The 57,671-nt window shown below is 71.7% G+C and carries 46 protein-coding genes and 1 riboswitch (2 of these 47 cut by a window edge); of the genes, 15 read left to right on the top strand and 31 right to left on the bottom strand.

The window, feature by feature from the left end; translation table 11 throughout:
- The 3 genes from OG746_RS09135 to OG746_RS09125 form a co-directional block, all read right to left on the bottom strand.
- On the bottom strand, positions 1-819 hold the 5' portion of the coding sequence (locus tag OG746_RS09135) for a helix-turn-helix domain-containing protein (protein ID WP_266713266.1). The gene continues 201 nt to the left of window position 1, outside the view; 819 of the gene's 1,020 nt are visible here — the first part of the coding sequence; its start codon is at positions 817-819; its stop codon lies off the left edge, out of view.
- A 287-nt stretch (positions 820-1,106) separates the two neighbouring features.
- The gene (locus OG746_RS09130) at positions 1,107-1,547 is read right to left on the bottom strand and encodes a DUF3017 domain-containing protein (protein ID WP_266718799.1); all 441 of its coding nucleotides are present in this window, start codon (positions 1,545-1,547) and stop codon (positions 1,107-1,109) included.
- Between the two features lie 19 nt (positions 1,548-1,566).
- Positions 1,567-2,430, bottom strand: a complete 864-nt coding sequence (locus OG746_RS09125; protein ID WP_266713264.1) for a bifunctional methylenetetrahydrofolate dehydrogenase/methenyltetrahydrofolate cyclohydrolase — start codon at positions 2,428-2,430, stop codon at positions 1,567-1,569.
- A 231-nt stretch (positions 2,431-2,661) separates the two neighbouring features.
- Between OG746_RS09125 and OG746_RS09120 the strand changes: the two genes are divergently transcribed.
- Entirely contained in the window at positions 2,662-3,369 is a 708-nt protein-coding gene (locus OG746_RS09120) for an RDD family protein (RefSeq protein WP_266713262.1), read from the top strand.
- A gap of 80 nt (positions 3,370-3,449) precedes the next feature.
- Here OG746_RS09120 and purH read toward each other — a convergent pair whose 3' ends face one another.
- Both purH and purN read right to left on the bottom strand, forming a co-directional pair.
- The gene (gene purH, locus OG746_RS09115; RefSeq protein WP_266713260.1) at positions 3,450-5,033 is read right to left on the bottom strand and encodes a bifunctional phosphoribosylaminoimidazolecarboxamide formyltransferase/IMP cyclohydrolase; all 1,584 of its coding nucleotides are present in this window, start codon (positions 5,031-5,033) and stop codon (positions 3,450-3,452) included.
- Positions 5,030-5,650, bottom strand: a complete 621-nt coding sequence (gene purN, locus OG746_RS09110) for a phosphoribosylglycinamide formyltransferase (RefSeq protein WP_266713258.1) — start codon at positions 5,648-5,650, stop codon at positions 5,030-5,032. The genes purH and purN overlap by 4 nt, the downstream gene beginning before the upstream one ends.
- 360 nt (positions 5,651-6,010) lie before the next feature.
- Between purN and OG746_RS09105 the strand changes: the two genes are divergently transcribed.
- Positions 6,011-6,811, top strand: a complete 801-nt coding sequence (locus OG746_RS09105) for a hypothetical protein (protein ID WP_266713256.1) — start codon at positions 6,011-6,013, stop codon at positions 6,809-6,811.
- Between the two features lie 122 nt (positions 6,812-6,933).
- Here OG746_RS09105 and OG746_RS09100 read toward each other — a convergent pair whose 3' ends face one another.
- Positions 6,934-8,328: a cell division protein PerM gene (locus OG746_RS09100; RefSeq protein ID WP_266713254.1), complete on the bottom strand. Its 1,395-nt coding sequence runs from the start codon at positions 8,326-8,328 to the stop codon at positions 6,934-6,936.
- Positions 8,329-8,450: 122 nt separating this feature from the next.
- Between OG746_RS09100 and OG746_RS09095 the strand changes: the two genes are divergently transcribed.
- On the top strand, positions 8,451-9,629 hold the full coding sequence (locus OG746_RS09095) for a helix-turn-helix domain-containing protein (protein WP_266713252.1): 1,179 nt from the start codon (positions 8,451-8,453) through the stop codon (positions 9,627-9,629).
- Positions 9,630-9,716: 87 nt separating this feature from the next.
- Here the strand turns inward: OG746_RS09095 and sucD are convergent, their stop codons facing one another.
- From sucD to OG746_RS09060, 7 genes are all read right to left on the bottom strand, one after another.
- Positions 9,717-10,598 (bottom strand): succinate--CoA ligase subunit alpha, encoded by an 882-nt coding sequence (gene sucD / locus OG746_RS09090; RefSeq protein WP_266713250.1) that lies wholly within the window; start codon positions 10,596-10,598, stop codon positions 9,717-9,719.
- 20 nt (positions 10,599-10,618) lie between these two features.
- Entirely contained in the window at positions 10,619-11,797 is a 1,179-nt protein-coding gene (gene sucC, locus OG746_RS09085) for an ADP-forming succinate--CoA ligase subunit beta (RefSeq protein WP_266713248.1), read from the bottom strand.
- A 420-nt stretch (positions 11,798-12,217) separates the two neighbouring features.
- Entirely contained in the window at positions 12,218-13,432 is a 1,215-nt protein-coding gene (locus tag OG746_RS09080; RefSeq protein ID WP_266713246.1) for a hypothetical protein, read from the bottom strand.
- Positions 13,433-13,520: 88 nt separating this feature from the next.
- Positions 13,521-14,780, bottom strand: a complete 1,260-nt coding sequence (locus tag OG746_RS09075; protein WP_266713244.1) for a hypothetical protein — start codon at positions 14,778-14,780, stop codon at positions 13,521-13,523.
- A 74-nt stretch (positions 14,781-14,854) separates the two neighbouring features.
- A complete protein-coding gene (locus OG746_RS09070; protein ID WP_266713242.1) occupies positions 14,855-16,063 on the bottom strand; it encodes a VWA domain-containing protein in 1,209 nt (402 codons plus the stop codon).
- Positions 16,060-18,378, bottom strand: coding sequence for a DUF5682 family protein (locus tag OG746_RS09065; protein WP_266713240.1), 2,319 nt, complete (start codon positions 18,376-18,378; stop codon positions 16,060-16,062). The genes OG746_RS09070 and OG746_RS09065 overlap by 4 nt, the downstream gene beginning before the upstream one ends.
- Positions 18,375-19,556 carry an ATP-binding protein gene (locus OG746_RS09060; RefSeq protein WP_266713238.1) on the bottom strand — a complete coding sequence of 394 codons (1,182 nt, stop codon included), beginning with the start codon at positions 19,554-19,556 and terminating at the stop codon, positions 18,375-18,377. The genes OG746_RS09065 and OG746_RS09060 overlap by 4 nt, the downstream gene beginning before the upstream one ends.
- A 178-nt stretch (positions 19,557-19,734) precedes the next feature.
- Here OG746_RS09060 and OG746_RS09055 point away from each other — a divergent pair, with 178 nt between their 5' ends.
- Complete coding sequence (locus OG746_RS09055; RefSeq protein WP_266713236.1) at positions 19,735-21,129, top strand: SWIM zinc finger family protein; 1,395 nt, start codon at positions 19,735-19,737, stop codon at positions 21,127-21,129.
- Between the two features lie 73 nt (positions 21,130-21,202).
- Complete coding sequence (locus OG746_RS09050) at positions 21,203-22,768, top strand: DUF5691 domain-containing protein (protein ID WP_266713234.1); 1,566 nt, start codon at positions 21,203-21,205, stop codon at positions 22,766-22,768.
- A gap of 107 nt (positions 22,769-22,875) precedes the next feature.
- On the opposite strand, the gene icmB is transcribed toward OG746_RS09050, so the two are convergent.
- Positions 22,876-23,298: a coenzyme B12-dependent isobutyryl CoA mutase small subunit gene (gene icmB / locus OG746_RS09045; protein ID WP_266713232.1), complete on the bottom strand. Its 423-nt coding sequence runs from the start codon at positions 23,296-23,298 to the stop codon at positions 22,876-22,878.
- 401 nt (positions 23,299-23,699) lie between these two features.
- On the opposite strand from icmB, the gene OG746_RS09040 reads away from it, so the two are divergent.
- Positions 23,700-24,656 carry a lipase family alpha/beta hydrolase gene (locus tag OG746_RS09040; RefSeq protein ID WP_266713230.1) on the top strand — a complete coding sequence of 319 codons (957 nt, stop codon included), beginning with the start codon at positions 23,700-23,702 and terminating at the stop codon, positions 24,654-24,656.
- Between the two features lie 275 nt (positions 24,657-24,931).
- Positions 24,932-26,587: a M23 family metallopeptidase gene (locus tag OG746_RS09035; protein ID WP_266713228.1), complete on the top strand. Its 1,656-nt coding sequence runs from the start codon at positions 24,932-24,934 to the stop codon at positions 26,585-26,587.
- A 32-nt stretch (positions 26,588-26,619) separates the two neighbouring features.
- Here OG746_RS09035 and pcrA read toward each other — a convergent pair whose 3' ends face one another.
- Positions 26,620-29,115 (bottom strand): DNA helicase PcrA, encoded by a 2,496-nt coding sequence (gene pcrA / locus OG746_RS09030; protein ID WP_266713226.1) that lies wholly within the window; start codon positions 29,113-29,115, stop codon positions 26,620-26,622.
- 250 nt (positions 29,116-29,365) lie between these two features.
- A riboswitch (cyclic di-AMP (ydaO/yuaA leader) is annotated at positions 29,366-29,517 on the top strand.
- An 8-nt stretch (positions 29,518-29,525) separates the two neighbouring features.
- Here pcrA and OG746_RS09025 point away from each other — a divergent pair.
- Positions 29,526-30,725 carry a C40 family peptidase gene (locus OG746_RS09025; protein ID WP_266713224.1) on the top strand — a complete coding sequence of 400 codons (1,200 nt, stop codon included), beginning with the start codon at positions 29,526-29,528 and terminating at the stop codon, positions 30,723-30,725.
- A gap of 87 nt (positions 30,726-30,812) precedes the next feature.
- Here OG746_RS09025 and OG746_RS09020 read toward each other — a convergent pair whose 3' ends face one another.
- Positions 30,813-31,166, bottom strand: a complete 354-nt coding sequence (locus OG746_RS09020) for a hypothetical protein (RefSeq protein ID WP_266713222.1) — start codon at positions 31,164-31,166, stop codon at positions 30,813-30,815.
- A gap of 300 nt (positions 31,167-31,466) precedes the next feature.
- On the opposite strand from OG746_RS09020, the gene OG746_RS09015 reads away from it, so the two are divergent.
- Positions 31,467-32,510, top strand: a complete 1,044-nt coding sequence (locus tag OG746_RS09015) for a C40 family peptidase (protein ID WP_266713220.1) — start codon at positions 31,467-31,469, stop codon at positions 32,508-32,510.
- Positions 32,511-32,521: 11 nt separating this feature from the next.
- On the opposite strand, the gene OG746_RS09010 is transcribed toward OG746_RS09015, so the two are convergent.
- Genes OG746_RS09010 through OG746_RS08995 form a run of 4 tightly spaced genes read right to left on the bottom strand, consistent with a single transcriptional unit; the run spans position 32,522 to position 35,961 of the window.
- Positions 32,522-33,271, bottom strand: a complete 750-nt coding sequence (locus OG746_RS09010; protein ID WP_266713218.1) for a class I SAM-dependent DNA methyltransferase — start codon at positions 33,269-33,271, stop codon at positions 32,522-32,524.
- Positions 33,271-33,918, bottom strand: coding sequence for a LysE family translocator (locus OG746_RS09005; protein ID WP_266718797.1), 648 nt, complete (start codon positions 33,916-33,918; stop codon positions 33,271-33,273). Before OG746_RS09005 ends, OG746_RS09010 begins: the two co-directional genes overlap by 1 nt.
- A 58-nt stretch (positions 33,919-33,976) precedes the next feature.
- Positions 33,977-34,660, bottom strand: coding sequence for a LuxR C-terminal-related transcriptional regulator (locus OG746_RS09000; protein WP_266713216.1), 684 nt, complete (start codon positions 34,658-34,660; stop codon positions 33,977-33,979).
- On the bottom strand, positions 34,657-35,961 hold the full coding sequence (locus OG746_RS08995) for an ATP-binding protein (protein WP_266713214.1): 1,305 nt from the start codon (positions 35,959-35,961) through the stop codon (positions 34,657-34,659). The genes OG746_RS09000 and OG746_RS08995 overlap by 4 nt, the downstream gene beginning before the upstream one ends.
- A gap of 179 nt (positions 35,962-36,140) precedes the next feature.
- Here OG746_RS08995 and OG746_RS08990 point away from each other — a divergent pair, with 179 nt between their 5' ends.
- Together OG746_RS08990 and OG746_RS08985 are read left to right on the top strand one after the other, a co-directional pair.
- Positions 36,141-37,445 carry a PspC domain-containing protein gene (locus OG746_RS08990; RefSeq protein WP_266713212.1) on the top strand — a complete coding sequence of 435 codons (1,305 nt, stop codon included), beginning with the start codon at positions 36,141-36,143 and terminating at the stop codon, positions 37,443-37,445.
- A complete protein-coding gene (locus OG746_RS08985) occupies positions 37,435-37,680 on the top strand; it encodes a hypothetical protein (protein ID WP_371591001.1) in 246 nt (81 codons plus the stop codon). Before OG746_RS08990 ends, OG746_RS08985 begins: the two co-directional genes overlap by 11 nt.
- A 27-nt stretch (positions 37,681-37,707) precedes the next feature.
- Here the strand turns inward: OG746_RS08985 and OG746_RS08980 are convergent, their stop codons facing one another.
- Both OG746_RS08980 and OG746_RS08975 read right to left on the bottom strand, forming a co-directional pair.
- A complete protein-coding gene (locus OG746_RS08980) occupies positions 37,708-38,232 on the bottom strand; it encodes a DoxX family protein (protein WP_266713210.1) in 525 nt (174 codons plus the stop codon).
- Between the two features lie 91 nt (positions 38,233-38,323).
- Positions 38,324-39,595, bottom strand: a complete 1,272-nt coding sequence (locus OG746_RS08975; RefSeq protein ID WP_266713208.1) for a hypothetical protein — start codon at positions 39,593-39,595, stop codon at positions 38,324-38,326.
- 148 nt (positions 39,596-39,743) lie between these two features.
- Here OG746_RS08975 and OG746_RS08970 point away from each other — a divergent pair, with 148 nt between their 5' ends.
- Entirely contained in the window at positions 39,744-40,604 is an 861-nt protein-coding gene (locus OG746_RS08970) for a DUF4429 domain-containing protein (protein WP_266713206.1), read from the top strand.
- Between the two features lie 47 nt (positions 40,605-40,651).
- Here the strand turns inward: OG746_RS08970 and OG746_RS08965 are convergent, their stop codons facing one another.
- Positions 40,652-41,443, bottom strand: coding sequence for a class II aldolase/adducin family protein (locus OG746_RS08965; RefSeq protein WP_266713204.1), 792 nt, complete (start codon positions 41,441-41,443; stop codon positions 40,652-40,654).
- 118 nt (positions 41,444-41,561) lie between these two features.
- Between OG746_RS08965 and OG746_RS08960 the strand changes: the two genes are divergently transcribed.
- Positions 41,562-42,050, top strand: coding sequence for a pyridoxamine 5'-phosphate oxidase family protein (locus OG746_RS08960; protein ID WP_266713202.1), 489 nt, complete (start codon positions 41,562-41,564; stop codon positions 42,048-42,050).
- Between the two features lie 63 nt (positions 42,051-42,113).
- Here the strand turns inward: OG746_RS08960 and guaA are convergent, their stop codons facing one another.
- A complete protein-coding gene (guaA, locus tag OG746_RS08955) occupies positions 42,114-43,694 on the bottom strand; it encodes a glutamine-hydrolyzing GMP synthase (protein WP_266713200.1) in 1,581 nt (526 codons plus the stop codon).
- A 310-nt stretch (positions 43,695-44,004) separates the two neighbouring features.
- Here guaA and OG746_RS08950 point away from each other — a divergent pair, with 310 nt between their 5' ends.
- Both OG746_RS08950 and OG746_RS08945 read left to right on the top strand, forming a co-directional pair.
- On the top strand, positions 44,005-44,271 hold the full coding sequence (locus tag OG746_RS08950) for a chorismate mutase (protein WP_266713198.1): 267 nt from the start codon (positions 44,005-44,007) through the stop codon (positions 44,269-44,271).
- A 328-nt stretch (positions 44,272-44,599) separates the two neighbouring features.
- A complete protein-coding gene (locus tag OG746_RS08945) occupies positions 44,600-45,604 on the top strand; it encodes a hypothetical protein (protein ID WP_266713195.1) in 1,005 nt (334 codons plus the stop codon).
- A gap of 70 nt (positions 45,605-45,674) precedes the next feature.
- Here the strand turns inward: OG746_RS08945 and OG746_RS08940 are convergent, their stop codons facing one another.
- From OG746_RS08940 to OG746_RS08910, 7 genes are all read right to left on the bottom strand, one after another.
- Positions 45,675-47,468, bottom strand: a complete 1,794-nt coding sequence (locus tag OG746_RS08940) for a GMC oxidoreductase (protein WP_266713193.1) — start codon at positions 47,466-47,468, stop codon at positions 45,675-45,677.
- A 44-nt stretch (positions 47,469-47,512) separates the two neighbouring features.
- Entirely contained in the window at positions 47,513-49,141 is a 1,629-nt protein-coding gene (locus tag OG746_RS08935) for a succinic semialdehyde dehydrogenase (RefSeq protein WP_266713191.1), read from the bottom strand.
- Positions 49,142-49,272: 131 nt separating this feature from the next.
- On the bottom strand, positions 49,273-50,976 hold the full coding sequence (locus OG746_RS08930; protein ID WP_266713189.1) for a serine/threonine-protein kinase: 1,704 nt from the start codon (positions 50,974-50,976) through the stop codon (positions 49,273-49,275).
- Positions 50,977-51,080: 104 nt separating this feature from the next.
- Positions 51,081-52,679, bottom strand: coding sequence for a serine/threonine-protein kinase (locus OG746_RS08925; protein ID WP_266713187.1), 1,599 nt, complete (start codon positions 52,677-52,679; stop codon positions 51,081-51,083).
- Positions 52,680-52,763: 84 nt separating this feature from the next.
- Complete coding sequence (locus OG746_RS08920; RefSeq protein WP_266718793.1) at positions 52,764-54,419, bottom strand: serine/threonine-protein kinase; 1,656 nt, start codon at positions 54,417-54,419, stop codon at positions 52,764-52,766.
- Positions 54,420-54,532: 113 nt separating this feature from the next.
- A complete protein-coding gene (locus tag OG746_RS08915) occupies positions 54,533-56,689 on the bottom strand; it encodes a serine/threonine kinase C-terminal domain-containing protein (RefSeq protein WP_266713185.1) in 2,157 nt (718 codons plus the stop codon).
- An 86-nt stretch (positions 56,690-56,775) separates the two neighbouring features.
- Positions 56,776-57,671, bottom strand: partial view of a serine/threonine-protein kinase gene (locus tag OG746_RS08910; protein ID WP_266713183.1) — the 3' portion only. It continues 1,102 nt past the right edge of the window; only the last 896 of its 1,998 coding nucleotides appear in the window; its start codon lies beyond the right edge, outside the window; the stop codon is at positions 56,776-56,778.

The following is a 57,671-nucleotide window of genomic DNA, read 5'->3' as shown; positions in this document are numbered from 1 at the left end:
GGTCTTGCTGTAGCGGACCTGGACGGTGACGGTGCCGATCACGGCCTCGGTGGAGTTCAGCGCGAGGTCGCCGCCGCAGTTCATGGCCTCCGGGTCCTTGCCGCCGCAGCCCGCGCCCACGCACTTGACGCCCTCGGGCAGCTGGGTCGCGCTCGCGCTCGGCGAGGGCGACTTCGTGGCCTCGGCGTCGCCCCCGCTCCCGTTGAGCACGAAGAAGCCGATGGCGATGATCAGGGCGGCGCCCAGGGCCCCGGCCCCGAACATCAGCAGCCGGCGCCGGCCGCCCCCACCGCCGCCGCCCTGCACCGCACCCCGCGGCGGTTCCTGCGGCGGCAGCACGGGAGCGGGACCGAACTGGTCCACGCTCGGCGCCGTCGCCTGCGGCGGCACGGTCGGGCGCTGCGCCCCGGCCGGCTTGGCCGGTTTCGTCTGCTTGGCGGGCTTGGCCGGTTTGGTCTGCGTGGCCTGCCCGGGCCCCCCGAACTCGCCCAGCGCGGCCCGCGCCTGGGATATCCGGATGGCCTCCATGGTCATGTCGTGGCGCATCTCGGAGCGGCTCCACGCGCGCTCCGCGAGCTCCCACATCGTCGTCAGATGAACGGGATTGGTGCCGGTCACCTCGGCGAGCGCGACGATGGCGCCCTTGGGCGCGAGCAGCCGCCCGTTCAGGTACCGCTCCCACGAGGTCTTGCTGTACCCGGTCCGGTCCGCGAGCGCGGCGATCCCCAGGCCGCTGCGGTCCACAAGTCGGCGCAGCTGTCCGGCGAACTCCCTGACCTGTGGGTCGAGTTCATCCGGAAGCGCCTTCCAACGAGGCATATCGCCCTTCCCCCTATTCCCCCCGCGAGCCCTGATCCCCCGCGCCGCGCGTCGCGCTTCGGCCCCCACTGGCTACCCATTGGGATGCGGGAAACCAGGATGTCAGTTCCCGGTCCGGGGGCGTATGGGGTCATTCGACAGCGTGCACCGCCCCTTGCGTGCGGAAATCCCAAAGAACGTGCCGGAGATCACCACAAAAGGAGGCGGGGCCTCCACGATGGAGGCCCCGCCTGTCACTTGGGGTCGTCAGTGGCTCACCGACGGCTCATGGACGGCTCGCCGACGGCTCATCGCACCGTGAAATGCAGGGTGTCCTGAAGAAACGGAATCGTCAGCCAGGGCTCGGGCTGAGCCATCATCGCCAGCAGCACGATGACGATGCCGAGGCCCGCACACGTGATCATGTCGGTGAAGCGCGAGCGCACGGCCAGCATCCCGACGTCCGGCAGCAGCCAGCGCAGCACGGCCCCGCCGATCAGCGCGACACCCACCAGGATCGTGCCGACACGGAACAGACCGAAGGCGGTCAGCAGCAGCCCGATCGCGGTCACCGAGAGAACGGCGATCAGCGGCCACTGGCGGGCGGGCGCGGGCGCGTCCCCGCCCGCGGCCCGGCCGCCGCCCTCCGGGCGCGCGGTGTCGCGCGTGAAGAGCGGGAAGCGCCGGCTGCCGGTCTTCTTCGAGTCCTGGGAGGCGCCTTCGGACGAGGCACCCTCGACGGCGCCCATCGCCGCGCTCCCGGCCGCCTCAGCCGACACCGTTCGCGTCCCGTTCGGCGGCCTCGACCACGTTCACGAGGAGCTGGGCACGGGTCATCGGGCCGACACCACCCGGGTTCGGCGAGATCCAGCCGGCGACCTCGGTGACGCCGGGGTGCACATCGCCGACGATCTTGCCGTTCTCGTCGCGCGAGACGCCGACGTCCAGCACGGCCGCGCCCGGCTTGATGTCCTCGGGCTTGATCAGGTGCGGCACGCCCGCGGCGGCCACGACGATGTCGGCCCGCTTGAGGTGCGCGGACAGGTCACGGGTGCCGGTGTGGCACTGCGTCACCGTGGCGTTCTCGGACTTGCGGGTGAGCAGCAGGGGCATCGGCCGGCCGATGGTGACACCACGGCCGACGACGACGACCTCGGCGCCCTTGATCTCCACGCCGTGCTTCCGGAGCAGCGTGATGATGCCGTACGGGGTGCAGGGCAGCGGCGCCGGCTCGTTGAGGACGAGGCGGCCGAGGTTCATGGGGTGCAGGCCGTCGGCGTCCTTGTCCGGGTCCATCAGCTCGAGGACGCGGTTCTCGTCGATGCCCTTGGGCAGCGGCAGCTGGACGATGTAGCCGGTGCAGGCCGGGTCCTCGTTGAGCTCGCGGACGACGGCCTCGATCTCCTCCTGCGTGGCCGTCGCGGGCAGCTCGCGCTGGATCGACGCGATGCCGACCTGCGCGCAGTCACGGTGCTTTCCTGCCACGTACTTCTGACTTCCGGGGTCCTCCCCTACGAGGATCGTGCCGAGTCCCGGCATGACCCCCTTCTCCTTCAGCGCCGCCACGCGGGCGGTCAGATCGGACTTGATCGCGGCTGCGGTGGCCTTGCCATCGAGAATCTGGGCGGTCATGCCGCCATTCTTTCAGGGCGGCGGTGATTCACCCAAGTTGCACTTGGACAACAGCCTGTGGGGCCCACTGGACAGGAGGGTGTCCGGTTTACGAGCATGATCCCCGCAGTGTGCCGCGGGCAGCGGCAGGGGGAAGAGATCCGCTCAGGCGGCCGCGTCACCGTGCAGCACAGTTCCATTCCTCCGCAGGTCCGCGTCGTCCCCAATTGCCATCACCGGAGGAAGCCCGCCATGAGTTACGGCGACTCGAACAACCCCTACGGACAGCAGCAGCCGCAGCAGAACAATCCGTACGGCCAGCAGGCCCCGCAGAACGTCCCGTCGCAGAATTACGGCTATCCGCAGCAGCAGCAGCCGCCCGGCCAGCCCTACGGCGGTTACCCGCAGCAGCCCGGCCAGCAGCCCGGTCAGCCCTACGGCGGCTACCCGCAGCAGCCCGGGGGCCCGGCCGGCGTGCCGCCGCTCGCGTCGATGGGCCGCCGCTTCGGCGCGCGCCTGATCGACGGCCTCATCTTCATGGTGATCTACTCGATCGTCCTCGGGTCGAAGATCGGCGACCTGATGGACTCCGTCAAGGCCTGCTCCTCGACGGACAGCACCTGTGTGAACGACGCGATCACGGACTGGTACTCCGAGATCCTGCCGATCGTGGCCGTGTTCATGGTGCTCGTCATGCTCTACGAGGCCCTGATGATCGGCCTCGTCGGCGGCACGCTGGGCAAGCTGGCGGTCGGCATCCGCGTCCTGAAGCTGGAGACCGGCGCGAAGCCGGGCGTCGGCGCGGGCTTCCTGCGCTGGGTGATCCCGATGGTCGGCGGGCTGTTCTGCGGCATCGGCGCGCTGCTCGTCTACCTGTCCCCGTTCTGGGACGGCAACAAGCGCAACCAGGGCTGGCACGACAAGGTCGCGGGCGTCGTCGTCGTGTACGTGAAGGGCTGACGCGGCACCGAGCACACGGCCAATGAGGCGGGGCCCCGTACGCATGTCGTACGGGGCCCCGCCTCAGCTGCAACCGGTGCTCAGTGGAAGAAGTGGCGCGTGCCGGTGAAGTACATCGTCACGCCCGCCTTCTTCGCGGCCTCGACGACCAGCTCGTCGCGGACCGAACCGCCGGGCTGGACCACGGCCTTGACGCCCGCGGCCGTCAGGATCTCCAGGCCGTCCGGGAACGGGAAGAACGCGTCGGAGGCGGCGTACGCGCCGCGCGCCCGCTCCTCGCCGGCCCGCTCCACGGCGAGCTTCGCGGAGTCCACGCGGTTGACCTGGCCCATGCCGACGCCGACGGAGGCGCCGTCCTTGGCGAGCAGGATCGCGTTGGACTTCACCGCGCGGCAGGCCTTCCAGGCGAACGCCAGCTCGTCCAACTCGCCCTGGGACAGGGCGTCGCCGGTCGCGAGCGTCCAGGTCGCCGGGTTGTCGCCGTCGGCCTGGAGGCGGTCCGTCACCTGGAGGAGCGCGCCGCCGTCGATCTGCTTCGTCTCGACCTTCGCGGACGGGCCGTTCGGGGCGCGCAGCACGCGGATGTTCTTCTTCTTGGTGAGGGCTTCGAGGGCGCCGTCCTCGTAGTCGGGCGCGACGATGACCTCGGTGAAGATGTCGGCGACCTGCTCGGCCATCTCCTTGGTGACCGGGCGGTTGACCGCGATCACACCACCGTAGGCCGAGACCGGGTCACAGGCGTGGGCCTTGCGGTGCGCCGTGGCGACGTCCGAGGAGACCGCGATACCGCACGGGTTCGCGTGCTTGATGATCGCGACGCAGGGGTCCTCGTGGTCGTACGCGGCACGGCGCGCGGCGTCCGTGTCCGTGAAGTTGTTGTACGACATCTCCTTGCCGTGCAGCTGCTCGGCCTCCGCCAGACCGCGCGTGCCGTCGACGTAGAGGGCCGCGCCCTGGTGCGGGTTCTCGCCGTAGCGCAGGACGTTCTTGCGCTCGTACGTCGCACCGATGAAGTCCGGGAAGCCGGAGTCGTCGGCGGCCGCGTAGTCGTCCGCGAACCAGCTCGCGACAGCCACGTCGTACGACGCCGTGTGCTGGAACGCCTCGGCGGCGAGGCGCTTACGGGTGGCGAGGTCGAAGCCGCCGTCCTTGACGGCCGCGAGGACACCCGCGTACCGCTCGGGGCTCGTGACGATCGCGACCGACGGGTGGTTCTTGGCGGCGGCGCGGACCATCGAGGGGCCGCCGATGTCGATCTGCTCGACGCACTCGTCGGGGGTCGCGCCGGAGGCGACGGTCTCCCGGAACGGGTACAGGTTCACGATCACCAGGTCGAAGGGCTTCACGCCGAGGTCGGCGAGCTGCTTCTGGTGGTCCTCCAGGCGCAGGTCGGCCAGGATGCCGGCGTGCACCTTCGGGTGCAGGGTCTTCACGCGGCCGTCGAGACACTCGGGGAACCCGGTGAGCTCCTCGACCTTGGTGACCGGCACCCCGGCGCCGGCGATCTTCCCAGCGGTGGAGCCGGTGGAGACCAGCTCGACACCCGCCTCGTGGAGCCCGCGCGCGAGCTCTTCCAGACCGGTCTTGTCATAGACGCTGACGAGCGCCCGGCGGATGGGTCGCTTGTTGCTTCCGGCGGTTCCGGCGCTGTTTTCCGCGGTCACGGGGTGACTACCTTTCGTCCCTCAATGCTGAAGCCGTTACGGGCGAGCCGCCCCACGACATCGACGAGCAGCGTGCGCTCGACTTCCTTGATGCGCTCGTGCAGAGCGCTTTCGTCGTCCTCGTTCCGGATCTCGACCACGCCCTGGGCGATGATCGGGCCGGTGTCGACGCCGTCGTCGACGAAGTGGACGGTGCATCCGGTGACCTTGGCGCCGTACGCGAGCGCGTCCCGCACACCGTGCGCACCGGGAAAACTGGGCAGCAGGGCCGGGTGCGTGTTCACGAACCGCCCGCCGAAGTGGGCCAGGAACTCCTTGCCCACGATCTTCATGAACCCCGCGGAGACCACCAGGTCCGGCTCGTACGCGGCGGTGGCCTCGGCCAGCGCGCGGTCCCACTCCTCGCGGGTGGCGTGGTCCTTCACGCGGCACACGAACGTGGGCAGGCCCGCGCGCTCGGCGCGCTCCAGGCCCGCGATGCCCTCACGGTCGGCGCCGACGGCCACGATCTCGGCGCCGTACGCATCGGTCCCCTGCGCCGCGATCGCGTCGAGGAGTGCCTGCAGATTCGTTCCTGATCCGGAGACCAGCACGACGAGGCGCTTGGCCTTGGCCACGACGGGGCCCTTTCTAGGGGAGCTACGTTGCGCGGTCGGCTCGTGCTTGTGCTCGTGCTCGTGCGACCGCGTCTTTGTGCGTTCGCATGAACGCTTCGCCTTCCCCGATCGGGGAACCCTACGAAGCGGCCGACCGGCAGCAACGATACCGGCACGGCCGACGGCCCCCACGGGACGGGGGATCAGGAGGTGCGTTGCGCAGCAACTCTTTGGAAGGGTGGCGGTGGGAGACGGGCGGGCCTACAGGTAGCGTCGGCGGAACGGAACGCTGAGCGGCCATCGGACGTTGACGTGAAGAACGCCACGCCAAGCCGCTCCAGCGGCCCCGTGACCGACGACCTAGGGGAAGACGCACATCTGATGCCGGACCGAAGCCTTCGCCTCACGCTGCCCAACGGCGCCGTCCTGCCGCGCGAAGGCCGACCCACGCCGCCGTCGCCGCCCAAGGAGTCGTCCAAGGAGTCGGACGACACCCGGGACAGCAATCCGTTCGCGCCGCCGGCCGATGACGCGCCCGACCGGCCGTGGCAGCCGCGCCACCCGGAGGGCTCGGACTCCGACTCGGGATCCGGTTCCGGTTCCGGACAGGACGGGGGGAACGCGCCCTGGGGCGGCCAGTGGAGCGACCGTCAGCCGGGCCGCGCCCAGGGCGGCCGCTTCGGCGACCGTCCGGGCAACGGCGGGAACGGTGGGCCCGAGGGGCAGAACGGCGGGCAGGGCCCCGGCCCCGGCGGCATGCGCTGGGACCCGACGGACCCGGTCCAGCGCCGCGCGCGCTACGCGCTACTCTCCGGCATGTGGGGCTTCTTCTTCGCCCTGTTCAGCTGGCCGTACGTGGCCCTGCTGCTCGGCGTGCTCGCCCTGTACTGGGGCGTCAGCGCGCTGCGCATGAAGTCGCCCCGCCCTGCGGATCCGGACACCCCGGTCGCCGCGACGCCCCGCCCCGCGGGCTCCGAGACCACGCGTCCGCAGACGACGGCGGCGATCAGCGGCCTGGTCACGGGGGCGCTCGCGCTCGCGATGGTGGCGTCGTTGTTCACGGCGAAGATGGTCTACAGCGACTACTACGAGTGCCGTACGGATGCGTTGACCAACGCGGCGAAGAAGTCCTGCGAGGACCTTCTGCCGAAGGAACTGCGGCCGTTGCTCGGCGAGCGCTGAGCCGGGGTTGCGGTCTCGGGGCTCCGCCCCGGACCCCGCGCCTCAAACGCCGGCGGGGCTGGACATGGGCACCGCTGCCCCGGGACCCCGCGGGCTCTCGTTCGAAAAGCGGGCTTGAAGAGTCAGTCGCCGGAGGGGCTTGAGGGGCGCGGGTCCTCGTCGAAGAAGTCGTAGAGGGCGAAGGAGTCGTCCTTCGCCCGCTCCGTCTCCGACTCCGGCACCGTCACCTTCTCCGGCGCCTGCGCCTGCGACACCTGCGGCGACTGCTCCGGCTCGGCGTCGGCCTCGGGGACCCGGTTCCCCCGCTCCCGCCACCACCACACCGCCGACCCCACCGGCACACCCACCGCGCACACCCACCCCGCGGCCACCGCCCCGGTCACCCACCCCACCGGTCCGAACTCCGCGAGTGCCGACCGGCCGAGGGTCCCACCGGCGGCCCCCGCCAAGCACCCCATCGCCACCCCGCACAGCGCCCCGGCCACGGCCACGCCGCCCGCGGTCCGCCGCCACGTCCACCCCGCTCCCGCCGCCACGACGAACCCCGCCACGACCACTCCCGCCACCACGGGCACCGCCCCCACGGCCCACGTGAGCGGCGACCCGTCCCCGGCCTTCGGCACCGCCACGAGCAGCGGGAACGCGGGCAGCATCGCGGCCCCGGAACTCCCCAGCGGCCCCACGGTGTGCCCGACCCCGAGGACGACCCCGGGACCGAGCGCGTACGCCGCCCCCCAGATCGCGGCGTTCGGCACGAGCCCCGCACAGAGCAGCAGCACCGCGAGCCGCCCCGACCAGGCCCCCGTGAGCTGCAGGAACGACTCCCGCACCGCTTCCCCGTGCCACACGAGCATCCCGGCCACCAGCAGCGCCCCGCCCGCGACCAGCGCGAGCACCCCGGCCAGCGCCGCCCGCACGGCGACCGGCACCACCTCCCGTACGAACCCCTCCGGGAGCAGCCCCGCCAGCGGTCCCGGCAGCGGGCCGTACGGCCGCCCGTGCGCCGTCCACACCCCGAATCCCGACGCGGCCACCGCGAGCACGACCAGATGCGCCACGCAGCTCACCCACGAGGGGCGCAGCTCACCGCCCGCGCAGTAGTAGGTCGCCGCGGCCGCCACCGACAGATAGCCGATCGCCACACCGGCCCAGACGCCCACCACGGACTCGGACTCCTCCGCCGCGTCCCGTGCCGCCCGGTGCAGCAGCCACGCCGGCACCGCGAGCAGCAGCAGTGGGCTGACTCCCAGCGGGGCGGGCACCCCGGAGAGGGTGTCCGTTCTGATCACTTCGGCGCCGTGCGCGAGGAGCCACAGGGCGGCGGCGGTGTGCAGCGCGCCGCTGGGCCCGCTGTCGGGGAACGGCGAGCTGATCCACAGCACCATCACGAGCACGGCGCACGACCCGAGCCCGAGCCCCGCGGCGAGGGCCCCGCGCAGCGCACCCCCGACGGGGCCCGGGGCCCGTTCCCGCAGCCGGGTCAGGAGCAGGGGCAACGACAGTCCAAGGCCGGTCATTTGGGTCACAGGACCATGCTCCCAACGACACGCCTTTACCTCGCGCAACAGGCGAAGCCCGGATGTGTCGCACAAGATACGTTTATGTTCTTTTTCGCACGAAAGGGTGTGTGGAGTTCACGATGACGCAGGGCGCTGCCACCCCACTGCCGCCGCCCAAGGAGCGCCGTTTGCTCCGCGAGGCCGGCTCGCTGTCCCGGGACCAGGTCGCCGAGCGGGTCGGCGTGACGCGCGAAACCGTCCGTCGCTGGGAAGCCGGCCGCACCACTCCAAAGGGTCAGAAGCGGGAGGCGTACGCACGCCTCCTGGCGGAGCTGACCCCCGCGGAGGAGCCGTCCCCGACGACAGCGGCACCGACGGCTGCGGCACCGACGACAGCGAGGCCGGGCTCGAAGGCCGCCGCGATACAAGAACAAGAACCCGCGCCGCCGACGGCCGGAACCACCGCCACGGCCGTGGCGGAGCACGAGCCCGCGCCGGAGCCCGTCGCGGCGGCATCCCGCGCGCGTACCGCCGCCGAGGCCTTCGACGCGCTCTACACGCACGCCGCACCGTTCCTCGTCCGGCAGACCTATCTGCTCACCGGCCGCAGGATCCTCGCCCGCGAGGCCGTCGAGCGCGCCTTCCAGCAGGCCTGGCAGAACTGGCCCGAGGTGGCGGTCGACCCGGACCCGGCGGGCTGGGTGCGCGCGGCGGCGTACGAGTACGCGATGTCGCCGTGGCACGGCCTGCGCCCCGGCAAGCGCCAGCCGGAGGCGCCGCCCGCCACCCCCGAGGACCGCGAGCTGCTCGGCGCGCTCCTCGACCTGCCGCCCGTCTACCGGCGCACACTGCTGCTGTACGACGGGGTGGGCCTGGATCTGCCGGAGACCGCGGCGGAGACGGAGGCCAGCACGCCGGCCGCCGCGAACCGCATCCTGCACGCCCGTGAGGCGGTCGCCCAGCGGCTGCCCGACCTCGCGGTCCCCGAGCAGCTGCACCTGCGGCTCTCGGAGCTGGCGGGCTCGGAGAAGCTGGACGCGCCCGTGTCCACGGTGGTGCGCAGCGGCGGCGAGCGGCGCACCCGGCTCCTGACGCGGGCGGCCGTCGCGTTCACGGTCTTCATCATCGGCGCGACGGCGCTGACCGTGCGGATGGCGCCCACGCACTACGAGCCGGTACCGGCGCCGGGCTCGCCGATCGCCGGCGTACCGCCGCTGACCGGTCCCGAACCGCTGACGCAGGCGGACCTGGAGCTGCGCAAGGAGCTGCGGGAGAAGCTGGGCGGAGGGCCCGAGCGGCTCGAGCCGAGCACCGAATAGCGCGCACGGCGCAACGCCAGTGGGCCCGCACCGTCACCGGTGCGGGCCCACTGAGCTGCGTAGGAGAAGCTCCTGGCAGAGAACCTCTTAGCTGAGGATCTCGCGCGCCAGCTTCGCCGTCTCGGTCGGCGTCTTGCCGACCTTGACGCCGGCGGCCTCGAGGGCCTCCTTCTTCGCCTGCGCGGTGCCGGAGGAGCCGGAGACGATGGCGCCGGCGTGGCCCATGGTCTTGCCCTCGGGCGCCGTGAAGCCCGCGACGTAGCCGACGACCGGCTTCGTCACGTTGGCCTTGATGTAGTCGGCCGCGCGCTCCTCGGCGTCGCCGCCGATCTCACCGATCATGACGATCAGGTCGGTCTCGGGGTCGGCCTCGAACGCGGCGAGCGCGTCGATGTGCGTCGTGCCGATGACCGGGTCGCCACCGATGCCGACGGCGGACGAGAAGCCGATGTCACGGAGCTCGTACATCATCTGGTACGTCAGCGTGCCGGACTTCGAGACCAGGCCGATGCGGCCCGGCTTCGTGATGTCGCCCGGGATGATGCCGGCGTTCGACTGGCCCGGCGTGATGAGGCCGGGGCAGTTCGGGCCGATGATGCGGGTCTTGTCGCCCTTCGACTTCGCGTACGCGTAGAACGCGGCGGAGTCGTGGACGGCGATGCCCTCGGTGATGACCACGGCGAGCGGGATCTCGGCGTCGATCGCCTCGACCACGGCGGCCTTGGAGAAGGCCGGCGGGACGAAGAGCACGGACACGTTGGCGCCCGTCTTCTCGATCGCCTCGGCGACGGAGCCGAAGACCGGGATGTCATTGCCGTCGATGTCGACGGACGTGCCCGCCTTGCGCGGGTTGACGCCACCGACGATGTTCGTGCCGTCGGCCAGCATGAGCTTGGTGTGCTTCATGCCCGTGGCACCGGTCATGCCCTGGACGATGACCTTGCTGTCCTTGTTGAGGAAGATAGCCATGGCTGTTTAGTCCCTCGTCCTTACTTCGCGGCCGCGAGCTCGGCGGCCTTGTCGGCCGCGCCGTCCATGGTGTCCACGCGCTGCACCAGCGGGTGGTTGGCGTCGGAGAGGATCTTGCGACCCAGCTCGGCGTTGTTGCCGTCGAGGCGGACGACGAGGGGCTTCTCGACCTTCTCGCCCTTCTCCTCGAGGAGCGCGAGCGCCTGGACGATGCCGTTGGCGACCTCGTCGCAGGCGGTGATGCCGCCGAAGACGTTGACGAAGACCGACTTGACGTCGGAGTCGCCGAGGATGATCTCCAGGCCGTTCGCCATCACCTGGGCGGAGGCGCCGCCACCGATGTCGAGGAAGTTGGCCGGCTTCACGCCGCCGTGGTTCTCACCGGCGTACGCGACGACGTCCAGCGTCGACATGACCAGACCGGCACCGTTACCGATGATGCCGACCTCGCCGTCAAGCTTGACGTAGTTGAGGTCCTTCTCCTTGGCAGCGGCCTCGAGCGGGTCGGCCGCGTCCTTGTCCTGAAGGGCCTCGTGGTCGGGGTGCCGGAAGCCGGCGTTCTCGTCCAGGGACACCTTGCCGTCGAGGGCGATGACCTTGCCGGAGGCGACCTTCGCGAGCGGGTTGACCTCGACGAGGAGCGCGTCCTCGTCGATGAAGGTCTTCCACAGCGTCTGGAGGATCTCGGCGACCTGGTCGGCGACCTCGGCCGGGAACTTGGCGTCCGTGACGATCTTGCGGGCGACCTCGGGGGTCACACCCTCATTGGCGTCGATCGGCGTCTTGGCGACGGCCTCCGGGCGGTTGGCCGCCACCTCCTCGATCTCCATGCCGCCCTCGACGGAGGCGATGGAGAGGAAGGTGCGGTTGGTGCGGTCCAGGAGGAAGGAGACGTAGTACTCCTCCACGATCTCCGGAGCCGTCTCGGCCATCATCACCTTGTGGACCGTGTGGCCCTTGATGTCCATGCCGAGGATGTTGGTCGCGTGCTGCACGGCCTCGTCGGGGGTGGCAGCCAGCTTCACGCCGCCGGCCTTGCCGCGGCCGCCGACCTTCACCTGCGCCTTGACGACGGACTTGCCGCCAAGACGCTCGGTCGCCTCGCGGGCCGCCTCAGGCGTGTCGATGACTTCACCGGCCAGCACCGGTACACCGTGCTTGGCGAAGAGGTCCCTCGCCTGGTACTCGAACAGGTCCACGCGCGTCCGTCCCTATCAGTGATCTCGCGGTTCGTTATCTGCGTGGGCGTGCCGCGAGGGGCAACGTGACTCCGCTGTCACACGTGACGAGTGCTGTCGCTGCTGTCACTAGGGAGGCGTACACGGTGACCGAGTACGCGGCATGTCCGTCTCGCAGGTTATCGCCGCTCAGGGACGGCTTCTAAATCGCAGATCACACCTGAGCGGTGATACCCATCACAGAGCGCCCCTTTTGTGGTGCTATCTACGCTGCTGCCGAGGGGCCCGGGGAATGAAAGCGGCCTCACCGAGCGGGGGTGCGCTCGGTGAGGCCGCAGGTCAGCGGGTGGTCACGTCCCCACGCGGACCACCCGCCGTCATGCCCGGAAAGCGACCCGGTCCGGCCGATGGATTTCGGCCGACCGGGCACCGTCGCGTCGGTCAGACGCCGGGCAGGTAGCTGGGCGCGACGGAACCGGTGACGCCCTGCACGCCGCTGACGGCGTTGCCCGCGAGCGGCTGGGCGTCGGCGGTGACGGTGCCGGTCAGGTCCTGCGCGAACGGGGCGACCTCGTGGGTCACGCCACCGGCCAGCGGGGCGACGTTGTCGCCGACCACGGTCTGGACGAACGGGGCCACGTTGTCGCCCACCAGGCCCTGCGCGAGCGGCGTGACATCGCCGGTGACGCCCTGCGCCAGGCCGTGCGCGCTGGTGCCGACGCCGCCGACGACCGGCTGCACGTGGTCGACGACCGTCTGCACGAGCGGCTGCACGGAGTCCACGACGCCGCCCGCGAACGGAGTGACGTCGTTGCCGACGACGCTCTGCGCGAAGGGCGCCACGTTGTCGCCGGCCACACCCTGCGCCAGCGGCTGGACCTGGCCGGTGACACCGGTCGCGAAGGGCGCGACGTTGTCGCCGACGACGGTCTGCGCGAACGGCGTCACGTCGCCGACCGCGCCGCCCGCCAGGGTGGTCACGTCGCCGAGGGCCTGGCCGACGACCGGCAGCACGCCGTGCACGGCGGTGGCGGCGACCGGCGGAAGCACGGCGTCGGCGGTCTCGCCGACGGCCGGGCCGGTGTTCGTGCGGACGTTCTGGGCGGTGCCCTGGACGGTGCTCCGGGCGTTGTCCTGGACGTAGGCGGGGGCCTGGGACGCCGCCTGCGTCAGCTCCTGCTGGAGCTGCGGGGCGAAGGCGTCGAGCGGGCCGAACAGGTAGTCGACACCCTCCTGGGCGTCGGCCACGTGCTTCTGGGTGTCGGCGACGTGGCCCTGGGCGGCGGTGACGTGACCGGCGACCTTGTCCTTGACGCCGGCGACGTCGGTGGTGGGGGCCTTGACCTGCGGGGCCTGGACCTGGTGGGCCTGGACCTGGGACTTCGCCTGCTGGGCCGTCGACTGGACCTGGGCCTTGGCGTGCTGGGTGGCGGTCTTGGCCTTGTTGGTCGCCTGGGTGTGGTCGACCGTGTCGGCGACCTTGTCCGTCACCTGCGACGTCGTGTTCTGCACGTCGGAGACGGTGTCGCCGGCGACGTCCGGCACGGACAGCGAGTGCGCGGGCAGCTCGTCGGCGCTGGCGACGGCGGAGCCGAGGGCCCAGGCGCCGGAGACGCCGGCGGCTATCACGATGGAGCGGCGGATGTTCTTGTTCATGGGTACGTCAGTTCCTTCGAATTCACTACACGACTGGGCAGACCTGTTCCGCCCCCGCGCGGCAGGTCACGGGCGGGGAGGGACTGCCCTAGCCGGGGAATTCGGGAATGTCGCGCAGCCGGTCGACCACCGGCGCGGTGCCCGCGGACGCCGTGGCGCCGGACGCGAGCAGAACGGGCGCACGGCCGCCGAACGTCGCCGCGTGCAGATCACCGTGGCGCGTCGAACCACCGTCGCCCGCGCTCGCGCCGGCCGACGGCGCACCGTCGGGACGCTGCGGCACGACGGGCGCCGCGGGACGCGCCGCGGCCTGCGTGCCCGCATCCGCCTTCTGTACGTCGCCGAACTGCGCGACGTCGGGCGCCTGCGGGCCGCTCACCGCTGCGTGGGACCGGCTCTCGGCCGTGGCGGGCCGGTCGCCGTGCACCGCCGGGGCGTCCGACTGCTGCGGCGCGGTCGCGACGGGCGGCGCGGGCCGGGCGTCTGCGGGATCCACGATGCGGATGATCCCGCCGAGCCGGCCGTGCGTCAGCTGCTCCGGCACCGCGCCGACGAGCTCCGCGACGGCGCGCGTCGCCAGCTCCTCGACGGGCCCCGTCACCTGGCGCACGGTGGCACCGACCGGCGCCGTCAGATACCGCAGCGCGTCGACGGCCGAACGCAGCCGCGCCCGGTCACCCCCGAGCGCCTCGATGTGCTGACGCAGCGGCTCGGTGAGGTACGCCTGCACGGGTGCGGTGGGGGTTCGGGTGAGGGTGCGAGTGGGTGTGGTGGTGCGGGTGGCGGGGTCGCCGGGAGCGGCGGGCTTGTCGTGCAGCGGGCGGGCCAGGCGCTTTACGTCTGACACGTGCTGCACGCCGGACGCGTGCTTGGCGCCGGGTGCCTCGACGTTGGGTGCGTCGGTGCCGGGTGCGTGCTGCGCGTCGACCGGGTTCGGGGTCGACTCGGCGGGCCGAACCGGCGCGGGTGCAGGTGCAGGTGCGGGGTCGGTAGCGGGCGCCGCCTCCCGACCCTGCGTGGGCGCGGTCGGCTTGGCGTGCGTGGACGCCCCGGTGTCCTTGGCGGACTCGGTGGCCTTGGCGGACTCGGCGACCTTGGATGCCTCGGAGGGAGCCGGGGCCTCGCGGGAACCCGCGTCGCGCAACTTCCCCACGGAATCGGCGACATGCTCCCGCACCGCCACGTGACCCGAACCGAGCGAACCGGCGTCGGACACCCCGTCCGCCTGCGCCCGGCCACCGCACACGATCCCGAGGGCGAACAACCCACCGAACAGCAGCGCCAGTTGCAGCGCACGCCGTCCTGCCGTCGCACGCACCAGGCGAGCGACGGGGGCGGGAAGTGCCATAGGGGAAGTCACGGTGGCCGAATCCTCGCACGGGGCGAGGGATGCGGCGCAAGCCCCCTGTTACCGATGGGTACTCATATCCGGTTCGCGGCGGGTGCACCCTTTTCCGATGCCGCGTCCGGTATCGGCAAGGGCCGCTTCTCGATGGCCGCTGCCATGACGTCGGGGAACAGGTCCGGGGTGCAGGCGAAGGCCGGCGCGCCCAATCCCGCGAGCGCCGCCGCGTGTTCCCGGTCGTAGGCGGGCGCACCCTCGTCGGAGAGCGCGAGCAGCGTCACGAACTGCACGCCGGACGCCTTCATCGCGGCGACCCGCTTCAACATCTCGTTGCGGATGCCTCCTTCGTAGAGGTCGGAGATGAGGACGACGACGGTCTCGGCGGGGCGGGTGATCTGCGACTGGCAGTACGCGAGCGCCCGGTTGATGTCCGTGCCGCCGCCGAGCTGGGTGCCGAACAGGACGTCGACCGGGTCGTCGAGCTGGTCCGTCAGGTCCACGACGGCCGTGTCGAAGACGACGAGCCGGGTCGTTATCGAGCGCATGGAGGCGAGCACCGCCCCGAAGACCGAGGCGTAGACGACGGATGCCGCCATCGAGCCCGACTGGTCGATGCAGAGGACGACCTCCTTCTTCACGGACTGCGCCGCACGCCCGTACCCGATCAGCCGCTCGGGCACGATCGTGCGGTACTCGGGCAGGTAGTGCTTGAGGTTGGCCGCGATCGTGCGGTTCCAGTCGATGTCGTGGTGGCGCGGCCGCTGGACGCGGGCGCTGCGGTCGAGGGCGCCGGTGAGGGTGGCGCGGGTGCGCGTCGCGAGCTTCTTCTCGAGGTCCTCGACGACCTTGCGCACGACGGCGCGGGCCGTCTCCTTCGTCGTCTCCGGCATCGCCTTGTTCAGCGAGAGCAGCGTGCCGACGAGATGCACGTCCGCGTCGACGGCCTCCAGCATCTCCGGTTCGAGCAGCATCGTGGACAGGCCGAGCCGGTCGATGGCGTCCCGCTGCATGACCTGGACGACGGAGGACGGGAAGTAGGTCCGGATGTCGCCGAGCCAGCGGGCCACGGCAGGAGCGGACGCCCCGAGCCCCGCGCTCCGGCTGCCCCCGCCCTGTTGCTTGCCGCCGCCCGAGCCGTACAGAGCGGCGAGGGCGCCGTCCATCGCGGCGTCCTGCCCCTCGAGCCCGCAACCTGTGCCGTCCGCGTCCGCCCCGCCGAGCACGAGGCGCCACCGGCGCAAGCGCTCGTCCGTGTTGGTGTTGGTGTTGGTCTCAGTGCCGGTCATGCCACCGCCCCCTCAGGGCCGTTGTCGCCCTCGTCGTTTCCGCCACTGCCGCCATCACCGGTACCCGCACCCGCACCGAGCAGGAGGCGCAGCACCGGCAGCACCGCGTCCGCCCGCTCCGTGTCCAGGTCCTCTCCGAAGCCGCGCGGTCCACCGGTGACCGGGGACTGCCCGCCCTCGGAGGGCCCGCGCCGGACCAGCTCGCCCAAGGTCCGCCGCACACCCGGCTCGTACGCCGAGAACGTGCGGCGCAGCAACGGCAGTACGTCGGTGAACGCGTCGTCCGACACCCGCGTCAACCACGCGTCGACCAGGGCCAGGAGCCGCTCGTCGTGCACCAGGAGCAGCCCGCCGCCCGAACCGCCGCCGACGAAGCCCTCGATCCACGCCGCCGCGTCGGCCGGCGCGGTGCCGGGCGAGAGAGCGAGGCTCATCAGCCGGGCCGCGTCCTCCTCGTCGAGCACGCCCTCGTCGAGCAGAACCCGCGCGCACCGCCCCCGGATCACCCCGGCCACGCCGTCCCGCTCCGCGAGCACGCGCAGCACGGTCCGCCAGCGCTCGCGCACGCCGCTGTCCTCCAGGAGCGCGACGGCCGAGTGCACCGCGTCGACATGACCGCGCATCTCCTCGGCCGCCTCCGTGTCGAGCCCCGCGCACGCCGGGGGCAGGCCGACGAAGACCCGCTCGGCGAGGCCCGCCGCCACGTCGGCGAGGGCTTCGGTGTCGGTGCCGCGCACGTCGCCGTAGCGCAGGGCGCGGACCAGGGCGGGCAGGGCGCCGGCGAGGTGACCGACGTCCGTGTCGAGGGCGGCGCGGTCGGCGAGGATCCGCATCACCGTCGGCAGCGCGTCCGCGAGCCCCGCGAGCAGGCAGACCTCGGCGAGCGCCGTGACGTCGGAGAGCGCCCGCGCGGCGACCGCGTCCGTCTCCGCCTTGACGGTCGCGGCGGCGAGCAAGGTCGTCCCCCACACCCCCGCCTCCGCGACCCGCACGGACAGCTCCGGCTCCCAGCGCAGCCGCCACGACTCGCGAAAGGTGCCGGTGGAGCCGCGAGCCGATCTCGCCGGCTCTCCCCAGGCCACGCCCAGGAGCCGCAGCCGGTGCAGCAGGCGGCTGCGCGCGGCGTCGGTGTCACCCCGTAGATCGAGGTCCAACTCCTTCTCCGCGGCGGCCGGTTTGAGCCGCAGGGAACGCTGCTGCCGCGTGAGATCGCGCTGCAACGGCACCGCGGGCGCCGCCTCGGGCACCTCCCCCAGCACGTCGCCGACCACCAGCTTGTCGTGGATGAGCGCCAGCGGTACGTCTGAGCCCTCACACAGCACGGCCCGCACCGCGTCGGTGGTCTCCGTGAGCCCCGCGAGCGGCCGCCCGCGCATCACGGCGAGGGTCTCCGCGAGTCGTACGGCCTCGATGACATGGGCGGAGGACACGATGCGGTCCTCATCGCGCAGCAGCCCGGCGACCTTCGTCAGCCAGCGCTCCACGGGCCGGTCGGGCGCGCTGAACAGGTGCCCGTACCAGCCGGGCGAGTCGATCCCCGCCCCGTATCCGCTGACGCGGGCCAGGCGCCGGTGCGTCCACGGCACCCACGTCATGTCGACCTTCGCCTTCGGCAGCCCCTTGAGCAGGGCGCGGTCGGCCGCGACGGTCGTCCGCTGCCGCAGCGCGGGCACGTGCCACGCCCCGCACACGACGGCCACGTCGTCCGCGAACTCACGCTGGGCCGCGCGCACTTGGAGTCGCATGTACGCCTCGCGCACCAGATCGCGCTCGTGTCCGCCGTCCCCGCACGTCTCCCGCAGCGCGCCCATCGCCTCGCCGAGCGCGGCGAAGGCGTCGCCGTCCCGGTGCTCGACGACGTCCTCCCACCAGCGCTCCGCGTCGTCGTACCCGGCGGTCTCGGCGAGGACCCGCAGGGGGTCCACGCGCACGGAGTCCCCCTCGTCCTCCGCCGCCTCCTCCCTCTTGTCGTCCTCCGACCGCATCGCCAGGCTGTGCGCGGCCGGGAGGTCGATGAAGCGCACCGGCACGTCGCGCTCCAACGCCCAGCGGATCGCGACCCATTCGGGCGAGAACTCGGCGAACGGCCAGAACGCGGACCGCCCCGGCTCGTCCCCGACGTGCGCGAGCAGCGCGACCGGCGGCCGCATGCCGGCCTCGGCGGCGAGCGGCACGAGACCGTCGGCCTCCGGTGGCCCTTCGATCAGGACGATCCGCGGTTGCGCTGCGTCGAGCGCGGAGCGCACTGCGCGCGCGGAGCCGGGCCCGTGGTGCCGCACGCCGAGCAGCGCGGGGCCCGTGGTCGGTGTCGTCATGCGCTCACCTCTCGGCAGGCCCGGTAGAAGTCCTTCCAGCCGTCGCGCTCGCGCACCACGGCCTCCAGGTACTCCTGCCAGACGACCCGGTCCGCCGCCGGATCACGCACGACGGCCCCGAGGATCCCGGCGGCCACGTCGGAGGGACGCAGCACGCCGTCCCCGAAGTGGGCGGACAGCGCGAGGCCGTTGGTGACGACGGAGATCGCCTCGGCGGTCGACAGCGTGCCGCTGGGGGACTTCACCTTCGTCCGCCCGTCGGCCGTCACACCGTCGCGCAGCTCGCGGAAGACGGTGACGACGCGGCGGATCTCGTCCATCCCGTCGGGCGCGCTGGGCAGTTCCAGTGCGCGGCCGACCTGGTCGACCCGCCGCGAGACGATGTCGACCTCGTCCTCCACGCTCGCGGGCAGCGGCAGCACGACCGTGTTGAACCGGCGCCGCAGCGCGCTCGACAGATCGTTGACCCCGCGGTCCCGGTCGTTGGCCGTGGCGATGAGGTTGAAGCCGCGCACGGCCTGCACCTCCTGCCCCAACTCCGGTATCGGCAAGGTCTTCTCGGACAGGATCGTGATCAGTGTGTCCTGCACATCGGCCGGGATACGCGTCAGCTCCTCGACGCGCGCGGTCATCCCCTCCGCCATCGCCCGCATGACCGGGCTCGGCACGAGGGCGTCCCTGCTCGGCCCGTTGGCCAGCAGCTGCGCGTAGTTCCAGCCGTAGCGGATGGCCTCCTCCGGCGTCCCCGCCGTGCCCTGCACCAGCAGCGTCGAATCCCCGCTCACGGCGGCGGCGAGATGCTCGGACACCCAGGTCTTGGCGGTGCCGGGCACGCCGAGCAGGAGCAGCGCCCGGTCGGTCGCCAGCGTCGTCACGGCGACCTCGACGATGCGGCGCGGACCCACGTATTTCGGCGAGATCACCGTGCCGTCGGGCAGCGTGCCACCGAGCAGATAGGTCGCGACGGCCCACGGCGACATGCGCCAGCGGGCCGGCCGCGGCCGGTCGTCCTGCGCGGCGAGCGCCGCGAGTTCCTCCGCGAACGCGTCCTCGGCGTGCGCCCGCAGCACCTCGTCCGCGACCTGGCCCCCGCCCTGACTCCCGGCCCCGGTCCCGGGCTGGCTCCCGGCCTTGCTCTCGATCTGGTTCTCGGTCTGGCTCTCGACGGAAATGGTCATGGCTGTCCCCCTCCAACTCGCCCAACTCGAATCCGCACGACGAGCCCTCGACCGCTCTCGTCGCGTGATGGATTCCACGGTGCACCACGCCACTGACAATCGACCTCGGCCACGCAATCACCGCAGGTCGGAGCCGTTGGCGGACGGATTGTCAGTGGCGGGATCTAACGTCGAGGACATGAATCAGCTGGGGGTGCGCTGGACGACGGATCAGGTGCTCGCACTGGCGCCTGACGCCGCGTCACGCAAGGCGGGAAGCAAGCTCGGGGGGCCGGGCCCGTGGTCGGGGACCGGGAGTTCCGCGGGCGTGGGGAATTCGGACGAGGGGGCGGTATGGGGACTGTGCAAGGGGAGCGGCAGCAAGCCGTACCAGACGATCGTGGACATCGACGGTGGCACCGCGGGGTCGAACGGGCCGGGGTACAAGTGCAGTTGCCCGAGCCGCAAGTTCCCGTGCAAGCACGCGCTCGGGCTCTTGCTGCTCTGGGCGGGCGGCGATGCGCAGGTGCCGGCCGACCAGTCGCCGCCGGAGTGGGCCGAGCCATGGCTGGCGGGGCGGCAGAGGCGGGCCGAGTCCCAGCAGACCGATGCGTCGGCGGCCGGCTCTGGCGGCGCCGCGGCGGATCCGGATGCGGCCCGGCGCAGAGCCGAGCGCCGCGCCCAGCGGATCACGGCGGGCGCGACAGAGCTGGAGCAGCGCCTCGCCGACCTGCTGCGCGGCGGCCTCGCACAGGCTGAGCAGTCGGGTTACGGGCTGTGGGAGGAGACGGCCGCGCGCATGGTCGACGCGCAGGCGCCCGGACTTGCCGCGCGCGTAAGAGAGTTGGGGGCGATCCCGGCGTCCGGGCCCGGTTGGCCGGTGCGGCTGCTCGAGGCGTGCGCGCTGCTCCACCTCCTCGACCAGGGCTGGTTGCGCCGCGACGCCCTGCCCGACGACCTGGCGGCGACGGTCCGATCGCGCGTGGGCCTGCCGGCTTCGGACAGAGAGCCACCGGTGCGCGACCGCTGGCTCATCCTCGCCCAGTACGACACGGCGGACGGCCACCTCACCACGCGCCGGGCATGGCTGCACGGCACGCAGAGCGCGCGCACCGTACTGCTCCTCTCCTACGGGGCGGCCGGCCGCGCACCGGCGCTCGCCCTGCCGACCGGGCGCACGCTCGACGCCGCGGTGTCGGCGTATCCGGGAGCAGGGGCCCTCCGGGCAGAGCTGGGCGAGCAGTTCGCCCCGGCCGAGTCGGACGGCATACGTCCCAAGGGAGTTGACGTCACCACCGGCCTCGCCGCCTACGGAACGGCGCTCGCGGCCGACCCCTGGCTGGAGTCCTGGCCGGTGACGCTCGCGGAGGTGATACCGACGCGGGACCCGGCCGGGCACTGGCAACTGGCGGACAGCGAAGGCAAGTCGGGGCTCCCCCTCACCGCGCACGCGGCGGCGTCCCCCGGCCTGTGGCGCCTGGTCGCCGTCTCGGGAGGCGCTCCGGTGACGGTGTTCGGCGAATGCGGACCGGCCGGTTTCCGCCCGCTGGCCACATGGGCGGAGGAAGCCGGGGAGGTCATATCGCTGTGCTGACCAATCCAAGGACCACCACCACGCCGAAACACCGTTGTCGGTGAAGAGGACCGCACCACGGAGAGGACCCACGATGACCACCACCGCCACCTGGGACGACCTCGTCAGCGCCGCCCTGCTCGGAACCGAACGGCGCTCGGACCGCCCGCCGCTCGCCCTCCTCGACGAGGCCGCCATGCACACCGTGCGCCGCCGGGCCGGTCTGCGTCCCGCCGCGGCGACCGCGCCGCCGGACCGCGCCGAGGACGACCCGCGTCCCCCGCTGCCGACCGCAGCGCGGCAGCGGCTCGCGCTCCTGCTCACCGACCGCTCCAGTGGCACGGGGTCGCGCCGCGGCACCGCCCCCGACCTCCTCGAACTGCTCCCGCAGTGGCTGGCCACGGCCAACGCGCACGGGTACGCGCCCCCGCACGAGCTGCTGCCCGCACTGCTCGACGCGGCGCGTGGCCGCACCGACCTGCGCCCACCGGCCCTCACGTTCGCGGGGCCGCGCGCCCGGTGGCTGGCCCGGCTCAACCCGGACTGGAAGTTCGCGCTGCGCGCCACGCCGGGCATCGGAGCCGTGCTGCCTGCACCGGAGGAGAGCGAGCAGGTTCATCTGCGGTGGGAGGAGGGCCTGTTCGCGGAGCGGGTGGCACTCCTCGCCTCTGTTCGGGCGCACGACCCGGCTGCGGCCCGGGCGCTCCTGGCCGGGACATGGGGCACGGAGCGCGCCGAGGACCGCCTGATGTTCCTCGACTCGCTGCGTACGGGGCTGGGCGACGCGGACGAGCCGTTCCTCGAGCAGGCGCTGACCGACCGCAGCAAGAACGTGCGGGCGACGGCGGCCGAGCTGCTCTCCGCGCTCCCCCGCTCGGCGCTCGCCGCGCGGATGGCGGACCGGGCGCTGACCTGCGTGGCACTCGACCGTGCGGAGGGGGCGATCGTCGTGGAGGCGCCGCACGAGTGCGACGCGGGGATGGAGCGGGACGGCGTCGTGGCGAAGCCGCCGGCGGGGCGGGGTGAACGGGCGTGGTGGCTCGGGCAGTTGGTGGAGGCGGCGCCGCTCGGCCGGTGGCCGGACAGGTTCGGCGGCCGGGGCCCGGAGGAGATCGTGGCGCTGCCGGTCGCCGACGACTGGCGCGGGGAGCTGCACGCCGCGTGGTGCAGGGCGGCGGTCCGGCAGCGGGACATCGGCTGGTCGCGGGCGCTGCTCGGGGCGCCGACCGCGTCGGATGCGGCCGGGCCCGGGGCGGTGTCGCTCGCCGAGCGGGCGAAGCTGCTCGCGGCGCTGCCGGGGGCGGAACGGGCGGACTGGGTCGCGGAGTTCATCGCGGCGCACGGGCTGTCCGAGGCGTTCCAGTTGCTGGGGGTGTGCGGCACGCCGTGGGCGCGGCCGCTCGGGCGGTCCGTGGTCGATGCGTTGAACATCGCGCGGGACGCGGGGAGTTACCCGTGGAGCTTCAGCGGGGTGATGGGGCTCGCGGAGCGCTGCCTGGACCCCGAGGAAGTGGTGCGGCTCGACGGGCTCACGGCGGCGGTGGAGGAACCGGAGGGGTCGGCGCCCGGAGCCGGGGGGTACTGGACGGAGGCGTTCCAACGCCTCGCCGGCACGTTGCGGCTGCGCCGGGCGATGCGGGACGAACTGGCTCCGCCGTGATCCGGCCCCGGGGCCCGGCCCCGCGTCCCTGGTGCGCGGCACCGGGAGCGAGGCCACGGGGCTCCGCCCCGGGCCCCGCTGCTCAATCGCCGCAGGGGCTTAATTGGTCAGCCGCCGGACGGTTCCGGTTGGCGGACGTTGGACCGGACCCAGTCGACGATGGAGGCGGTCGTGGCGCCCGGGGTGAAGATCTCGGCAACGCCCTTCTCCTTCAGGGGCGCGATGTCCCCCTCAGGGATGATGCCGCCGCCGAAGACCTTGATGTCCGCGGCGTCGCGCTCGGCGAGGAGCTCGATGACGCGGGCGAAGAGCGTGTTGTGCGCGCCGGACAGGATGGAGAGACCGATCGCGTCGGCGTCCTCCTGGATGGCGGTGTCCACGACCTGCTCGGGCGTCTGGTGCAGGCCCGTGTAAATGACCTCCATACCGGCGTCGCGCAGCGCCCGCGCGATCACTTTGGCCCCGCGATCGTGGCCGTCGAGTCCCGGCTTCGCGACGACCACGCGGATCGGACCGGCTGCCACACCCATCACTGCCTCCCTGAAACGACTGCTCAAGCAAAAGTTGAAGCGATTGTTCAAAAGACTGATGCCCGAAGTGAACGAACGTTATCGACAGCATCCCGCAAGCCGCCGTTTCGCGGTGCGGACCGAGGGGGAAATCACACGTGGGACACATTCGCTGCGCGCCGCGACTGCCAGGCGGGACTTCACCGCCAGATCCGGGACAGGCGCGAGGGAGCCGCTTCGAGGTCGCCGCGCCACCGCGCCGACAGCCGCACGGCACGGTGGCACGGTGCTTCCGGCTGCCGTTCGGACCGATGAGTCGGCGCATCGGGCACGGCCGGCGCCGCGGGACCGCTTCGGCCGGCTCTCATGAGCGCACACGGGGGACAGAGGAGTCCTCCCGTGTGCCGACGGGAGGTTGACCGATGAAGGTCACGAGGACTTTGCCCTTTCGCCCCCTCTGCCACTTGCTGCCCACGAGACTGGCCGGTCTCTCGATCGCGCTCCTGAAGGCGACCGCCCTGGAGCTGGCGATCCTCGCGGGCCATCTGCTCCTCTATCCCTCGGGCATCCTCCCGGAACGAAGGCAGCAGCCCCTGGCGCTGCCCCGCCAGCCCTCGGCCTACGTCCCGATGGACATGGAAACCGTCACGGTGGAGGAGAGCCCTCCTATAGAACCGGCAGAGGCGAGCGCCCCGACAGCAGCGGACGCGCCGCGCCTGCCCTCCCGCGCCAAGCCCCCGGTCCTCCTCCTGCACGGATTCATCGACAACCGCTCCGTCTTCGTTCTGCTGCGCCGTTCCCTCGCGCAGCACGGCAGGCAGCACGTCGAATCGCTCAACTACTCCCCGCTCACCTGCGACATCCGGGCCGCGGCCGCGCTGCTCGCCCGGCACGTGGAGGAGGTGTGCGAGCGCTCGGGCCAGGACAGGGTCGACATCGTGGGGCACAGCCTGGGCGGTCTGATAGCCCGTTACTACGTGCAGTGCCTCGGCGGCGACACGCGCGTGCGCACGCTCGTCACCCTCGGAACCCCGCACGGCGGCACGCGGGTGGCGCCGCTCGCGGACGCGCACCCGATCGTCCGTCAGATGCGGCCCGGCTCGTCCGTCGTCGAGGAGTTGAAGCGGCCCGCGCCCGGCTGTCGTACGCGCTTCGTGAGCTTCTGGAGCGACCTCGACCAGTTGATGCTGCCCCTGGAGACCGCGTGCGTGGACCACGTGGACCTGCTCGCGCAGAACGTGCGGGTCACGGGCATCGGCCATCTCGCGCTGCCGGTGCACCCGGCCGTCGCGATCGGCATCCGTCAGGCCCTCGACGCGGAGCACGCGGAAGGAGCGCGCGCCGCGGACAAGGCCGGCGGTGGTCTGACGGTCGCCTGACCGCCCGCTCCGCGCTCACCGGCACCCGTAGAACCCGAGCGCGATCCGCACCCCGACCCGCACCGGACGCACGTAAAACCCGCGACATGTCGCGGGTTTCGTCGAACGGGTCTCGAACTCAGGGCCAAGGAACTGTCCACAGTCCACCCAAAGGCGGCTGATTGCCCGTTTCCCCTGGCCCGGAAACCCGACGAAGATTGTCGTGCCCTCATACCGACGGGTACAGTCACCGCACTGCTCTGGCAGCCCCTGTTGTCGAGGCGAAAGAGAAGTTGGTGAACGACCGCAATCCGTCGGGGACCGCGCCTTATGCGGCGTACGACGGTCACTCCGCGACCAGCTTCGCAAGCGATCCGCTCTTCGGCGACATGGCAGAGGACCCCTACGAACCCGGTTCCCACGCGACCGGCCAGTGGAACACGGCCCCCCAGCAGCAGTACGCCGACCCCTACGCCTCCGCGTACTACGACACCGGCACGTACGACGCCGGTTCCTTCGGTACCGGTTCCTACGACACGACCGGCGCCTGGGCGACCGGCGGGTACGAGCAGGTCGCCGACATCCCGGCGCAGCAGCCCCGGTCGATGGCCGAGCAGCACACCACGGGTCAGTGGGACACCTCGGCGTACGAGGCGCAGATGTACGCGGCTCAACACCCCGACACGCAGAGCTTCGAGGCCCCGTCCTTCGGGACGCAGACCTTCGACGGACAGACGCACACGCAGTCGTTCGACACGCAGTCCTTCGAGACCCAGTCCTTTGAGACCCAGTCCTTTGAGACGCAGTCCTTTGAGGCCCAGAGCTTCGAGACCCAGAGTTTCGAGTTCCAGGGGTACGAGGCCCAGCACTTCGAGGCCCAGGGCTTCGAGACGCAGAGCTTCAGCACGCACGACATGCTCGGCGCGCCCGACCCGCACGACACGCAGGGCTTCACCCACACCTTCGAAGCCCCGGTCTTCGGTACGACCGCTTATGACACGGGCGCGTACGACGCCACGCAGTGGAACGCCTCGGACGCCACCGGCACCGCAGAGCCCCAGCCCCAGCCCGAGCCCGAGCCCGAAGCGATCGCGGAGTCGGCCCCCGAAGCGGACCATGCGCACGGGCCCGCCCTCGACCTCGACTCCGCTCCCGAGCCCGCCCCCGCGACCCCGAAGCCTACGACACGCAGGGCCGGGAAGAACGTCTCCCGTGGCCGCGCCGGCCGCCGTCGTCCGGTCAAGCGGTCCGCGCTCGTCACCGTCGTCGTGCCGTCGGTCTGTGTGGTCGGCGTCGCCGGGATCGCCGCGGCGAGTGTCGGCGGCAGCGGGGACGACGGCAAGGAGACGCAGGCCGCGGCCGCTACGGACGCGCAGGCCGTGAAGCCGGCCGTCGCCAACAACAAGCTGGACTCGCAGCTGAAGGATCTCTCCGCCGACGCGGGCGACTTCGCCGACCGGGCGAGCCGCACGCAGGAGCGGATCGACCTCAAGGCGAAGCAGGAGGCGGCGCGCAAGGAGGCCGCCGAGGAGGCCGCGCGCAAGGAGGCGGCGCGGCCCAAGTTCGTGCTGCCGGTGAAGCAGCACGGGCTGAGCGCCTTCTTCGGGCAGGCCGGCGTCAACTGGATGTCCCAGCACTCCGGCATCGACTTCCCCGTCTCGTACGGGACTCCGGTGATGGCCGCGACGGACGGCACCGTGAAGACGCAGTGGAACAGCGCGTACGGGAACATGGCCATAGTCACCGCCAAGGACGGCACGGAGACCTGGTACTGCCACCTGTCCTCGCACACCGTGATGAACGGTCCGGTGAAGGCCGGTGACGTGATCGCGCGGTCCGGGAACTCGGGCAACTCGACCGGCCCGCACCTGCACTTCGAGGTGCGGCCCGGCGGCAGCGCGGCGATCGACCCGCTGCCGTGGCTGCGCAGCCACGGCCTCAACCCGAACTGAGCCGCCCCCCGTAGAGAGCGGCCGCAGCGCGACTACAGCTTCTCGACCGGCGCGTACCGCAGCAGCAGACGCTTCGGCTTCGGGTCGCCGAAGTCGATCGACGCCTCCGACTTGTCGCCCGTGCCCGACACGCCCACCACCGTGCCGAGCCCGAACTGGTCGTGCGTGACGCGGTCGCCGACGGAGAGGGCCACCACCGGCTTGTCGCCCGCGCGGCGCGTGGCGAAGGCCGGCGTCGAACCCGTGCGGGAGCGCGAGGACGACAGGGACGCCGCGATGCCGCCACCGATGCTCTTGGTCGAGGCCGCAGGCGTGGACGGTCCTGTGCGCTTCCAGTCCAGGTGCGCGGCCGGGATCTCCTCCAGGAACCGGGAGGGTGGGTTGTACGAGGGCTGGCCCCAGGCGCTGCGCATGGAGGAGCGCGTCAGATAGAGGCGCTGTCGCGCGCGCGTGATGCCCACGTACGCGAGCCGCCGCTCCTCCTCCAGCTCCTTGGCCTGGCCGAGGGAGCGCATGTGCGGGAAGACGCCGTCCTCCAGGCCGGTGAGGAAGACGACCGGGAACTCCAGGCCCTTGGCGGTGTGCAGGGTCATCAGCGTGATGACGCCGCTGCCGTCGTCGTCCTCGTCGGGGATCTGGTCGGAGTCGGCGACGAGCGCGACGCGCTCCAGGAAGTCGGAGAGTCCCCCGCCGCCCGTCTCGGACTCGCCCTCCGCCGTGTCCTCGCCCGCGGCGGACTCCTGCTCGAACTCCAGGGCCACGGCGGCGAGTTCCTGGAGGTTCTCGATGCGGGTCTCGTCCTGCGGGTCGGTGGAGGCCTGCAACTCGGCGAGATACCCGGTGCGTTCGAGGATCGCCTCCAGGACCGTCGCCGGGCCCGCGCCCGACTCCACGATCGTGCGGAGGTCCTCCATCAGCGTGTTGAACCGCTTCACGGCGTTCGTCGAGCGGGCCGCCATCCCGTACGCCTCGTCGACGCGGCGCAGCGCCTGCGGGAAGGAGATCTTCTCGCGCTGGGAGAGCGCGTCGATCATCGCTTCGGCGCGGTCGCCGATGCCGCGCTTGGGCACGTTGAGGATGCGGCGCAGCGGCACCGAGTCCTCGGGGTTGGACAGGACGCGCAGATAGGCCAGGACGTCCCTGACCTCCTTGCGCTCGTAGAAGCGGACGCCGCCGACGACCTTGTAGGGCAGGCCGGTGCGGATGAAGATCTCTTCGAAGACACGGGACTGCGCGTTCGTCCGGTAGAAGATCGCCACGTCGCCCGCCAGCGCGTCGCCCGCGTCGGTGAGCCGGTCGATCTCGTCGGCGATGAACTGGGCCTCGTCGTGCTCGGTGTCCGCGACGTAGCCGGTGATCTGGGCGCCGGGCCCCTCGTTGGTCCACAGGTTCTTGGGGCGGCGCGACTCGTTGCGCTCGATGACCGCGTTCGCCGCGCTGAGGATCGTCTGCGTGGAGCGGTAGTTCTGCTCCAGGAGGATCGTCTTCGCGTTGGGGTAGTCGTCCTCGAAGTCGAGGATGTTACGGATCGTGGCGCCGCGGAACGCGTAGATCGACTGGTCCGCGTCACCCACGACGCACAGCTCGGCCGGGTCCGCGTCCTCGCCCTCGGTGGGGCCGACCAGCTCGCGGACCAGCGCGTACTGCGCGTGGTTCGTGTCCTGGTACTCGTCGACCATGACGTGGCGGAAACGGCGGCGGTAGTGCTCGGCGACGTCCGGGAACGCGCGCAGCATGTTCACCGTCGTCATGATCAGGTCGTCGAAGTCCAGCGCGTTCGCCTCGCGCAGGCGCGCCTGGTACATCGCGTAGGCCTGGGCGAGGGTCTTCTCGAAGCCGTCGGCCGCGGTCGCCGCGAAGTCCTCCTCGTCGATCAGCTCGTTCTTGAGATTGCTGATCTTGGCGCTGAAGGACTTCGGCGGGAACTTCTTCGGGTCCAGGTCGAGGTCGCGGCAGACGAGCGCCATGAGCCGCTTGCTGTCGGCGGCGTCGTAGATCGAGAAGGAGGACGTGAAGCCCAGCTTCTTGCTCTCCCGGCGCAGGATGCGGACGCAGGCGCTGTGGAACGTGGAGACCCACATGGCATTGGCGCGCGGGCCCACCAGGTCCTCGACGCGCTCCTTCATCTCGCCCGCGGCCTTGTTCGTGAACGTGATCGCGAGGATCTGGCCGGGGTGCACTCCGCGCTCGGCGAGCAGGTACGCGATGCGGTGCGTGAGGACGCGGGTCTTGCCGGATCCGGCGCCCGCGACGATGAGCAGCGGGGTGCCGCCGTGCGTGACGGCCGCCTGCTGGTTCTCGTTCAGCCCCTCCAGGAGGGTGGCCGCGCTCAGGACCGGGCGCGGGGCGCCGTCCCGGTAGTGCGTGTCCCTGTCTTCGGGCGCGCCGAGCCTCCCGCCGAACAGGTCGTCCGGCATCGGCTCCGGTGCCCCGTCGTCGTACTCGGGGTCCGGAGGCGGCGGCGGGGGCTCCTCCGCACCGTTCTTCTGGAGGCCGGTCAGGAAGCTGTCGTCAAAGAGGCTGCTCATCGCTCTCCGAGTCTAGGCCGCCCCACTGACAACCCGTGGCTGCCTTCGGAACTCCAAGGGCCCTCCTCGGAAATCCACGGGGCCCTCCTCGAAACTCCAAGGGCTCTCCTGGGAACTCCAAGGGCCCTCCAGAGGGCAGATCACGAAAATGTATCGGGCATATCGAACATCAACCTTCACAGCAGCCACACGAGTTGGCTACGGTGCAGCCGGGCAGCCCGTCCCCCCGCCCGCGGATGTCGCGGCGAACGGGCAGCCCCCGCTGAGTTCCGTACGCCGTAAGGCAGGGAACCGGGGACCCAACCGACCTTGGGGTGAATCGGTCAGCCGACCGTAGGGCAGCCTTCCGCGTACCACGCCCGAACCCGACAGCTAACCCGGTAGGCGGAGGACGGAAGGAGTCGCCTGCCTTGGCGTCGCACCGCAAGCCCCGCAGCCGTTCCCGGATCACCGGCGGCCTTCGCACGACCCCCGCGGTCGGCATCACCACCGCCGCCCTCACCTCCGTGGCACTGCTCTCGCAGACGGCACAGGCCGCGCCCGCGCAGCCGTCGTCCAAGCCGCGCCTCGAAGAGGTCCAGCAGAAGGTCGACACCCTGTACCGGCAGGCCGAGGTCGCCACCCAGAAGTACAACGGGGTGAAGGAGCGGACCGACTCCAAGAAGCAGCAGGTCGACAAGCTCCTCGACGATGTCGCCCAGCGCACCGACGACATGAACACGGCCCGCCAGAAGCTCGGCAGATACGCCGCCGAGCAGTACCGCTCGGGCGCGGTCAGCGACACCGCGACCATGTTCCTCGCGGACGACCCGGAGGACTACTTCTCGCAGCGCCAGCTGATGAGCCGGCTCACCGACGAGCAGAAGAAGTCGGTCGACGACTATCAGGCGCAGGCGCGCGAGACCGCGAAGAAGCGCACCGAGGCGCAGTCGAGCCTCCAGGACCTCACCGAGTCGCAGACCGAGCTGAGGTCGACGAAGGAGACCGTCCAGACGAAGCTCTCCGACGCGCGGGGGCTGCTGGCCGAGCTGACCGCCAAGGAGAAGGCGCGGCTCGCGGCGATCCAGAAGGCCAAGGAGGAAGCGGCCCGCAAGAAGGCGGCCGAGCTGGCCGCCAAGCAGAAGGCCGCGGAGGCGAAGCGGAAGGCGGCCGAGGAGGCCGCGCAGAAGGAGCAGGAGTCGTCCGGCTCCTCGGGCTCGGGTTCCTCGGGCTCCTCCGGCTCCGGTTCCTCTTCCTCGGACGCCTCGTACGCCACGAAGGCCGCGCAGGCGCTCGCGTTCGCCAAGTCGCAGGAGGGCAAGCCGTACGTGTGGGGCGCCACGGGCCCGGACTCGTACGACTGCTCGGGCCTGACGCAGGCGGCGTGGAAGTCCGCGGGGATCTCGCTGCCCCGGACGACCTGGGACCAGGTCGAGGTCGGCAAGACGGTGCCGCTCTCCGACATCCAACCCGGTGACCTGGTGTTCTTCTACGACGACATCAGCCACGTGGGCCTCTACATGGGCGACGGCATGATGGTCCACGCGCCGAAGCCGGGCGCGGTCGTGCGCGAGGAGTCGATCTACTACGACGGCACGTCGTCGATCCACAGCGTGGTGCGACCGGCCTGACCCCACGCGGAAGGGCCCGGCAGGTGCGACCTGCCGGGCCCTTCTGTACGTCTTGGTACGCGCTTGTACGTCTTGGTACGCGCTCGCTCAGGTCCAGAGCACCGCGATGAAGATGTTGACGACAGTGAGCGCGCCGACGGTGATGAAGAGGCCCTTCTCCGCCTTCTCCTCGTCCCGCTTCACGTAGACGATGCCGAGGATCACGATCAGGAGCGCGAGCTTCACGCCGATCTTGATGTTGTTCACGGTGCTGCCGTCGGCCTGGTTGAGGCCGACCAGGGCGACGCCGGTCACCAGCATGGTCAGGGCGCCGTGCAGCATCGCCTTGTTGAAGCGGGCCGCGCCCTCCTTCATCGCCGACATCTGCGTGAGGAAGCCGCCGAGCAGCGAGGCGATGCCGATGATGTGCAGGCCGACGAAGAGGTGGATGAGTACGTCCATGGCTCGGAGCCTAACCGGACGCCCATGGCCCACTACGGGCACCCCTTTGCCACTCTGTTATCACTCTCCGCCACCATCCGTAACAAACAGGCCAGTTGCGAACAATCCGACACCAACCCGTTACGCAGAGGTTTAGCGTCCTTCCTCAGGTGACCGGCTCCCCACCGCCGCCCGGGCCAGGGGCGGCAGTCGGACACCCCGCCGAGAAAGGTCCGGCGGCGGCCCGCTCCCCTGTGCGGGCCGCCGCCGGACGCGCGACCGGGGGCCGTGCGATGCGTACGGCGCCCAGAGGAGGACCTTGTGCCGGCAGCTCATCGAAAGCCCCGACCGCGTTCGCTCCGCGGTGGGGGCACGGCCCGCACCGCGGCCACGCTCGCCCTCGCTTCCGCGGCCACCGTCACCGCCCTCGACGGCGGGGCGGCGCACGCGGAACCCGAGCTCGGCCCCGCACAGGTGCGGGCCAAGGTCGACAAGCTGTACCAGGAGGCGGAGGTCGCCACCCAGAAGTACAACGGGGCGAAGGAGAAGGCGGACGGGGCGCGGAAGAAGGTGGACGCCCTCCAGGACGAGGCGTCCCGGCGCACCGAATCGCTCAACTCCCAGCGGGAGAAGCTGGGTTCGGTCGCGGCCTCCCAGTACCGCACGGGAGGCGTGGACCCGTCGGTCCAGCTGCTCCTCTCCTCCTCCCCCGACGCCTACCTCGACAAGGCGTCCCTCACGGAGCGCGTCGGCGCGCGGCAGGCCGCCGCGGTCACCCGCGTACAGGGCGAACTCCGCGAGATCGACCAGCTGCGCGGCGACGCCGACGGCACGCTCTCCGAACTCCGTGCCAAGAAGGCCGAGTTGGAGGACAACAAGAAGAAGGTGAAGCGAAAACTCGCGGAGGCCCGGCGCCTCCTCGACCGCCTCACCCCTGAGGAGCGCACCGCCACCCCCGCGACGAGCGAGCGCTCCTCCCGCTCGGCGGAACGCGCCGACCTCTCCCAGGCGCCCAACTCCCGCGCCAAGGAGGCGATCTCCTTCGCGTACGGCGCGCTGGGCAGCCCCTACGTATGGGGCGCCACAGGGCCCTCCTCCTTCGACTGCTCGGGCCTGACGATGGCCGCGTACAAGGCGGCCGGGGTCTCACTCCCCCGCACGACGTACTCCCAGATCGACGCGGGCCCGCGCGTACCGAAGTCCCAACTCCAGCCGGGCGACCTGGTCTTCTTCTACTCCTCGATCAGCCACGTGGGCCTCTACATCGGAGGCGGCAAGATGATCCACGCCCCGAACCCGAGCGCACCGGTACGGGTGGCCCCGATCGACGAGATGCCGTTCGCGGGGGCGACGCGGGTGGCGTGACGCCGCACCGGTCACACGGGCTTCTCCCACACCGACACGTGCTGCCGGCTCTCGCCCGTGAAGGGCTCCCGGGTCCACCCGTCCCACCGCTCGCGCAGCCGCAGCCCGGCGATCCGCGCCATGAGGTCGAGCTCGGCGGGCCAGACGTAGCGGAAGGGGATGGTCCAGTAGGACCCCTTCCCGGTCCCGGGATCCACCTCCACATAGTTCGAGCTCATGGCTTGCGTGGCGACGTCGTAGCGGTCGAAGGCCCACCGGTTCTCGCTCACCTCGAACGGCACGGCCTCCTGCCCGTACGGCAGCAGCCGCAGGTCCGGCACGCTGGTCTCGATGACGAAGCAGCCGCCGGGCGCGAGGTGCGCGGCGGCGTTGCGGAAGCAGTCGACCTGCGCGTCCTGCGAGGTCAGATTCATGACGGTGTTGAAGACGAGGTACGCGAGGGTGAAGTCCGGGCGCCCCGCGCGGGCGGTGGCGAAGTCCCCGATCGTGACCGGGACGCCCTCCCCACCGGGCTTGGCCCGCAGCCGCTCGACCATCGCCTTCGACAGGTCGATCCCGTGCACGTCGACGCCGCGCGCGGCGAGCGGAAGGGCCACGCGCCCCGTACCGACGGCGAACTCCAACGCGGGCCCTGCACCAGCGAGTTCGGCGAGGAAGTCGACGGTCGGGTCGAGGGCTTCAGGGGTGAACATCCGGGCGGAGGACCGGTCGTAGTCCGCCGCGATGTGTTCGTCGAAGTAGCCGTCGGGGTCGTCCGTCATCACTCCGCCCTCCCCGTGACCGCAACCGTCACGCCAAGGCCCACCATCGCGAGGCCGCCCGTGCCGCCGACCGCCGCGAGACGGCGTGGGGAGCGGGCGAACCAGGTGCGGGCCGTGGACGCGGCGAGGCCCCAGAGGCTGTCGGAGGCGATCGCGATCACGTTGAACACCAGGCCCAGAAGCAGCATTTGGAGCACCGTGTGCCCCGCCTCCCGGTCGACGAACTGGGGCAGCACCGCCGCGAAGAAGACGATCGTCTTGGGGTTGGCGACGCCCACCGCGAAGCCCTCCCAGAGGGTGCGCAGGGTACTGCCGCGGCCCGCCTCGCCCCGCTCCTCCTCGAACACCGCACGCAGCGAACGCCGTTGACGTATCGCCTTGATGCCCAGGTAGATCAGATACGCAGCGCCCACCAGCTTCAGCGTCATGAAGATCGCCACCGAGCGCTCGACGAGCGAGCCGATACCGAGGGCGACGGCGATCACGAGGACGTACGCCCCAAGGGTGTTGCCCGCGACCGTCGTCAGCGCGGCGCGGCGGCCCTGGGCGAGGGCGCGGCCGACGACGAAGATCACGCTCGGGCCCGGGACGACGATCAGCAGCAGGGACATCGCCGCGAAGGCGAGGAGGCGGTCGGCGGACATCATGGGGTCCATGGAGCCACAAACCCCGCGCGGGCTCCACCCGTTAATTCACGCCAGGACGTCAGACCAGCCGTCGCGCCGTCGCCCACCGCGTCAGCTCGTGCCGGTTCGAGAGCTGGAGCTTGCGCAGCACCGCAGAGACGTGCGACTCGACCGTCTTGACGGAGATGAAGAGCTGCTTGGCGATCTCCTTGTACGCGTAGCCGCGCGCGATGAGGCGCAGGACCTCGCGCTCGCGCTGGGTGAGGCGGTCGAGGTCCTCGTCCACCGGCGGCGCGTCCGTCGAAGCGAAGGCGTCGAGGACGAAACCGGCGAGGCGTGGCGAGAACACCGCGTCGCCCTCCTGGACGCGGAAGATGGAGTTCACGAGGTCCGTGCCGGTGATCGTCTTCGTGACGTAGCCGCGGGCGCCGCCCCGGATCACGCCGATCACGTCCTCCGCCGCGTCCGAGACCGACAGCGCCAGGAAGCGCACCGGGTTCTCCGCGTCCCCCATCATCTGGGCGCTGCGGCGCAGCACTTCGACGCCTCCGCCGCCCGGGAGGTGCACGTCGAGGAGCACCACCTCGGGCCTTGTCGCCGTGATCACCGTGATCGCCTGGTCGACGTCGGCGGCCTCGCCGACCACCTCGACGCCCGTCTCCTCGGTGCGGCCGATCTCCGCCTGGACGCCGGTGCGGAACATCCGGTGGTCGTCGACCAGGACCACTCGTACTCGTCGCGTCTGAGCTGCCTCGTCGGTCATGACGTCCCTTCCGCCCTCTTCATGGTCAGTTCGACCTCGGTGCCGCCGTCCGGTACCGCCCGCAGCCGGGCCGTCCCGCCGTTGCGTTCCATCCGGCCGATGATGGATTCTCTTACGCCCATGCGGTCGGGCGGGATGGAGTCGAGGTCGAAGCCGGGTCCCCGGTCACGTACGGAGACGAAGACCTCTTCCCCGTCGACGTCGCCCTCGACCTCCGCGTACACCTGGACCGCGCCGCCCACGCCACCGTACTTGGCGGCGTTCACCATCGCTTCCCTCGCGGCCTGCATCTGTGCCGACAACTGCTCGTCGAGCAGGGTGTCGCCCACCACCACGACCTCCAGCGGGACCCCGTGCTTGTCCTCGACCTCGGCCGCGTTGCGCTTCACCGCCTCCGCCACGGTCTCCGGCTCCTGCGGGTTCTCCGCGGCGGCCGGTTTGTAGAGCCACGCCCGCAGGTCGCGTTCCTGGGCGCGGGCGAGGCGGCGCACCTCGGCCGGGCTGTCCGCGTTGCGCTGGATCAGGGTGAGCGTGTGCAGGACCGAGTCGTGCACATGGGCCGCGACCTCCGCCCGCTCCTGCGCGCGGATGCGCATCAGGCGTTCCTCGGAGAGGTCCTGCGTCATCCGGATCAGGTAGGGGCCGGCAAGAAGCGCGATGCCCACGATGACGGCGAGCGCCGCCTGGAGGATCGGGCCGATGTGCTCGGTGGCGCCCTGCGTGACGAAGACGCCGGTGACGCCCACGCCGACGAGCAGCACGCCGGAGGCCGCGCGGGCCAGGCTCAGCGTGCGCTTGCGGCGGCCGACCTCCATCCAGCGGGCCCTGCGCGCATTGTCGGCCTGCCGCCAGACGAGGGCGACGCCCGCGGCGACGAGCACGGTGGGGATCAGATACGCCTTGGTGTTGCCGGTCAGGTTCACGTTCTCCACGAAGATCATCGCTACGACGACCATCAGGAGCAGGGCGAGGATCTGGCCCTTGTCCGGCTTGCGCGTCACCAGCCGGCGGCGGCCGTCGGGGGACGTCTCCGTACTGAGGACGGGCGGGCGGTCCGCGCCGACGCCGCCCACGCCGAGCGGCACGAAGAACCAGAACGCCGCGTACAGCAGCGCCCCGAGCCCGTCCGCCATGAACAGGCCGACGAAGACCAGGCGCACCCAGATCACCGGCAGCCCGAGATGCCCCGCGAGGCCCCGCGCGACTCCGCCCAGCCAGCGTCCGTCGCTGCTGCGGTAGAGCTTGCGCGGCGGCCGCGGGTCTCGGTCCTCGGCGAGGGGGGCGGTCGCTGCTTCCGGCATGCCACCGATCGTCACACGCGGGAGAGGGGCCGGGCATCAGGGTCGGCCCCGGATACTTCCCTGATCTTCGGGCCCGGGGTCGTGGCCGCGGGTGACGCCGAGGACTCAGGGACGATCTCAGGGTTCGGCCAGGGTTGTCCCGACTGCCGCGGACGGGCCTCGGCCGTCACGATGTACGTATGACGGAGCAGCCTCCTCAGGACACGGACACCGTGGCCCCCGAACCGCCCCCGGCCAGGTCACTGCGCGGATTCCGCAGGGACCGGCGGTACAAGACGCTGGGCGGGGTGTGCGCGGGGCTCGGCCGGCAGTGCGACATGGACCCGGTGATCTTCCGCATCGGCCTGTCGGTGCTCTCGGTGACCGGCGGCGTCGGGCTGATCTTCTACGGCTTCGCGTGGCTGTTCGCGCCGTACGACGACGAGGACGAGAACGAGTTCCGCAAGCTCCTCACGGGGCGGGTGGACGGCCCTGGGCTCGCCGCGATCGTCACCGCGCTCGTCGGCTGTGGGGTCTTCCTCTCCATGCTCAACAACGGAGGCGCGCTGACCTTTGCCGTCGTACTCGCCCTGTTGCTGGCCGGCGCCGGCTACTGGTCGCAGGCGCGGCGCGGCGCCGACCCGGACCCGGTGGCGGCCCAGGCCGTCGCGGACGCGCCGCCGGAGGCGCAGGCCCCGCCGGTCGCGCGCGGGCCTTCGTGGTGGCGCGACCCGATCGTGAAGGACGGTACGCACGACGGCGCCACCGGCTACCTGTGGGGGCCGCCCGGCGCCGATGAACGCCCGGCGGCCCGGTTCGGCTCCTGGCGCGGGCCCGTCGCCGCAGGGCCGGCCGCGCCACCGCAGCCCTCCGGACCGCGCGGCATCGGCGCGCTCACGTTCCTCGGGGCGCTGATCGCCGGCGCCGTCGGCACGGGCGTCACGTGGGACGAGCGCACGTTCAGCGCCAGCCTGCAGACCGGCCTCGCCTGCGCGCTCGCCGTGTTCGGCCTGGGCATCGCGGTGAGCGCCTTCCGCGGCCGCACCGGGGTCGGCTCGATCCTCCTCGCGCTGATCACGGCGGGCCTGCTCACGGCATCCGCCGCGCTGCCCGCGAACATCAGCACGGAGTGGGCGGAGCGGAACTGGAACCCGGCGAGCGCCACGGACCTGCGCCAGAGCTACGAACTGGGCTCGGGCGACGGCACGCTCGACCTGTCCGGTGTGGACCTCGCCGAGCACGCGACCGCGACCACCCACGTCGAGGTCGGCGCGGGTCGGGCGACGATCGTGCTGCCGCCGGACGCGGACGCGGAACTGCACCTCGAGGTCGGGGTCGGGGCCATCCGGCTCCCCGAGGACGTGTCGCGCGACGTGGACATCCGGCCGGGCCTCGACCGGAACATCACGATTCCGGCGCGGGGCGACGGAGCGAAGGACGCCGGCACCCTCAAGGTGCACGTCGAGGTCGGGCTCGGACAGGTGGAGGTGGACCGTGCGAAGTGAATTCCATCCGGGCCGGCTGGTCGCGGGCCTGGTCCTGATGACGACGGCCGTCGTCTACTTCGGCGACGCGGGGGGCGCGTGGGACACGCCGTGGTTCGCCGGGATCCCGCTGGTGTGCGGGGGCCTTTGCCTGGCGGCGGTCGTCGGAATGGTTCGGCGGATGACGGGGTTGCGCTCCCGGGGCTCCGCCCCGGACCCCGCGGGCTCTCGTTCGACAACGGGGCTCAATAAGTAGCGCCCCGCGGCCGCGCCGCCATCCGCCTCAATACCCGGACGACCTGAGCCTGCGCCCCCGCCACCAGGAATCCACCGACCACACCGCCGCCCCCGCCAAAACCAAAGGCAGCCACGCCATCAGATACGCCAAGTCGTTCCCGAGGTAATACGGCTCCGTCGCCCAACTCACCGTCAACCACAGGCTCAGCGAGATCAACGCCCCACCGACCGCCGCGAGCCGCGTAAGAATACCGAGCAGCGCCCCGACCCCGACCGCCAATTCGCCGAAGGCAATCGCGTAGCCGAACCCCGACGGCGACTTCAGCGCGAGGTCGACCAGCGCCGGGATCGCGGACGTGTCCCGCACGCCCCGCATCTGGTCACCGATCGAGCCGCCCCCGCTGGCCTTGAAGAACGCGCTGTCGGTGAGCTTGTCGAAGGCGGCGTAGATGAACGTGACGCCGAGGAAGATCCGCAACGGCACGAGCGCGTACCTCTGCGCCGCGTCGCGCCGTCCTCCGGACGGTGGGCCGTAGTTCGTGGTCAGGTCGGATCGCATGCCGTGCGCCATAGCCGCTCCGCCGCCTCTCGGGCCTGGTGTCTTTACCTGACCATACGTACGAGAGCACGCCCGGGCTCACTACGGAAGCCGATCGGCCCCTTCAGTCGACGACGTCGATGCCGCACCGGTTCGTCTCGACGCCCGCCGCCGTGATCACCTGCACCTCGACCCGCCCCGGCTCCACATCCACCGGCACGGGCACCGTGAGCAGCGCGTCGGTCGGGTTGGTGAAGCCGCCGGCGACCGGGACGAGCGGCACATGGACGTGGACCGGGCCGATCCGCACGGCGACCCGCGCGAGCTGGTCCACGGTGCCCGCCCCTGCCGGCACGAATCCGGCGCCGCGGATCTCGATGTCGTCGCCGGTGCGGATCGGCGCGTCCAGGTCACCGGCCTCCCGCGCCCGCACCACGGAGAGGATCGCCGGCCGGCCGCCCTCCGCGTACTTGCCGGTGAGATACGTCGCCGCGGACACGGCCACCAGGACCGCGAGGGACCACGGCAGGTCCGGCAGCTGGTCGGGCCGGCGGGCGAGGCGGACGACCGCCCAGACGACGACGGCCGCGCCCACGGCGGCGTACTGGATGTCCGTGAAGCTGCCGCGTCCGGAGTCGTCGGTGAGCAGGTCGGCGACGCGCGGCCGCGGCGCCCGGAGCTTCTGCAGCCGCTGCCCGCCGACGCGGACCCCCACCACCCGCCGTACCAGCACGGCCACCGCGCACACCACCGCGAGTACCGTCAACAGGCCTGCTCCACGCACGAGTTCGAGGCCGTCGATGAGCGCGTCACGCCGCGCGGGCCCCGAGGCGAGCGCCAGTTCACCGGCGAGGACGAGGACCGCGTACAAGGTCGGCAGGAGCACTCCGCACGCCACCGCGCGCGAGGTCGACAGGCGGTTGTCCTCGCCGATCAGCGGCGCGAGCATGCCGCCGCGCGCCCGGTGCAGATACCCGGCCGCGGTGAGCAGCCCGCCCACCACCAGCGCGGCCACGAGCCCCGCCGTGCGGGCTGCGGTCCAGCCGGCGCCGATCGCGGTGAGCGACTGGGTGATCAGCAGCGCGACCACGCCGCCCCACACCACGCACAGCGTGCGCGGCCACAGTTGGGTGAACCAGGCCACGCCCTCCTCGCGGCCGCGGTCGGCCATCGCCCGTGCGGACTGGGTGAGTTCGTCGGAGATCCACTGCCGGGACGCCCCTGCCGAGTGCGCGACGGCCGCGGGCAGGCCCTGGCCCGCCGCCAACTCGTCCCGCTTCGCGGCGAATCGGGCGACTGCCCTGCGGTGCCCCTCGCGCGCCCCGCGCGGACAGTCGCCACAGGTGCACCCGCCCTCGTGCGCCGTCCGGTCGTTCCGCGCTTCCTGCACCGCCACTGCCGCCCCCACCCTCGTCAACTTCCGCACCCTGAAGGGGAATTGTGCCGCACGCCGGGGGCGTGAGGACGCACGGGCTCACCCCTCAGGAGTGAATGGCTTTGACCTGCATTGACCGGAGTGTTGACGTCGCTGCGAGAATTTCCGTATGGCCGAGATCATCCAGCGGGACGGAACCTGGGCCTTCGACGGAACCAGGGTCCGCATCACCCCGGGTCTGCACCGGTCGGTCGCCCTGCTGCGGCAGACCTACGGCGAGATCGACGTGCCGCTCACCGCCGTGGCCGGTGTCGCCTACGAACCCGAGCGCAAGCGTGGCCGGCTGCGCCTCACCCTGCGCGAGGCCGCCGACCCGCTCCTCCAGGCCACCGGCGGCCGCCTCCCGGAGACCGCCGACCCGTACCGGCTCACGGTCGACGCGGACCGCTCCGGGGTCGCCGAATACGTCGCCGAGGAGATCCGCCAAGCCCTGTTGCTCGAACAACTCCCACCGGGCCCCGCCGAGTCGTACCTCGTCCCGGGCCCCGCCGTGCCGGTCTCGGTGCGCTCCAGCGACGGCCTCGTCTCCTTCGACGGCAGCCGGGTCCGCATCGACTGGAGCGAGACCTCGGACCGGGTGAAGCGCTCCACGGGCCCGCGCGTCATCGCGCTCGACGACCTCGACGAGGTGGAGTGGGTCCCCAACTCCGGCTACGAGGACGGGGTGCTGCGCTTCGTCCCCAAGGGCTCGCCGTACACCAAGCTGCCGCCGGAGAAGGACTCGTACGCCCTCGACCTGTGGGGCAACGCCCGCAAGGACCTGCTGACCGCCCTCGTCGCCGCGGCGGTCACCGCCCGGCTCCCGCACCCCTCGGCGCCCCGCGGCACTCCCCCGCTGCTGCCGCACAGGACCGACCACGACGTACTGCTGCGGCGGCTGCGGGAGTTGGGCGAGCTGCACCGCCAGAACGTGCTCACGGACGAGGAGTTCGCGACGACGAAACGGGCGGTGCTGCGCGACTTCCGGTGATCAGCAGCTACTCAAGGGGCGACGACAGCAGAGTTACGGCAGCAGGGCTACGACAGCAGATCCGGCTCGCTGCGCGAGATGTCCTGCCACAGGCTCTGGTAGTTGATCCAGCCCACCAGGTCGCTGCCCGTCTGCTCGCGGGTCGCCACCGCCTGCCGCCGGTCGATCAGCACCGGTCGCCCCGCCGAGCGCGCCGCCAACTGCACCTGGCAGGCCCGCTCCAGAGCGATGAACCACCAGGCCGCCGCGTCCACCGAGTCGCCCACCGTGAGCAGCCCGTGGTTGCGCAGCACGAGCGCCTTGTTCGAGCTGAGCGCGACGGCGATCCGCTTGCTCTCCTCCGGGTCCACGCCGACGCCCGTGTACTCGTCGAGCAGCGCGTGGTCCTCGTAGAACGCGCAGGCCTCCTGCGTGATCGGCTCGACCAGCTCGCCGAGCGCGGCCACGGCGCGGCCGTACGTGGAGTGGCAGTGCGCGACCGCGACCACCTCGGGGCGGGCCCGGTGCACCGCGACGTGCGTGGTGAAGGCGGCCTGGTTGACGTGGAAGCGGCCGTCCACGACCTGCCCGTCCCCATTGGCGAGGACGAGGTCGCCGACCGTGACGTGCTTGAAGGGCACGCCGAACGGATTGACCCAGTAGCAGTCGTCGTACTCCGGGTCGCGGGCGGTGATGTGCCCGGAGACCCCCTCCTCGTACCCCAGCCGCCCGAAGATGCGCAGGGCGCCGGCCAGCCGCTCCTTGCGGTACCTGCGCTCGTCGGCGTAACTCTCGTGCACGGGCGGCATCGCGAACTTGAGCTGGTCGTGGGGTATCGGGGCGAGGTTCTGCGTCGACATGGTGCGGAAGGTACCTCCGCGACCCGCAAGGTGACAGGGCCGATGTGTGAAAAGAATGCGGCGAAACGCGCAGGGATACCGGACAGGGGATGTCGGCATTACGCGCGAGACTCGCTCCATGACGTCGAATGCGGCCACCTGGGCCACCTTCACCGAAGCCGAACCGGACCTCGCCAAGACCGTCGAGGACCGCTTCGGGCAGCACATCCACCACGTACTGGCCACGCTCCGCAAGGACGGCTCGCCGCGCACCAGCGGCCTCGAAGTCCGTTTCCTGAACGGGGAGTTCTGGCTCGGCATGATGCCCGGCTCGCTCAAGGCCCGCGATCTGCTGCGCGACCCGCGGTTCGCGGTGCAGGCCAATCCGGGCGAGGGCATGACCATGGGCGGCGGCGACGCCCGGATCAGCGGCCGGGCGCATCTGGTCGAGGACGCCGCGACCGTCTCCCGCTACACCGACCAGGTCACCGTCCCTGACCCGAACGACTTCCACCTGTTCCGCACCGAACTGACCGAGGTCACCAGGACGTACGTCGAGGACGACAAGTACCTGGTGGTGCAGGTCTGGACGCCGGGTGAGGCGGTCCGGGTCATGAAGCGCTCGTGACACACGTGAAGGGCGCCGCCCACCTCTCGGTGCGCGGCGCCCTTCAGGGTGCTGCCGTGGGGACTACTCCCACTCGATGGTGCCCGGGGGCTTCGACGTCACGTCGAGCACGACCCGGTTGACGTCCTTGACCTCGTTCGTGATCCGCGTCGAGATCTTCGAGAGCACGTCGTACGGCATCCGCGTCCAGTCCGCCGTCATGGCGTCCTCGGAGGAGACGGGGCGCAGGACGATCGGGTGGCCGTACGTGCGGCCGTCACCCTGGACGCCGACGCTGCGGACGTCCGCGAGCAGGACCACCGGGCACTGCCAGATCTCGCGGTCGAGGCCGGCCGTGGTCAGCTCCTCGCGGGCGATGGCGTCGGCCTCGCGGAGCAGGTCCAGGCGGTCCTTGGTGACCTCGCCGACGATGCGGATGCCGAGACCGGGGCCGGGGAACGGCTGGCGCTGGACGATCTCGTCCGGCAGGCCGAGCTCGGCGCCGACGCTGCGGACCTCGTCCTTGAACAGCTGGCGCAGCGGCTCGACGAGCTCGAACTCGATGTCGTCGGGAAGGCCGCCCACGTTGTGGTGCGACTTGATGTTCGCGGTGCCGGTGCCGCCACCGGACTCGACGACGTCCGGGTAGAGCGTGCCCTGCACCAGGAACGCGACCTCCGGGCCGTCCTCCTGGAGGATCTCCAGCTGCGCCTGCTCGAAGACGCGGATGAACTCCCGGCCGATGATCTTGCGCTTCTCCTCGGGGTCGGAGACCCCGGCGAGCGCGTTCAGGAACCGCTCGGACGCGTCGACGACCTTCAGCTTCGCGCCGGTCGCGGCGACGAAGTCCTTCTCGACCTGCTCGGTCTCGCCCTTGCGCATCAGACCGTGGTCCACGTACACACAGGTCAGCTGGTCGCCGATGGCCTTCTGCACGAGGGCCGCGGCAACCGCGGAGTCCACACCGCCGGACAGACCGCAGACGGCGCGCTTGTCGCCGACCTGGGCGCGGATCGCGGCGACCTGCTCCTCGATGACGCTGCCCGTCGTCCAGCTCGGCTCGATGCCGGCGCCGCGGTACAGGAAGTGCTCGAGCACCTGCTGGCCGTGCGTCGAGTGCATGACCTCCGGGTGGTACTGGACCCCGTACAGCTTCTTCTCGTCGTTCTCGAAGGCGGCGACCGGTACGACGTCCGTGGACGCGGTGACGGTGAAGCCCTCGGGCGCCGCGGAGCAGGCGTCGCCGTGCGACATCCACACGGGCTGCTCGACGGGGGTGCCCTCGAAGAGCGTCGAGTCGCCCTTCGACACGGAGAGCGGGGTGCGGCCGTACTCGCGGGCGCCGTTGTCGTCGACGGTGCCGCCGAGGGCCGTGGCCATCAGCTGGAAGCCGTAGCACATGCCGAAGACGGGGACGCCGGCCTCGAAGATCGCGCGGTCCAGGCGCGGGGCGCCCTCCGCGTAGACCGACGAGGGGCCGCCGGAGAGGATGATCGCCGCCGGGTTCTTGGCGAGCATCTCCGCGACCGGCATGGTGCTCGGCACGATCTCGCTGTAGACCCGGGCCTCACGGACGCGGCGGGCGATGAGCTGGGCGTACTGCGCACCGAAGTCGACGACCAGAACGGTGTCGGGGGCGGCGGCAGCGGAAGTCGCTGATGACACGGGTTGCCTTCCGGCGGCTTAGCAGGGGGTCGTGTGGCCGATTCTACCGGGTACGTCACCCGTGGTCGGCGTCACGGGGCTCCGCTCCGGACCCCGGCTGCTCAATCGCCGCAGGGGCTATAGTGGCCGCATGTTCTCGCACACGACCTACGTCTTTATCTATGGCAGCCGGCCCGCCGGATGCCATGGTTGTGTTGCTTGAGTTACTGACCAGCGACTTTCCCAGGCGCCCCGGGCCGACAAGGCCCGGGGCGTCTGGCGTTTCCGGGACCTGTCGATCCGGGGCTCCCACCACACCCGAGGAGCCCTCATGACCGCCACGACCGAGAACACCACCGCCGACGTCATCTCCGGCGCCCGCGAGCGCATCGACGCGCTCGACGACCGGATCATCGGTCTCGTCCAGGAACGCATGGCCGTCTCCGCCGTCGTCCAGGAGGCGCGGATCGCCTCGGGCGGGCGGCGGGTGCACCTGTCGCGCGAGAACGAGGTGCTCGGGCGCTACAGGGACGCGATCGGCAAGCCCGGCACCTCGCTCGCCATGACGCTGCTCGAACTGTGCCGGGGCCGGGCCTGACCGGCGGGGGCACCTCAGTTCGGTTGCGCCCTCACCCATACGGCGCGTGACCCGTTGGCACAGGCTTCGTTGGTCCCGGTGTCCGTGCCAGCCAGGGGCGGGCCGATCGAACCACGCGTGGCTCCGCTGGAGCGTTGAGACGTCACGGGTCATGCCGTACGTCGTGGGACCTCGCTCCAGACAAGTGACCGGACGGCAGGGGACAGCAGCCCGGTCACACCAGAGAACGGTCGGCCTCGGGGACGCCCGAGGCCGACCGGACTCCCGTACAACCCTTTTTGGCCATCACGGGTCACTTCAGCGGAATCTCCCAGCCTCTGAGGACCCGATGAAACTTCGTCGCGCACTGTTGTCCGCGGCCGCGACCGCCGCGCTCGCCCCGATCGCCCTGTTGTCCGCCCCGGCCGCGTTCGCCGACGGAGCGCCTTCGGACACGACCTCCACCGAGACCGCGTCGCCCGATCCGTCAGCGAGCGAGTCCGCGTCGCCGAGCGCCTCTGCGTCGCCCAGTGCGTCCGCTCCGGACATCCCCTCGACCGATCCGACCACGTCAAAGCCCGCGCCGCCGGAGGCGAAGAAGGCGGACGACGAGAAGACCGAGCCGTCCGACGAGTGCACCGCGGCCGAGGACAGCCCCGGCACCCTCGCCGAGCTGCGCGGGCTCCCGTCGAAGCTCGTCGCCGGTTCCGGGTGGCACGGCTTCACGTTCCGCGTCACGAACATGACCGACCAGGAGTTCGTGTCCTCCCGGGCGCAGGTGTACGCGTTCTCGTTCGCCTACGAGGACGAGTCGGACACGAGCCGGTACCTGCGCCTGCAGTGGTTCGACGGCTCCGGGTGGCGGGACCTCGACAACAACGTCGAGCACGACGCGTCGTTCCCGGCCTCCGGCCCCCTCGCCCGCGGTGCGCACTCCGACGTGAAGCTGCGCATCTCGGTCGACGCCAAGACGCCGGCCGGCGCCGGTGCCGCGCTCGGCCTCGCGGTGAGCGTGGACCCCGAGGGCGTCTGCGGCGACAGCGTACCCGAGGACGCGTACTGGGACTTCGACATCCTCGCCGCCGGTACCGCCACCGGCCAGGTGCCGCCGGCCAGTGGTCACACGGGTTCGCCGAAGCCCTCGGCCCCGGCCACGGCCACGGCCTCCGCGTCGGCCTCCGCGTCCAACGCCCCGTCGCCGCAGGCGAGCAGCAGCCCGGCCGACGGCTCGCTCGCCTCGACCGGTGCCGGCTCCGTGGTGCCGACCTTCGGCGCGGCCGCGGGTCTCGCCGTCGTGGCGGGCGGCGGGGTCATGTACGCCGTGCGTCGCCGCAAAGTGAGCAACGAGGCGTAGTCGTCCGTACGTACGAGAAGGACCCGCACTCGGAGGGGGGTGCGGGTCCTTCTCGTATCGCCACAGAGAATCAACTGGGCTGCAGCGGCTCCTTCTTGGGCGGCACCTCCGGCACCGCGAGGAGCGGGAGCTTCAGCGCGCCGAAGGCCTCCGCCGGGACCGCCGGGTTCTTCGGCTGGACGGGCGCGAGCCGCCGGTACGCCGAGCCGATCTCCGGGCGGGTGTCCTCCTCGCCCTTGTTCGGCCAGTACGACAGGGCCCGCTCGGCCTGCGCCGTGATCGTCAGGGACGGGTTCACGCCGAGGTTGGCGGTGACCGCGGCGCCGTCGACGACCGAGATGCCGGGGTGGCCGTAGACCCGGTGGTACGGGTCGATCACGCCGGTCTCCGCGCTGTCGCCGATCGGGCAGCCGCCCAGGAAGTGGGCGGTCAGGGGGGTGCCGATCAGTTCGCCGACGTTCGAGCCCGCGAAGCCGTTGATCTCCGCCGCGATCGCCGAAGCGCCCTCGGTCGCCGCCTTGATCTGCTTGGGGTTGGGGGCGCCGTGCCCCTGCTTCGCGGTGAGCAGGCCCTTGCCGACGCCGTCCTGCTTCAGATGCGTGGTCAGCGAGTTGTCGAGGGACTGCATGACGAGCCCGATGATGGTCTTCTCCGACCAGCGGCGGTTGGAGAGCGAGCGGACCATCAGGCTGGGGTGCTTGACCACGTTCGCCAGCCAGCCCGCGACGCGCGACGAGCCCTCCGCGTACGGGACCTGGAGGATCGACAGGCCGCCCATCGAGTTCGAGCCCTTGCCGTAGCGGACCGGCTCGATGTGCGTGTTGGCGTCCGGGTGGATCGAGGACGTGATCGCGACGCCCTTGGTGAAGTCGACCTTGGCGGCGCCGTGCGCCTTCTTGTAGCGCCGGTTCGTGGTCTGCGAGCCGACGAGGGCCTCGGAGTTGGTGCGGGTCAGCTCGCCCAACCGCTCGGACAGGTGCGGCAGTTGGCCGCCCGCCTTCATGCGGTGCAGCAGGGTCTGGGTGCCGTACGTGCCCGCCGCGACGACGATCTTGGGCGCGGTGAAGGTGCGGCCCGCCGCCTTCTTGTCGTCCGTGGGCAGCGTCGAGACCGCGTAGCCGCCGCGCGAGTCGTCGGTCACCGAGACGACCGAGGTCATCGGGTGGACGACCGCGCCCGCCTTCTCGGCGAGGTACAAGTAGTTCTCGTTGAGGGTGTTCTTCGCGCCGTGGCGGCAGCCCGTCATGCACTCGCCGCACTCGGTGCACGCCTTGCGGGCGGGGCCCGCGCCACCGAAGTACGGGTCCTCGACCTGCTGGCCGGGGGCCGCCTTCGACTCGCCCTCGGCGTCCTTGCCGTCGCCGAAGAAGACGCCGACGGGCGCCAGGTGGAAGGTGTCGCCGATGCCCATCGACTGGGCCGCCGCCTTCAGGTGCACGTCGGCGGGGGTCATCGTCGGGTTGAGCCGTACGCCGAGCATGCGCTGCCCCTGGTCGTAATACGGCTTCAACTCCTCCTGCCAGTCCGTGATGTGCGCCCACTGCGGGTCCTCGAAGAACTGCTTCGGCGGTACGTAAAGGGTGTTGGCGTAGTTCAGCGAACCGCCACCGACCCCCGCGCCCGCCAGGACCATGACGTTCCCGAGCAGATGGATGCGCTGGATGCCGTACATGCCGAGCTTCGGCGCCCAGAGGTAGTTCTTCAGGTCCCAGGAGTTCTTGGGGAGGGTGTCCGGGGTGAAGCGGCGCCCCGCTTCGAGGACCCCGACCTTGTAGCCCTTCTCGGCGAGCCGGAGGGCGGACACGGATCCGCCGAAGCCGGAGCCTATGACCACCACGTCGTAGTCGTAGCCGTCCTGCGTCACTTGTACGTTCTCCTTTGAACTTTGAGCGGTGGAGCGGCCATTGGCTACCTGAGGCGGAACTTCTTCATCACCGACAGGCTCACGCTCATGAACTTCGCGTACGCCTCGTCGTCCATGCCGAACGACGGGGCCATCGGCATCACGCGCTGGTGGGCGACCGTCTGGGCCTCGGTGTACTTGAGGATGCCCTCGGAGCCGTGCCTGCGGCCGAGGCCGGACTCCTTCATGCCGCCCATGGGGGACTGGACGCTGCCGTACGCGGGGGCGTACCCCTCATTGATGTTCACGGTGCCGGTGCGCAGGCGGGCCGCGACCTCGTGGCCACGCTTCGCGCTCTTCGTCCAGACCGAGGAATTCAGGCCGTACGCCGTGGAGTTGGCGAGGGTGATCGCCTCCTCCTCGTCGCTGAAGCGGTAGATGGAGACGACCGGGCCGAAGGTCTCCTCGTTGCAGACCGACATCGGGGCCTCGACGCCGTCCAGGATGGTCGGCTCGAAGAAGAACGGGCCGATGTCGGGGCGCGCGGCGCCGCCCGCGACGAGCGTGGCCCCCTTCGCGACGGCCTCGTCGACGTGCCGCGTCACCGTGTCCAGCTGCCGCTGCCCGACGAGCGAGCCCATCTCCGCGCCGTACGCGAGGGACCGGCCGAGCCGCATCCCCTTGGTGCGGGCGGCGAACCGGGCCACGAACTCGTCGGCGATCGACTCGTGGACGTACAACCGCTCGATGGAGATGCACAGTTGACCGGCCGAGGAGAAGCAGGCGCGCACGGCGCCGGCCGCGGCCTTCTCCACGTCCGCGTCCTCAAGGACCAACATGGCGTTCTTTCCGCCGAGTTCGAGCGATACGCCGACGAGGCGGGCGGCGGCGCCCTGCGCGACCTCGCGGCCGGTGCGGGTCGAGCCGGTGAACGAGACGTAGTCGGCGTGCTTGACCAGCTCCGGGCCGACGACCGGGCCCTCGCCGAGGACGACCTGGAAGACCTCGGACGGCAGACCCGCCTCGATCAGCAGATCGCGCGCCCACAGGGCGGTCAGACAGGTCTCCGTGTCGGGCTTCATGACGACCGCGTTGCCCGCGACGAAGGCGGGGAGCGCGTCGCCGACGGAGAGCTCCAGCGGGTAGTTCCACGGCGCGATCTGGCCGACGACGCCGCGCGGCTGGCGCAGCTCCGTCACCTTGGTCAGCGTCGGCACCGCGCCCGTGTGCCCCTTGGGCTTCAGGTACGACGGGGCCTTGCGGCCGTAGTGCCGGGCCGCGACCACGACGGCCTGGACCTCTTCGTGCGCGTGCAGCCGGGCCTTGCCGGTCTCCAGCTGGATCAGGTCGAGCACCTCGGCCTGGCGGGCGAGCACCAGGTCGTGGAAGCGCAGCAGCACGGCGGCGCGCTTGCGGACCGGCGTCTTCGCCCAGACCTCCTGGGCGGCGCGGGCCCGCTCGAACGCCGTCGCCACGTCCTCCGGCGTCGACTCCGGGAGGTCCGCGAGCTTCTCGCCGGTGAACGGCGTGTGGTTCGCGGTCCGCCCCGAACCGACCACGTCCTTCGTGAGCCGGGCGATCAGGTCCGGTGTCACCACGTCGACGGCCGTGCGGGCGCCCTCGGGGGCGGCCGCGACCGGGTTCGTGCGGGTCTTCTCTGCTACGTGCTCGGGGGTGGCCTGCGACTGCTTCATAGCGCGAGCGTAGGCCGGGGCGTGCGCTTTGGGTACCGGTCGGTAACAGGTTTCACCGAGTGCACACACCGCGCCAGTGATCGCTGGCAGCAAAGCCGCTGATCAGGGCTTTGCCGCCAACCTCCGCCACTTCAGAGCTTCTTGATCCCCAAGTTGGCAATGGCGGTCTTGGCGACCTCACGGCCGCGCTCGGTGAAGTCGCCCTTGCCCGGATAGTCGACCCACAACCGGTACATGTCGCCGGCCTTGGTCTTGTAGTAGAACGCCTTCGCCTCGCGCGGGACGTCCTTGTCGAAGTCCGTCCCCGTGCTGCTCACGCCGTACGTGATCGTGTTGAGCGCGGCGTCGCGGTCGTTGTACGTGACGTTGGAGTCCGTCTTGCTGGTGCTCTCGGTGTCGCTCGACATCGACGCCCCGGCGCCGCTGAACGTGCCGCCCTTGATGTCGTCGGAGTCCTTGAAGGCCTCGGCGTCGGCCGTGCCCGCGATGTCGGTCGTGTCTTCCTCGTGGTCCCAGCGCACCAGGTTCACGGAGATCGCCCCGCTCGGGTCCGCGTACGTCATCACGGACTCGTCGTCCTCGTCCGGGATCGGGATGTACGTGTCCGGCAGCCCGAGGGTCGTGTTCAGCGGCGCCCCCGCCTCGAACTCCTTCCAGCCGTCCGGCAGCGGTCCCGCGAACGGGTTCGCGAGGACCAGGTACGCCGCGACGGCCGCCACCACGACACCCGCCCCGATGCCGAGCAGGGCCTTGCGGCCCAGGCGCAGGCCGCCCTGGGCCGAGCCGATCTGGACGACCTGCGTGGGCGCCTGGGACGGGGGCTCGGCGGCCTTCTCCAGGAGGATCCTCACCTGCGCCGCGTTCGGCCGACGCGCCGGGTCCTTCTGCAGCAGGCCGTTGATGGCGTCGGCCAGCGGGCCCTGCGCGGCGGCGGGCGCGGCCGGTGTCGCGTTCAGCACGGACTGGAGCGTGGCGGGCGTGTTGTTGCGGCGGAACGGGGACACGCCCTCGGTCGCCGCGTACAGGACGACGCCGAGCGACCACAGGTCGGAGGCCGGTCCCGGGCGCTGCCCAAGGACCCGCTCCGGGGCGATGAACTCGGGCGAGCCGACGAAGCCGCCGGTGTCGGTCAGATTCGTCTCGCCCTCGATCTGGGCGATGCCGAAGTCGGTGAGGATCACGCGGTCGTGGCGGCCGAGCATCACGTTGTCCGGCTTCACGTCGCGGTGCAGGATCCCCGCGGCGTGCGCGGCCTCCAGGGCGCCGAGCACCTCCAGGCCGATGCGGGAGGCCTCGCGGACGCCGAGCGTGCCCTCCTGGAGGGCGGCGCCGAGCGAGCGGCCCTGCACGAACTCCATGACGATCCACGGCTGGCCGTCCTCGACGGCCACGTCGTGCACGTTCACGACCGAGGGGTGGTCGAGCCGGGCCGCGGCGCGGGCCTCGCGGCGCATCCGCTCGAAGGCGTTGGACCGCTCCCGCTCCGGCAGGTGGTCCGGCAGCCGCGGCTCCTTCACGGCGACCTCGCGGTCCACCGTCTCGTCCTTCGCCCGCCACACCGTGCCCATGCCGCCGTGGCCCAGCTTGCTCAGCAGCCGGTAGCGCCCGGCCACGAGCCGCCCCGCGCCCGGGTCGTGCTGCTCGGGCACGACTTGGGTGGGCTGGTGCTGCGGCTGATGCGACTGCTGCTGGTGCGGCTGCTGTTGCTGGGGCGCGGCCTGCGTGGGCTGGGCGTACGGGTTGCCGGGGTGCGGCGCGTACGGTTGTCGCGGCGGCTGGAGGCCGTAGCTGGTGGGATCGTTCGGGCCGTGTGCGGCTCCCCCGTTGTCACTCATGGGGTCATCCCTACCTCGCGGGGTACGCCGGGTTCCACCGAGGACACGAATTGTGACCGCGCTGATGCGAGGCACCGGACCCCAGGCACACCAACACCCGGCCATTACCGCCCAGATGCCGCAAAGGTGTCGACGGCCGCGTCGAAGTGGGCGCGCGCCCGGGCGGTGTCGGCGACGGGCGCCGAGACCCACACGTCGTACAGCCGGCCGCCCTCCTCCCAGCACAGGTCGACGGTGCGCCGGGCGCCCTCGGCCTCGCTGAACCCGTCCCAGGTGAACTCCCACAGCGCCGCGTCGTGCCCGTTGTGCGAGGTGTCGGTGACCTTGGCGGCGCGGTAGCCCGGGTTGCTCTTCGGCCCTTCGGCGGCGGAGCGCCGCTGCACGGCGCCGGGGCCGCCGCTCTGCGTGCGCCCCACCTTGATGCCGATGCGGTAGGTCTCGCCGGGCGACATGTAGAAGATCCGCGACCCGTCCACGGAGCGCGTGAACCCGTCGGGCACGGCGAGCCGGAACCCCTCGCGGTCCGTCACCGTGCGATACCCCTGCGGGGCCGCGGCGGACGGCGTACGGGTCCCCGGCCGGGTCACGGTGACGGTGGAGGTCGGCGAGGGCGAGGCGGAGGCGGACGGCGTACGGGTCGGGGCGGAGACGGTGGTCGTCGGCGGCGGCGCGGGCGTCTTGCCGTTGTCCCCCGCCAGCAGCACCGCGGTGGCGATCCCGGCCCCCGCGACCGCGGCCACCAGCGCCGCCGCCACGAGCAGCGCCCGGGTCGACACGACGCGCCTGCGCTCCGCCGTGGGCACGTTGGCCTGCGTCGGGGTGTAGAGCACCCGCGGCACGAGCGGGATGGGGATCGCGGGCTGCGGCGTCGCCCCGGTGGCGATGTACGCGCGCAGCAGCCGCTCGGCCTCGTCCAGGTTCATCCGGCGCACGGGGTCCCGCTCCAGCAGGCCGCGGATCACCGGGAGCAGCGGTTCGGCCTCCTCGGGCGGTCTTATCTCGTCGTAGACGACGGCGTGCAGGATGCCGCCCAACGAGTCGCGGCGGAACGGGGATTCGCCGCTCATGCCCGCGCACAGCAGCGCCCCGAGCGACCACAGGTCGGCCCCGGCCCCGGCCCGCTCCCCCTGCATCCGCTCCGGCGCCGTGTACTCGGGCGAGCCGACGAACCCGCCGTTCTCGGTGAGCGTGGTGGCGCCCTCCACCTGGGCGATCCCGAAGTCGGTGAGGACGACCCGGCCCGTCGAGCTCTCCAGGAGTACGTTCGCGGGCTTCAGGTCCCGGTGCAGCACGCCCGCGGCGTGGGCGACGCGCAGCGCGCCGAGCAGCGCGAGCCCGATCCGGGCGGCCTCCAGGGGTTCGACGGGGCCCTCGCTCGCGATGCGGTCGGCGAGCGAGCCGCCGTTCACCAGGTCCATCACGATGTACGGGTGTCCCTCGTACAGCACCACGTCGTGCACGACGATCACGTTCGCGTGCTGCAACTGGGCCACGGCCCGCGCCTCGCGCAGCATCCGCTCCCGCTGCTGCTGGGCCTCGTCCTCCGAGAGGGTCTCGTCGACGCCGAGTTCCTTGACGGCGACCTGGCGGCCGAGCAAAGTGTCGGCTGCCCGCCAGACGACGCCCATGCCACCGCGCCCGATCCTGGCCTCCAGCCGGTAACGCCCGGCGATCACACGGGCGTTGTCCCCCTCGGTCCCCATGCGCCCCATCATGCCGCACGCTTGTTCACCGGGACTGCACGGTTCCGGCCAGGGGCCCTCACCTGGCCGTCTCTGCGACAGGGCCTAGGGCCGCCATCCGCGCAGGATCGCGTCGAACTGCTGTCGCGCGCCGGGCCAGTTCGCCGCCGGCACGGACAGATAGATGGCGTACTCCGTGCCGTCGGGCGCCCGGTAGGTCTGCTCGATGGCGTGCCGCGGACCGGACGTCGTGTCCTGCGTCCCGGCGGTCCAGGTGAACTCCCACAGCGACCCGGACTGGTCCCGGAACATGTTCGACTGCAACAGCACCCGCTGGTAGTCCGGCAGCTTCAGCCGCAGCCCCTTCTCCAGGTCCAGTTGATGCTGGTACGAGTCCTGCCAGTCGGAGTCCTTGTCGATGGCGATCCGGACGAACCGCTGCCCGCCGTCGGGCGTGTAGTCGATCTGCGTGCCCTCCTGCTGCCGCTTCCAGCTGGGCGGCAGCATCAGGCTGAACCCCTCGACATCGTGCCGCCGCACCCAGTTGTCGGGAATCGAGCCGTCCCCGGGGACCGCGTCGTCCTTCCCGTCGGACCCGTCGGATCCGTCCTGGCTCCCGGAGTTCTGCTCCGCCGCCGCGTTGCCGGCTTCGGCGGCACGCTGTTCGCCGTAGTACATGGCGGCGAGCGCGCCTCCGCCGCCGACCAGCGCGGCGGCCAGGAGGATGGCGAGCGCCTTCGGCCAGCGGCGCGACTTCGCGGCGGGCGCGGGAACGGGCGTGGGAACAGGAGCGGGAGCAGGAGCAGGAGCGGGAACGAGGCCGGGCGCCGGCGGCACCACAGTGGCCGTGTCCGCCGTGCTCATCGGGGTCGGAGGAGGCGTGGACGCGGTCGGCTGGGCGGGGACGTGCACCTGCGTCGGCACGTACGCCTGCGCCGCGTTCGCGCGGCGTCCCTCCGCCGCCTCGGCGAGCATCGCCTCGGCCGCGTCGGCGTCCGGCCGCGCGGCCGGGTCCTTGCTGAGCAGCGCGCCTATGACGGGCCCGATCGCCCCGGCGTTCTCCAGCGGCTCCGGGTCGTCCTCGACGACGGCCTGCATCGTGCTGATCGGCGACGTGCGCCGGAACGGGGAGAGGCCCTCCACGGCGGTGTAGAGCGTCGCGCCGAGCGCCCACAGGTCGGCGGCGGGACCGAACTCGGTCCCGCGCACCCGCTCGGGCGCGAGGTAGTCCACGGAGCCGACGATCTCGCCGGTCCGCGTGATGGTCGAGTCGCCCTCGACCTGGGCGATGCCGAAGTCCGTCAGTTTGACCTGGCCGTTGCTGGCGAGCAGCACATTGCCCGGCTTCACGTCCCGGTGCAGCACACCGGCGTTGTGCGCGGCGCGCAATGCCCGCAGCGTCCACAGCCCGATCCTGGCGGCCTCGGCGGGGGCGACGCGCCCGTCCTCCTTGACCGCGTCGGCCAGCGAGCGGCCCTCGACCAACTCCATGACGATCCACGGCCGGTCGTCGTGCTCCAGCACGTCGTGCACGGTGACGACGGCGGGGTGGTTGATCCGGGCGGCGGCGCGCGCCTCCGTCTGCGTACGGGCGAGCAGGACGGCCCGGTCCGCCTCGGCCACCCATTGGGCAGCCGTCAGCTCCTTCACGGCGACGGCGCGGTGCAGCACCTCGTCGTGCGCGCGCCAGACCCTGCCCATGCCGCCGCGCCCTATGGATTCACCGAGCCGATACCGGCCGGCGAGGACCTCGCCCTGCATCTGATTCACGTTTCCCCGCTACTGTGTCGACCCGGTTCACACTAGGGATCAGCCGCCACCCACGGAACAGCCGGGGTCCCACAGAGACCGCACTGTGACGCTTTGTCGTCGGCTCAACCACCGTAGCGATACGTCGAGTACGCCTGCTGGTACAGCCGCGTGACCTCGTCCCGCTCGGCCTCCGGGCCACGTACCTGCACCACGTGGTACTTCCCGCCGACCACCATCGCGAGATTGCGGACGTACATCTCGCGCCCGTCCGAGCCCTGCCAGGTGAACTGCCCCTCGGCCATGGTCCGTCCGCCGACATCGATGCTCTTCATGCCGCTCGACGTGGCCCAGGTGGAGTCCCGGAACGGCTGCAACTCCCGCTCCTCCTCACGCTGGTACTTCATGGGGTCCTTGCCGTACGTCGCCGTGGAGTCGCGCCCGGGGACGACGATCATCTCGAAGGCGCCGTGCGCGTACACGACCTGCCCCCGACCGTTCTTCCCCGTCCGCTGCCACCCCTTGGCGACGGCCACCTCGAACCCCGCGGGGTCCTCGCGCAGCACGAAACCGGGGGCCACATCGGACTGCGGCTTGGTGGAGGACGGAGTCGAACTGCGCTTGCCCGACGGGGACGCGGCGCTCTTCGACGGCTTCGGCTCCGACGACGGCTTGCCGCGGTTCTCCGACGAGGCGGAGGGCACGGCCCCCACCGCGTTCTCCTGCTGGGCGCCCGCCGCCCCGGACCCCGCTCCACGGCCCTCCTTGGGCATGAACACCATCGCGTACGCCACGGCGCCCACGAGCCCCAGCAGGATCAGCACGAGCAGCCAGCGCCCGAGCGATCTCGGCCGCCGCTGGCTGGGGGCCCTCGCGGGACGCGGCGCGCGCTCCACGGCCCGGCTCCGCTTGTGCCGACCGTGCTGCCCGGAGGTGGCCGGAACCCGCGCCCTGCGCTTGCGGACGAGCTCTCCCCTGCGGCGTACGACGGGCAGCCGGCCCGCGTCGAAGGCGGGCGCGGGGATGACGTTCGCCCCGGCCTCGGGCTCCGGCGCGGAACGCACCAACGACCGCAGCCAGCCGCGCAGTTCCTCGATGTCGAGCCGCTCGGTGGGGTCCTGGCGCAGCAGCGACTCGACGACCGGGCGCACCGGCCCGCACTCCTCGGCGAACGCGGGCGGCTCGGCGCACACCATCTGCACCAGCTCGGGCGTGGACTCCTCCGGGTACGGGGCGTGCCCCTGCACGGCACGGAACAGCAGCGCGCCGAGGGCCCACAGATCGGTGGCGGGGCCGACGGGCGCCGCCAACTGCCAGTTCTCCTGCACCGGATGCGCCTGCTCGGGCGCCCACCGCTCGGTGACGGGCCCGACGACGGTCATCCGCACCTGGCGTGCGCGCTCGGCGATCACAGTGCCGCCAAATCCAGCCCCTCCGGCAATTCCGGCCCCGCCGGCGTTTGAGGCGCGGGGCCCGGGGCGGAGCCCCGAGTCGTCACCCCCATCGGCCTCGGGTATCAACTCCCTCCAGCGGGACGGCTGAACAGGCAACCCGGCCCCCGCCGGCTCCGCCCGCCCCGCCACCGCGCCCGCGCGATACGCCGCGACTGCCCCCGCCCGAGCCGCCCGATGATCCCCCGCCCCGGGCACCGGCACCGGTTCCTCGACGACGTCGTCGGCCTCCTCCGGGAAGGCCGGCACGACGTCGTACCCGCACAACGCCTCCTCCGCGGCGCCCACGGCGAGCCCCGTGAGCATCACCCGCCCGTCGTCGCAGACGAGCACGGTCCGCGCCGTGACGTTCCTGTGCACCCACCCGTGCGCGTGCAGCACCCGCAGCGCGGTGAGCACGTCCGCGGCGACCTCGGCGGCCCGGTAGGGGCTGAGCGGCCCACGGGCGAGCAGCGCCGACAGCGGCCGCGCCGCCACCAGTTCGCTCACGATCCACAGCGAGCCGCCCTCGGCGAACACGTCGAAGACCTGGTCGAGGCGGGGGTGGTCGGGTATGCGCGCGGCGGCCTGCACCGCCTCGACGGCGCGCGCCACGGACGGTTCGGCGGCCTCCCGCCCCGTATCGCCCCCGGGCCGGAAGCCCTCCGGCAGCCCGTCGGCGTCAAGGACCTCCGCCTCGACGACCTCGGGCAACGGCACCTGCCGTACAAGGACTTCCTGCCCGCTGTACGTGTCGAAGGCCCGCGTCTCGGCCGAGGAGTCGTACGCGTCGGAGGAGAGGACCGGCAGCCGGTACCGGCCCGCGAGCACCCGCCCCGCGTACTCGTCCACGACGACTCCCCCTGTTCCACCGGCTCTGCCGAGCGACTGCGCACGGTCCGCAAACATTCACGATACGTGCCGGGCGCCCCGCTGGTTCAGGACTTGGGCTTGAACGTCTGTGTGAATGTCTTCCAGGTCGTCTTGCGCTGCTCGCCGCTCCAGGCGGAGTCCTTGGCGGTGTACATGAGCCCGTATCCCAGCGAGCCGTTCACCACGGTCCCCCGGTCTATCGAGTGCCACTTCGTGCCGCCGTCGACGTACGTGAACTCCCAGTCGGCCGTCTTCCAGCCGCGATAGTCCACCGACGCTATGCGCACCCGGTCGTACTGGGGGCGGACCATGCTCCGCTCCTGATTGCGCCAGTCCGCGACCGGGTCGGACTTGGGGCTGTTGGTCCAGCCGACGAGCAGCCGCTGCCCGTTGGGCCCCGTGAAGCGGGCTCCCGCCGCCTCCGTCTTGACGTACTTCCACCCCTTGGGCAGGCCGATCGAGAAGCCCTGGGAGTGCTTGTACGTCTCCTTGGCGGCCGTGGCCGACTTGCCCCCGGCGTCGTCACCGCTCGGTGAGGCGCTCGCGCTCTGGTCGGGAGACCCGGAGTCACTCGCCGACGGGCTTCCGGAAGGCTTCTTGTCGTCGCCTGAACCCTTGTCCTGGCCCTTGTCGGCGTCCTTGTCGCCGCTGCCGGCGTTCTTGTCGTCCGAGCCGGCCGTGGCCCCCGACGACGCGCCCTTGTCGCCGCCCTTGGCGTCCGTGCCGTCGCCGTTGTTCAGGACGAGGGCCAGGATTCCTGCGAGCACGACGAGCGCGACGACGAGCGCACCGATGACGAGGGAGCGGCCCCGCAGCGCGTCCGCGAGGACGGCCGCGCCGCCGGGGCGCGCACCGCCCGGAGCCGGACCCGCGGGCGCGGTCGCCGCGGGTTCCGTCTTCTCCTTCGGGGCCGTCGCCGCGGCGGCCGCCTTGCGTACGTTGGTCAGGGCGCCGCGCATCT

Origin of the sequence: Streptomyces sp. NBC_01016, assembly GCF_026341035.1 — a bacterium.
GTDB lineage: Bacteria > Actinomycetota > Actinomycetes > Streptomycetales > Streptomycetaceae > Streptomyces.
This window is presented reverse-complemented; position numbering and strand designations above follow the sequence as displayed.

Coding starts and splice junctions, on each gene's coding strand:
- OG746_RS09130 (WP_266718799.1), bottom strand. CDS start 1,547: ATGGGCGCCGTCGAGGGTGCCTCGTCCGAAGGCGCCTCCCAGGACTCG.
- OG746_RS09125 (WP_266713264.1), bottom strand. CDS start 2,430: ATGACCGCCCAGATTCTCGATGGCAAGGCCACCGCAGCCGCGATCAAG.
- OG746_RS09120 (WP_266713262.1), top strand. CDS start 2,662: ATGAGTTACGGCGACTCGAACAACCCCTACGGACAGCAGCAGCCGCAG.
- OG746_RS09105 (WP_266713256.1), top strand. CDS start 6,011: ATGCCGGACCGAAGCCTTCGCCTCACGCTGCCCAACGGCGCCGTCCTG.
- OG746_RS09100 (WP_266713254.1), bottom strand. CDS start 8,328: ATGACCGGCCTTGGACTGTCGTTGCCCCTGCTCCTGACCCGGCTGCGG.
- OG746_RS09095 (WP_266713252.1), top strand. CDS start 8,451: ATGACGCAGGGCGCTGCCACCCCACTGCCGCCGCCCAAGGAGCGCCGT.
- sucD (WP_266713250.1), bottom strand. CDS start 10,598: ATGGCTATCTTCCTCAACAAGGACAGCAAGGTCATCGTCCAGGGCATG.
- OG746_RS09080 (WP_266713246.1), bottom strand. CDS start 13,432: ATGAACAAGAACATCCGCCGCTCCATCGTGATAGCCGCCGGCGTCTCC.
- OG746_RS09075 (WP_266713244.1), bottom strand. CDS start 14,780: ATGGCACTTCCCGCCCCCGTCGCTCGCCTGGTGCGTGCGACGGCAGGA.
- OG746_RS09070 (WP_266713242.1), bottom strand. CDS start 16,063: ATGACCGGCACTGAGACCAACACCAACACCAACACGGACGAGCGCTTG.
- OG746_RS09065 (WP_266713240.1), bottom strand. CDS start 18,378: ATGACGACACCGACCACGGGCCCCGCGCTGCTCGGCGTGCGGCACCAC.
- OG746_RS09060 (WP_266713238.1), bottom strand. CDS start 19,556: ATGACCATTTCCGTCGAGAGCCAGACCGAGAACCAGATCGAGAGCAAG.
- OG746_RS09055 (WP_266713236.1), top strand. CDS start 19,735: ATGAATCAGCTGGGGGTGCGCTGGACGACGGATCAGGTGCTCGCACTG.
- OG746_RS09050 (WP_266713234.1), top strand. CDS start 21,203: ATGACCACCACCGCCACCTGGGACGACCTCGTCAGCGCCGCCCTGCTC.
- icmB (WP_266713232.1), bottom strand. CDS start 23,298: ATGGGTGTGGCAGCCGGTCCGATCCGCGTGGTCGTCGCGAAGCCGGGA.
- OG746_RS09040 (WP_266713230.1), top strand. CDS start 23,700: ATGAAGGTCACGAGGACTTTGCCCTTTCGCCCCCTCTGCCACTTGCTG.
- pcrA (WP_266713226.1), bottom strand. CDS start 29,115: ATGAGCAGCCTCTTTGACGACAGCTTCCTGACCGGCCTCCAGAAGAAC.
- OG746_RS09020 (WP_266713222.1), bottom strand. CDS start 31,166: ATGGACGTACTCATCCACCTCTTCGTCGGCCTGCACATCATCGGCATC.
- OG746_RS09010 (WP_266713218.1), bottom strand. CDS start 33,271: ATGACGGACGACCCCGACGGCTACTTCGACGAACACATCGCGGCGGAC.
- OG746_RS09005 (WP_266718797.1), bottom strand. CDS start 33,918: ATGATGTCCGCCGACCGCCTCCTCGCCTTCGCGGCGATGTCCCTGCTG.
- OG746_RS09000 (WP_266713216.1), bottom strand. CDS start 34,660: ATGACCGACGAGGCAGCTCAGACGCGACGAGTACGAGTGGTCCTGGTC.
- OG746_RS08995 (WP_266713214.1), bottom strand. CDS start 35,961: ATGCCGGAAGCAGCGACCGCCCCCCTCGCCGAGGACCGAGACCCGCGG.
- OG746_RS08990 (WP_266713212.1), top strand. CDS start 36,141: ATGACGGAGCAGCCTCCTCAGGACACGGACACCGTGGCCCCCGAACCG.
- OG746_RS08980 (WP_266713210.1), bottom strand. CDS start 38,232: ATGGCGCACGGCATGCGATCCGACCTGACCACGAACTACGGCCCACCG.
- OG746_RS08970 (WP_266713206.1), top strand. CDS start 39,744: ATGGCCGAGATCATCCAGCGGGACGGAACCTGGGCCTTCGACGGAACC.
- OG746_RS08965 (WP_266713204.1), bottom strand. CDS start 41,443: ATGTCGACGCAGAACCTCGCCCCGATACCCCACGACCAGCTCAAGTTC.
- OG746_RS08960 (WP_266713202.1), top strand. CDS start 41,562: ATGACGTCGAATGCGGCCACCTGGGCCACCTTCACCGAAGCCGAACCG.
- OG746_RS08950 (WP_266713198.1), top strand. CDS start 44,005: ATGACCGCCACGACCGAGAACACCACCGCCGACGTCATCTCCGGCGCC.
- OG746_RS08945 (WP_266713195.1), top strand. CDS start 44,600: ATGAAACTTCGTCGCGCACTGTTGTCCGCGGCCGCGACCGCCGCGCTC.
- OG746_RS08935 (WP_266713191.1), bottom strand. CDS start 49,141: ATGAAGCAGTCGCAGGCCACCCCCGAGCACGTAGCAGAGAAGACCCGC.
- OG746_RS08930 (WP_266713189.1), bottom strand. CDS start 50,976: ATGAGTGACAACGGGGGAGCCGCACACGGCCCGAACGATCCCACCAGC.
- OG746_RS08925 (WP_266713187.1), bottom strand. CDS start 52,679: ATGGGGACCGAGGGGGACAACGCCCGTGTGATCGCCGGGCGTTACCGG.
- OG746_RS08920 (WP_266718793.1), bottom strand. CDS start 54,419: ATGCAGGGCGAGGTCCTCGCCGGCCGGTATCGGCTCGGTGAATCCATA.